At 59.2% G+C, this 57671-nt stretch carries 44 protein-coding genes and 1 pseudogene (1 of these 45 running past the window's edge); 23 read left to right on the top strand and 22 right to left on the bottom strand.

The features are described 5' to 3' along the window. From JP75_RS20450 to JP75_RS20445, 3 genes and pseudogenes are all read right to left on the bottom strand, one after another. A protein-coding gene (locus JP75_RS20450; RefSeq protein ID WP_035086530.1) for a hybrid sensor histidine kinase/response regulator crosses the window boundary here: on the bottom strand, positions 1–1557 show its 5' portion. Its footprint begins 363 nt before the window's first position; only the first 1557 of its 1920 coding nucleotides appear in the window; its start codon is at positions 1555–1557; its stop codon lies beyond the left edge, outside the window. A gap of 429 nt (positions 1558–1986) precedes the next feature. Beyond that, a pseudogene (locus tag JP75_RS27425) lies at positions 1987–2286 on the bottom strand (PAS domain-containing protein); the annotation flags it as partial. Positions 2287–2550: 264 nt separating this feature from the next. Beyond that, a complete protein-coding gene (locus JP75_RS20445; protein ID WP_035086482.1) occupies positions 2551–3444 on the bottom strand; it encodes an SDR family oxidoreductase in 894 nt (297 codons plus the stop codon). 142 nt (positions 3445–3586) lie between these two features. Here JP75_RS20445 and JP75_RS20440 point away from each other — a divergent pair, with 142 nt between their 5' ends. From JP75_RS20440 to JP75_RS20405, 8 genes are all read left to right on the top strand, one after another. Continuing rightward, complete coding sequence (locus JP75_RS20440; protein WP_035086479.1) at positions 3587–6058, top strand: membrane-bound PQQ-dependent dehydrogenase, glucose/quinate/shikimate family; 2472 nt, start codon at positions 3587–3589, stop codon at positions 6056–6058. Between the two features lie 158 nt (positions 6059–6216). Then, positions 6217–7251 carry a LacI family DNA-binding transcriptional regulator gene (locus tag JP75_RS20435; RefSeq protein WP_035086478.1) on the top strand — a complete coding sequence of 345 codons (1035 nt, stop codon included), beginning with the start codon at positions 6217–6219 and terminating at the stop codon, positions 7249–7251. Then, positions 7248–8861, top strand: coding sequence for an FAD-dependent oxidoreductase (locus tag JP75_RS20430; protein WP_035086476.1), 1614 nt, complete (start codon positions 7248–7250; stop codon positions 8859–8861). Before JP75_RS20435 ends, JP75_RS20430 begins: the two co-directional genes overlap by 4 nt. Before the next feature lie 29 nt (positions 8862–8890). Continuing rightward, complete coding sequence (locus JP75_RS20425) at positions 8891–10159, top strand: ABC transporter substrate-binding protein (protein ID WP_035086474.1); 1269 nt, start codon at positions 8891–8893, stop codon at positions 10157–10159. Positions 10160–10354: 195 nt separating this feature from the next. Beyond that, entirely contained in the window at positions 10355–11272 is a 918-nt protein-coding gene (locus JP75_RS20420; RefSeq protein WP_035086471.1) for a carbohydrate ABC transporter permease, read from the top strand. Beyond that, a complete protein-coding gene (locus JP75_RS20415; protein ID WP_035086469.1) occupies positions 11262–12104 on the top strand; it encodes a carbohydrate ABC transporter permease in 843 nt (280 codons plus the stop codon). Before JP75_RS20420 ends, JP75_RS20415 begins: the two co-directional genes overlap by 11 nt. Before the next feature lie 4 nt (positions 12105–12108). Continuing rightward, positions 12109–13155: an ABC transporter ATP-binding protein gene (locus JP75_RS20410; protein ID WP_035086467.1), complete on the top strand. Its 1047-nt coding sequence runs from the start codon at positions 12109–12111 to the stop codon at positions 13153–13155. After that, complete coding sequence (locus JP75_RS20405; RefSeq protein WP_035086466.1) at positions 13152–13835, top strand: beta/alpha barrel domain-containing protein; 684 nt, start codon at positions 13152–13154, stop codon at positions 13833–13835. Before JP75_RS20410 ends, JP75_RS20405 begins: the two co-directional genes overlap by 4 nt. Before the next feature lie 1480 nt (positions 13836–15315). Here the strand turns inward: JP75_RS20405 and JP75_RS20395 are convergent. The 3 genes from JP75_RS20395 to JP75_RS20385 all read right to left on the bottom strand — a co-directional run bounded on the left by JP75_RS20395 (position 15316) and on the right by JP75_RS20385 (position 16896). Then, complete coding sequence (locus JP75_RS20395) at positions 15316–15540, bottom strand: hypothetical protein (protein ID WP_035086462.1); 225 nt, start codon at positions 15538–15540, stop codon at positions 15316–15318. Positions 15541–15624: 84 nt separating this feature from the next. Continuing rightward, positions 15625–16017, bottom strand: coding sequence for a hypothetical protein (locus JP75_RS20390; RefSeq protein ID WP_035086461.1), 393 nt, complete (start codon positions 16015–16017; stop codon positions 15625–15627). Positions 16018–16143: 126 nt separating this feature from the next. Then, entirely contained in the window at positions 16144–16896 is a 753-nt protein-coding gene (locus tag JP75_RS20385) for a Crp/Fnr family transcriptional regulator (protein WP_051961015.1), read from the bottom strand. Between the two features lie 341 nt (positions 16897–17237). Between JP75_RS20385 and JP75_RS20380 the strand changes: the two genes are divergently transcribed. The 3 genes from JP75_RS20380 to JP75_RS20370 all read left to right on the top strand — a co-directional run bounded on the left by JP75_RS20380 (position 17238) and on the right by JP75_RS20370 (position 19053). Continuing rightward, positions 17238–17993 carry a Crp/Fnr family transcriptional regulator gene (locus JP75_RS20380; RefSeq protein ID WP_051961011.1) on the top strand — a complete coding sequence of 252 codons (756 nt, stop codon included), beginning with the start codon at positions 17238–17240 and terminating at the stop codon, positions 17991–17993. A gap of 39 nt (positions 17994–18032) precedes the next feature. Next, positions 18033–18299, top strand: a complete 267-nt coding sequence (locus tag JP75_RS27420; protein WP_035086457.1) for a DUF6894 family protein — start codon at positions 18033–18035, stop codon at positions 18297–18299. Positions 18300–18504: 205 nt separating this feature from the next. Further along, a complete protein-coding gene (locus tag JP75_RS20370) occupies positions 18505–19053 on the top strand; it encodes an ATP-dependent Clp protease proteolytic subunit (RefSeq protein ID WP_035086455.1) in 549 nt (182 codons plus the stop codon). Between the two features lie 71 nt (positions 19054–19124). Here JP75_RS20370 and JP75_RS20365 read toward each other — a convergent pair whose 3' ends face one another. Both JP75_RS20365 and JP75_RS20360 read right to left on the bottom strand, forming a co-directional pair. Further along, entirely contained in the window at positions 19125–19382 is a 258-nt protein-coding gene (locus JP75_RS20365) for a hypothetical protein (protein WP_035086453.1), read from the bottom strand. Positions 19383–19700: 318 nt separating this feature from the next. Further along, positions 19701–20930: a PQQ-dependent sugar dehydrogenase gene (locus JP75_RS20360; RefSeq protein WP_035086451.1), complete on the bottom strand. Its 1230-nt coding sequence runs from the start codon at positions 20928–20930 to the stop codon at positions 19701–19703. Between the two features lie 384 nt (positions 20931–21314). Here JP75_RS20360 and JP75_RS20355 point away from each other — a divergent pair, with 384 nt between their 5' ends. After that, complete coding sequence (locus tag JP75_RS20355; protein WP_035086449.1) at positions 21315–21935, top strand: hypothetical protein; 621 nt, start codon at positions 21315–21317, stop codon at positions 21933–21935. Between the two features lie 75 nt (positions 21936–22010). Then, complete coding sequence (locus JP75_RS20350; protein WP_035086447.1) at positions 22011–22217, top strand: hypothetical protein; 207 nt, start codon at positions 22011–22013, stop codon at positions 22215–22217. Between the two features lie 203 nt (positions 22218–22420). Here the strand turns inward: JP75_RS20350 and JP75_RS20345 are convergent, their stop codons facing one another. Both JP75_RS20345 and JP75_RS20340 read right to left on the bottom strand, forming a co-directional pair. After that, positions 22421–22636 (bottom strand): DUF2934 domain-containing protein, encoded by a 216-nt coding sequence (locus JP75_RS20345; protein ID WP_035086446.1) that lies wholly within the window; start codon positions 22634–22636, stop codon positions 22421–22423. Between the two features lie 263 nt (positions 22637–22899). Continuing rightward, positions 22900–24348, bottom strand: a complete 1449-nt coding sequence (locus JP75_RS20340; RefSeq protein WP_035086444.1) for a sensor histidine kinase — start codon at positions 24346–24348, stop codon at positions 22900–22902. Positions 24349–24935: 587 nt separating this feature from the next. On the opposite strand from JP75_RS20340, the gene JP75_RS20335 reads away from it, so the two are divergent. From JP75_RS20335 to JP75_RS20320, 4 genes are all read left to right on the top strand, one after another. Next, the gene (locus JP75_RS20335; RefSeq protein WP_201772967.1) at positions 24936–26459 is read left to right on the top strand and encodes an alpha-amylase family glycosyl hydrolase; all 1524 of its coding nucleotides are present in this window, start codon (positions 24936–24938) and stop codon (positions 26457–26459) included. Next, positions 26456–28855 carry a malto-oligosyltrehalose synthase gene (gene treY, locus JP75_RS20330; protein ID WP_051961007.1) on the top strand — a complete coding sequence of 800 codons (2400 nt, stop codon included), beginning with the start codon at positions 26456–26458 and terminating at the stop codon, positions 28853–28855. Before JP75_RS20335 ends, treY begins: the two co-directional genes overlap by 4 nt. Positions 28856–28956: 101 nt before the next feature. Next, a complete protein-coding gene (locus tag JP75_RS20325; protein ID WP_035086440.1) occupies positions 28957–30723 on the top strand; it encodes an SLC13 family permease in 1767 nt (588 codons plus the stop codon). A 31-nt stretch (positions 30724–30754) separates the two neighbouring features. Further along, on the top strand, positions 30755–31444 hold the full coding sequence (locus JP75_RS20320) for a DUF2270 domain-containing protein (protein ID WP_035086438.1): 690 nt from the start codon (positions 30755–30757) through the stop codon (positions 31442–31444). A 119-nt stretch (positions 31445–31563) separates the two neighbouring features. Here JP75_RS20320 and JP75_RS20315 read toward each other — a convergent pair whose 3' ends face one another. Continuing rightward, positions 31564–32001, bottom strand: coding sequence for a hypothetical protein (locus JP75_RS20315; protein WP_035086437.1), 438 nt, complete (start codon positions 31999–32001; stop codon positions 31564–31566). A 370-nt stretch (positions 32002–32371) separates the two neighbouring features. Here JP75_RS20315 and JP75_RS20310 point away from each other — a divergent pair, with 370 nt between their 5' ends. The 3 genes from JP75_RS20310 to JP75_RS20300 all read left to right on the top strand — a co-directional run bounded on the left by JP75_RS20310 (position 32372) and on the right by JP75_RS20300 (position 36741). Further along, on the top strand, positions 32372–33727 hold the full coding sequence (locus JP75_RS20310; RefSeq protein ID WP_035086435.1) for a DUF4357 domain-containing protein: 1356 nt from the start codon (positions 32372–32374) through the stop codon (positions 33725–33727). 76 nt (positions 33728–33803) lie between these two features. Next, entirely contained in the window at positions 33804–35870 is a 2067-nt protein-coding gene (locus tag JP75_RS20305) for an AAA family ATPase (RefSeq protein ID WP_035086433.1), read from the top strand. Further along, a complete protein-coding gene (locus tag JP75_RS20300) occupies positions 35854–36741 on the top strand; it encodes a tyrosine-type recombinase/integrase (protein ID WP_035086431.1) in 888 nt (295 codons plus the stop codon). Before JP75_RS20305 ends, JP75_RS20300 begins: the two co-directional genes overlap by 17 nt. Positions 36742–37409: 668 nt before the next feature. Here JP75_RS20300 and JP75_RS20290 read toward each other — a convergent pair. From JP75_RS20290 to JP75_RS20240, 11 genes are all read right to left on the bottom strand, one after another. Next, a complete protein-coding gene (locus JP75_RS20290; protein ID WP_160194741.1) occupies positions 37410–38009 on the bottom strand; it encodes an autotransporter outer membrane beta-barrel domain-containing protein in 600 nt (199 codons plus the stop codon). 78 nt (positions 38010–38087) lie between these two features. After that, complete coding sequence (locus tag JP75_RS20285) at positions 38088–39404, bottom strand: sugar transferase (protein WP_084587822.1); 1317 nt, start codon at positions 39402–39404, stop codon at positions 38088–38090. A gap of 126 nt (positions 39405–39530) precedes the next feature. Further along, complete coding sequence (locus JP75_RS20280; protein ID WP_160194739.1) at positions 39531–41426, bottom strand: alginate lyase family protein; 1896 nt, start codon at positions 41424–41426, stop codon at positions 39531–39533. Positions 41427–41538: 112 nt separating this feature from the next. Then, a complete protein-coding gene (gene asnB / locus JP75_RS20275) occupies positions 41539–43560 on the bottom strand; it encodes an asparagine synthase (glutamine-hydrolyzing) (RefSeq protein WP_035086421.1) in 2022 nt (673 codons plus the stop codon). A 52-nt stretch (positions 43561–43612) separates the two neighbouring features. Next, positions 43613–45739, bottom strand: coding sequence for a bi-domain-containing oxidoreductase (locus JP75_RS20270; protein ID WP_035086524.1), 2127 nt, complete (start codon positions 45737–45739; stop codon positions 43613–43615). After that, entirely contained in the window at positions 45736–46992 is a 1257-nt protein-coding gene (wecC, locus tag JP75_RS20265) for a UDP-N-acetyl-D-mannosamine dehydrogenase (RefSeq protein ID WP_035086419.1), read from the bottom strand. The genes JP75_RS20270 and wecC overlap by 4 nt, the downstream gene beginning before the upstream one ends. Further along, the gene (wecB, locus tag JP75_RS20260) at positions 46993–48162 is read right to left on the bottom strand and encodes a non-hydrolyzing UDP-N-acetylglucosamine 2-epimerase (protein ID WP_341872292.1); all 1170 of its coding nucleotides are present in this window, start codon (positions 48160–48162) and stop codon (positions 46993–46995) included. It lies immediately after the preceding gene. A gap of 104 nt (positions 48163–48266) precedes the next feature. After that, positions 48267–49463: a glycosyltransferase family 4 protein gene (locus JP75_RS20255; RefSeq protein ID WP_035086416.1), complete on the bottom strand. Its 1197-nt coding sequence runs from the start codon at positions 49461–49463 to the stop codon at positions 48267–48269. A gap of 7 nt (positions 49464–49470) precedes the next feature. After that, a complete protein-coding gene (locus tag JP75_RS20250; RefSeq protein WP_244446369.1) occupies positions 49471–51084 on the bottom strand; it encodes a heparinase II/III family protein in 1614 nt (537 codons plus the stop codon). Positions 51085–51088: 4 nt separating this feature from the next. After that, complete coding sequence (locus JP75_RS26005) at positions 51089–52846, bottom strand: glycosyltransferase (RefSeq protein ID WP_035086411.1); 1758 nt, start codon at positions 52844–52846, stop codon at positions 51089–51091. Further along, positions 52836–54080 carry a lipopolysaccharide biosynthesis protein gene (locus tag JP75_RS20240; RefSeq protein WP_035086409.1) on the bottom strand — a complete coding sequence of 415 codons (1245 nt, stop codon included), beginning with the start codon at positions 54078–54080 and terminating at the stop codon, positions 52836–52838. The genes JP75_RS26005 and JP75_RS20240 overlap by 11 nt, the downstream gene beginning before the upstream one ends. 344 nt (positions 54081–54424) lie before the next feature. Here JP75_RS20240 and JP75_RS20235 point away from each other — a divergent pair, with 344 nt between their 5' ends. The 3 genes from JP75_RS20235 to JP75_RS25530 all read left to right on the top strand — a co-directional run bounded on the left by JP75_RS20235 (position 54425) and on the right by JP75_RS25530 (position 57384). Next, positions 54425–55708 (top strand): O-antigen ligase family protein, encoded by a 1284-nt coding sequence (locus tag JP75_RS20235; protein ID WP_035086406.1) that lies wholly within the window; start codon positions 54425–54427, stop codon positions 55706–55708. Between the two features lie 130 nt (positions 55709–55838). After that, positions 55839–56978, top strand: coding sequence for a dTDP-4-amino-4,6-dideoxygalactose transaminase (gene rffA / locus JP75_RS20230; protein WP_035086404.1), 1140 nt, complete (start codon positions 55839–55841; stop codon positions 56976–56978). Between the two features lie 25 nt (positions 56979–57003). Next, positions 57004–57384, top strand: a complete 381-nt coding sequence (locus tag JP75_RS25530) for a DMT family transporter (RefSeq protein WP_051960996.1) — start codon at positions 57004–57006, stop codon at positions 57382–57384. Positions 57385–57671 lie beyond the last annotated feature (287 nt).

Below are 57671 nucleotides of genomic sequence, written 5' to 3'. Positions count from 1 at the left end.
CACGGGCGGTTGGACGGCATCGTTCTCGATTGGCGCCGGACGAGAAACCTCGGCTTCGGCGATCGGCAGCCAAAGAATGGCCTTCGTGCCTTCGCCCGGCTTGCTCTCGATCTCGAAGTCTCCGCCCAATTGCTTCGCCATGCCATGTACCATCGGTAGGCCCAGACCCGTTCCCTTTCCGACCCCCTTGGTCGTGAAGAAAGGCTCGGTTGCGCGCCGCAAGGTCTCGGCGTCCATGCCACTGCCCTTGTCCTCGACCACCATGCGAATGTAGTCGCCACTGGCCAAGGTCGCCCCCATCCCGTTCTCGATCCGGCGGCGGTCCGCGGAAATCACGATGGGTCCGCCATTCGGTGTTGCGTCGCGGGCGTTGACGATCAGATTGAGGAGTGACATTTCGAGCTGATTGGCATCGACCCGAACTGCCGGCAATTTCAGCGGGAAGTTGGTGGTGATCGGCCATTCCGGTCCGATCGATCTTTGCACCAGATCGCTCATTCCGGCCAAAAGGCCGGCAACGTCGACCCGATCGAGATGCAGGTCCTGGCGTCGCGCAAAAGCCAACATGCGCTGGGTCAACGTGGCGCCGCGCTTGGCGCCTTCAATCGCATTGTCGAGCAGCCTTCGCGACATCTGATCCGGCGGTAGATGCTTTTGCAACAATTCGAGGCTGCTCATGACCGCCATCAGCAGGTTGTTGAAGTCATGGGCAACGCCCCCGGTGAGCTGGCCAATGGCCTCCATCTTTTGAGATTGGAACAGAGCTTCGCGCGCAGCTTCCAGTTCGCGCTGGGTCGCCTCGCGTTCCGTAATGTCGCGCGTAATCTTGGCAAAGCCGATGGGGCGGCCCTCGTCGTCGCGGATGGCGTCGATCACCACGCTGGCGCGGAAGAGATCGCCGTTCTTTCGTACCCGCCAGCCTTCCGCGCTAAACCGGCCCTCCCTGCGTGCCGTTTCGAGAGCCCTCGTCGGTTCACCATTGTTCCGGTCTTCTTCCCGATAGAAGCGCGAGAAGTGCTTGCCGATGACTTCTTCGGGCTCGTAGCCCTTGATCCTGCGAGCACCTTCGTTCCAACTGGAAACGCGGCCCTCCAGATCGATCATATAGATCGCGTAGTCGGTGACCCCCTGCACAAGGTGGCGGAACTGCTTTTCGCTGTCGTTCAGCGCTTGTTCGACCTGCCGCCGCTCAGTCACGTCTCGCCCATAGGCATAGACCAGACCTTCCTCCTGCGTCGTGTGCCACTCTATCCTGTGATAGGTGCCATCGACGGCACGAAACCGGTTTTCGTAATTGTCGAGTTCCTCGTCACCGAGGGCCCTGGCCAGCGCTGCCCGGCTGTTCTCGATATCCTCAGGGTGCGTGAAGTCGCTAAAGTGGCGCCCGACGATATGTTGTGGCGCATGACCAAGGATGCGGGTCCAGGAGGGGCTGACGGAACGAAAGACACCCTCGGAGTCCACGACGACGATCAAATCCCGCGACACGCTCCAGATGCGATCTGCCCGGCGCTTTTCATTGCCAAGTGTGACAACATTGGCAAGCGCGCCAGCGATCTGGGCAGCAGCCAGCCGAACAACATTCAGCACGTCATCGTTAAGACCCCGATAGGGATTCAGGCCCATGACCAGTAGGCCCGCAGTCTTGTCCGTGCCTAACTCCGGAATGGCGATCGCAATCGCCTCGGCCGGTGGTCGATCCCAGTCGCCTGTCGGCCAGGAGCGATCCGGCGGAAGAGCGAGGTATTTGCCGGCGACTTCGGCATCCCGAAGAGACGTCCCGACCACGCCTTCGAAGACAGGTACACCATCCGCGACCACTTGGTCAGCGAGCCGCATTTCTACGAAGGGAAAGTCTCGGCGGTTTGTAGAGAATGCCGACTGAACGGCGGCATGAAGGCCTGGCATGTCCCTGACGGCCGAAAGCCTGCTTCCAAGCTGCCGCAATGTTTCAAGGCGACGTTCGCTGATGATGCGAGCTGTTTCCTCGGTGACGACGCAGAACAACCCTCCGACGCTTCCATCGGCTTGGAACAGCGGGCTATAGGAAAAACTGTGATAGGTTTCTTCCGGAAATCCGCTGCGCTCCAGCAGCAAAAGCAGGGCTTTGTTCCAGGTGGCCTTCCCCGCCTTTACCAGTTCGACCTGATTGGCAACGTCCTCGTAAACCTCCGACCACACCTCTCGAAACGGGCGGCCAAGCATATTGGGATGCTTGAGGCCAAGCGTTGGAATATATGCGTCGTTGTAGAAGAAAATGAGATCTGGACCCCAGCCGAGCCACATCTCGAAGCGGGAGGTCAGCAACATGCGCAACGGTATTTTGAGAGCGTCCGGCCAGTCGCGGGGATCGCCAAGCGGGGTCTCGGTCCAGTCCCGCTCTCGCATGGCCTTTGCCATGATGCTTTCGCCAGGAAAAATGTCGGCTAAGCCATCGATTTCGCTACGCACAATCGCCCCTTATGCAGTCGCGCATTAACGCGTCGCATAGGTTTTGGTTGCACCGATCGTTTGTCAGGAACACACCGCGCCAAGCCGTTCTTCGCAGGCTCAGGCTATGCCCTTTCCCCCTGTCACGCCAAAGACCTCCCCGGTGATATAGCTCCCTTCCTGCGAGGCGAGCAGGACATAGACTGGGGCAAGTTCGACCGGCTGTCCTGGGCGCCCGAAAGCGCTGTCCTGCCCGAATGTTTCGACCTTTTCCGGGAATTGTCCGCCGCTGGGCTGAAGCACCGTCCAGAACGGACCCGGGGCAACGGCATTCACCCGGATGCCTTTCTCAATCAGCTGGGTGGAGAGGGCCTTGGTATAAGCGACGATGCCGGCCTTGGTGGTTGCATAGTCGAGAAGGTGTGCCGATGGCTCATAGGCCTGTATCGATGCCGTCGTAATAATCGATGCGCCGGGTGGAAGATGAGGAACGGCGGCCTGCGCGAGCCAGTGCAGGGCATAGAGATTGGTCTTGAGCGTGCGGTCGAAGTCTTCGCTCGAAACCTCGGCGACCGATTTTCGCGCCTGTTGCCTCGCGGCATTGATGACGAGGATATCGAGACCACTCAACTGCTTTACGGCGTCTTCGATCAGGGCTTGGCAGATCTTCTCATCTGATACATCGCCTGGCAGAGCTACGCCTTTCGTGCCGGCCTTTTCGATATAGCCGAGCACCTCTTCGGCATCGCTCTGCTCAGAGGGGAGGTAGTTGATCGCGACATCGGCCCCCTCGCGGGCGTAGGCGATGGCGGCAGCGCGGCCAATGCCGGAATCGCCGCCTGTAATGAGCGCCTTGCGGCCGAGGAGACGGCCGAAGCCGGCGTAGCTTTTCTCGCCATGATCCGGTGCGGGCCGCATTTCGCTGACCAAGCCTGGAGGCGATTGTGGTTGCTGCGGAAAGGGCGGTGCAGGGAACTGGTGTCGCGGGTCTTGCATGGTGAAACGGTCGGCCATCGGGATCTCCTTGTTCGGTTGGCCAACGAGGCAAAGTGGCAGGACGTTCCTTCAACTCAAGGCGGGCCAGCTCTTCTGGCTTCGGAACTAGCGCTCGCCCGCGGCGTTGCGAACCCAGGCAGCGAAGCGGGAGGAGCAGCGGATGAGCGGGCATAGCGAAGCAGAACGCAGAGGGGCTGGGTTCTGGTGGACCATGTTTGTGGCTGTCGTGTTGCTGGTGTTTGGCATGCCGATCGCAGCAGGCGGCCTCTGGCTCATTACCCTTGGAGGTTCATGGTATTACCTGCCCGCCGGAATTGGCCTGCTTCTAGCGGCTTGGTTCCTGCTGCAGCGAAGTATCAATGCGCTTTGGGTCTATACGGTCACTTATGCGGCTACTTTGGCCTGGGCCCTTTGGGAGGGCGGACTCGATGGTTGGGCGCAGGTACCGCGACTGGTGGCGCCGACCGTGGTGCTTATCCTCGTGTTGACAACAGTACCTACCTTGCGAGGCTCCGTCCGACCTTTCGGCCGGGCATTAGCGGCCGCGACGGTGTTGGCGGCGGCGCTCGGCGTGATCGGCATTGCCAATCAGGGGATTGAGGCATCCCTTGCGCAGGAGGCAGAAGAACCGGCCGAAGTCGCGCCAGCAACACCGAATGCGCCGCTAGCCCCCGTCCTAGAGCCAACGGCCCTTCCAGCAGAGCCGAGCTATGTGGCACTCGAAACGGGCGCTGACTGGCCAGCTTATGGCGGTACGCATCGAGCCCTGCGCTATTCTCCGCTCGACGAGATTACCAAAGACAACGTGGCGGGCCTCGAGAAGATCTGGGAGTTCCGTACCGGCGACCTGCCGCAGGATGACGAGCCCTTTGGCAATCAGAACACGCCGGTCAAGGTTGGAGATCGGCTCTATCTTTGCTCTGCAATGAACAAGATTTTTGCGCTCGACGCGGCGATGGGCACGCAGTTCTGGACCTTCGATCCCGAGGTCTCGACGGATGCCCTGGGCTACAACGCCTCCTGCCGAGGCCTGGTATATTTCGAGGACCTGACTGCCGCGCAGGGTGAGCTTTGCGCCACCCGTGTTGTGAACCTCACCCATGACGCGCGCATGATTGCCCTCGATACCGAGACCGGCCAGCTTTGCCCTGACTTTGGCAATGGCGGCATAGTCAATCTTATGCAAGGGATCGGCGATGTTGCACCGGGTTTTTATGCGCCGACCTCTCCGCCGACGCTCGTGCGCGATGTCCTCGTGGTGGGCAGCCAAGTCAGCGACAATCAGGAGCGTAGCGCACCGTCAGGCGTGATCCGCGGGTTCAATGCGGTGACGGGCGAGTTGGAATGGGCCTGGGATATGGGGCGGCCCGGGCAAACCGGACTGCCGGCTGAAGGCGAGGTCTATACCGAGGGTACGCCGAATAGCTGGACCATATCCTCCGGCGACGACGAACTTGGTCTTGTCTACATCCCCATGGGCAATTCGGCGGTCGACTATTGGGGCGGCGATCGCTCTGAGGCGGAAAACACCTATTCGACCGCCGTCGTCGCGCTGGATGTCGAGACAGGTGATGTCGCCTGGCACTACCAGACGGTACACTATGACGTCTGGGACTACGACCTTGGCGGGCAGGGGAGTCTCGTCGATTTCCCGACGCCCGATGGTCCGGTCCCGGCGATCATCATGCCGTCCAAACAAGCCCAGTTCTATATTCTCGATCGAGCAACAGGCGAGCCACTGGTCAATATCGAGGAGCGTCCCGCGCCGCAGGGCGGGGTCGAGCCGGACCGGATCTCGCCAACGCAGCCCTATGTGACGGACTTTCCGAATCTCCTGAAGCCGATGCTGACCGAGGCGCAGATGTGGGGCGCGACGCCGCTTGACCAGCTCTGGTGCCGGATCCAGTTCCGTCAGGCGGCCTATGAGGGGGTCTATACGCCTCCAACCCTCGACCAGCCGTGGATTCAGTTTCCCGGCTATAATGGCGGTACGGACTGGGGTGGGATTGCTGTCGATCCCGTCAATGGGGTCTTGATCGCCAATTACAACAATATGCCGAACTACAATCAACTGGTGCCCCGCGAAGAGGTCGATGCTATGGGCGTCCGCTCTATCAACGACCCGAGTTACGATCCCGCGGCCGGCTCAGGCTCTCATGGCTCGATCAGCCCGCAGGCTGAGTCACCATATGGCATTCGCGTCAATGCCGGCTGGCGGGTGCCTTTCACGGGGCTTCTCTGCAAGCAGCCGCCTTATGGGGGTATTGCCGCGATCGACCTCAATACGCGGGAATTTTTGTGGGATCGGCCATTCGGGTCTGCCCGCAAGAACGGGCCCTTTGGCATCCCCTCGATGTTGCCGGTCGATATCGGTACGCCCAATAATGGGGGCGGTGTGGTGACCGCCTCGGGCCTCTTCTTCATAGCCGCGGCTACCGACGATCTCTTCCGGGCTGTCGATACCGAAACGGGTGAAGAACTCTGGCAGGTCGAATTGCCCGCCGGGGGGCAAGCTACCCCGATGACTTATGAGGCCGGCGGCAAGCAGATCATTGTCATCAACGCCGGCGGCCACGACTTCATGGAGACGCCTATCGGCGACTATTTCATCGCCTATGCGTTGCCTGATTGATGACGATCGAGGCGATTTCGCCCTGATCATTCGCCTAAGAGGCGAGTGGACCAATCCACAACCGACGCTGCTTCGCCTCAAGACACCATTGACCTGCGCCAGTTGCGTTGCTAATACGCATTAGCAGATAATACGTATTAGCATCCGAGGAGGAACGCTTGGCGCCGAATAAGCGACTGACGCAGAAGGATATTGCTCAGTTGGCCGGAGTCAGCCAGGCGACGGTGTCGTTTGTGCTCAACGGCGCACCGTCTTCCCAGGCCCGCATCCCGCAAGAGACGCGAGAACGCGTTGAAAAGGTTATCCGAGATACGGGCTATGTCGCCGACCCTGTTGCTCGCCGAATGGTCAAGGGACTCAATCGTATCCTGGGGGTCTTTACTTATGAGCCGGCCTTTCCCTCCGGTCAGGCAGATTTCTTCACCCCCTTCCTCTTCGGCATCGAAGAGGCGGCGCAGGACAAGGGTTACGATCTGCTGCTGATGACCGGGGCAGGGCGCGAGCGCAAGATTTTCGGCGAGAATGCGAGGCTCCGCCTCGCCGATGGCTGCGTCATCCTCGGCCGCAAGTTCGACAATACCGAGCTGGCTCGCCTCGTTGCCGGCGACTTCCCCTTCGTCGCCGTCGGCCGCCGTGACGATGCCGGTGGCCCCGTCCCCTATGTCGGTGGCGATTACGCCCCCGCCACGTCCGCCCTCGTCGAGCGCGCCAAGTCTTTCGGTCACCGCCGCATCGCCTATGTCGGCCTCAACGAGGGCGCTGAATCCACCGTCGACCGCTGGTACGGCTTTTCCCGCTCCGTGGGCGAAGCCGAACTCGTCACCTCGATCTTCGAAGTCGGCCGCCCGCCCAACGAGGTCCTCGATATCCTGCTCTCGGCCGGCGCCACCTGCGTCTTCGTCACCGAACTGGCCGACGCCATCGCCATCGAGCACGCCGCCCGTGAGCGCGGCCTCTCCATTCCCGACGATCTCTCCATCGTCGTCCTCGGCAATCATATCCGCGCCGAAGAACCCGGCCGCCGCTTCACCTCATTCGCCATCCCGCGCGAGGCCATGGCCCGCGCCGCCACCGAAATGCTGGTCCGCCGCGTCGAGCACGATGCCCCCGTGGAACAGCTCCTCCTCCATTGCGAGCCGCTCGAGGGTGACACCCTCGGCGCTCCCTCCTCCAAAACCAAGAAGACCAAATGACCAAAGAACTTTCCGCTGATCTTCTCGTCGTCGGTGGCGGCCTCGGTGGCGTCGCCGCCGCTCTCGGCGCCCTGCGCTCCGGCCGCACCGTCATTCTCACCGAGGAATTCGACTGGCTCGGCGGCCAGCTCACGAGCCAAGCCGTGCCGCCCGATGAGCATTCCTGGGTCGAGCAGTTCGGCATCACCCGCTCTTACCGCCAGCTCCGCAACGGTATCCGCCAATATTATCGCGACCACTACCCGCTGACCGCCGAGAGCCGCGCCTGGGGCGATCTCAACCCCGGCGCCGGCTGGGTCAGCCGCCTCTGCGCCGAGCCGCGCACCGGTCTCGCCGTCATCGAATCCATGCTCGCCCCCTGGCGCGGCGGCGGCCAGCTCCGCGTCCTTCAGCCTTATCTGCCCGTCGCCGCCGATGTGCAGGGCGACACCGTCCGCGCCATCACCCTGCGCCACCGCGACACTGGCGCTCAAATCACCGTCTCCGCCTCCTACGTCGTCGACGCCACCGAACTCGGCGATCTCTTGCCGCTGACCGGCACCGAATACGCCAAGGGCTTTGAATCCCAGTCTGACACCGGTGAACCCAGCGCCCCCGAAACCGCACAGCCCGACAACGTTCAGGCCGTCTCCGTGTGCTTTGCCATCGACCACGTCGACGGCAATCAGGTGATCGACAAGCCGGCCAACTACGATTTCTGGCGCCAGTACCAGCCAGACTTCTGGGGTGGACCACTACTCGGCTTCAAGGCGCCCCACCCGCGCACCCTCGAAATCACCGAGCGCAGTTTTACGCCCAATCCGGATGATGATCCGCTGCTGGTCGACGCCGATCAGCGCCGCAATCCCGGCGACGGCAATCTCTGGACCTTCCGCCGCATCGCCGCCCGCCGCAATTTCGCGCCCGGCGCCTATGGCTCCGACATCTGCCTCGTGAACTGGCCGATGATCGACTACATGCTCGGCTCCATCATCGACGTCTCCGAGGAACAAAAGGCCGCGCACCTGAAATCCGCCGCCGACCTCTCCTACTCGGTCTTCTATTGGCTCCAGACCGAAGCCCCCCGCCTCGATGGCGGCCAGGGTTTCCCCGGCCTGCGCCTCCGCGGCGACATCACCGGCACCGACCATGGCCTCGCCATGGCCCCCTACATCCGCGAAAGCCGCCGCATCCTGCCCGTTAGCCGCATCGTCGAGCAGGACGTCTCGATGACCATCCACGGCAATACGCTCTCCAAGCACTATCGCGACAGCGTCGGCATCGGCATGTACCGCATCGACCTCCACCCCTCGACGGGTGGCGACAACTATGTCGACGTCGAATCCGCGCCCTTCGAAATCCCGCTCGGCTCGCTCCTGCCGCGCCGCGTCAAAAATCTGCTCGCGGGCGGCAAGAACATGGGCACCACCCACATCACCAATGGCTGCTACCGGCTGCATCCGGTCGAGTGGAACGTCGGCGAAGTCGCCGGGCTCCTTGCCGCCCACTGCCTCAACCACGGGCTCACGCCGCACCAGGTGCAGGCTGACGACGCCCTGCTCACCGATTTCCAGTCACGTCTCTATGCGGAAGGCATCGAAATCCGCTGGCCCGACGTGCGTGGCTACTGACCAAACTCATGTCATCCAGGGAGGATACAATGACGAAACATCTGCTCAAGACCACGGCCGCAACGGCCGGCATCATCCTGGGCCTTGCCGCCGCCGGCACGGCCTGGGCCCAGGACGCGGTCAATCTGCGCATGACCATCTGGAGCGCCAACGAGGCGCATCTGGCCATGTTCAACGAGATCGCCGAAGGTTTTAAGGCCACCCACCCCAATGTCTCGGTGACCTTCGAACCGCTGCCCTTCGACAGCTACACCACGACCCTGACCACCCAGATCGCCGGCGGCAACCCGCCTGATCTGGCCTGGATTCTCGAAACCACCGCCGCCGACTTCGTAAATTCCGGCGCCCTCGCGCCGCTGACCGACGCCTTCGCCGCCACCGAGGGCTATGACCTCGCCGACGTTTCGGAAAAAGCGACGGCCCTTTGGACCAAGGACGGCCAGCTCTACGCCTATCCCTTCTCCACCTCGCCCTTCGCCATTTTTGCCAACAACGACGTGCTGAAGGCCGCAGGCGCGAAAACCCCTGCCGAACTGATCGCCGCCGGCGAATGGACCTGGGACAACGCCTTCGCTTCCGCCGCCACCGTCGGCCAGTCCGGCAAGACCGGCCTCGTCGTCCGCGATTTCAAGTTCCAGACATGGCAGAACCTCGCCTCCATCTGGAATGGCTGGGGCGCCGCCCCCTGGAGCGCCGATGGCAAGACCTGCACCTTCACCGATCCGGCCATGGTCAACGCGCTGACCGCCATCCACAAGGCCATCTTCACCGACAAGGCCATGCCTGGCCCGGGCGAAGACATCGACTTCTTCGCCGGCGAAACCGGCATGACCATCACCCAGATCAGCCGCGCCTCGCTCCTGCCCAAGGAAAATCCCTTCGATTGGGACCTCGTGCCGCTCCCTGCCGGCCCTGCCGGTGAATACTCCGTCGTCGGCCAGGCCGGCGTCGGCGCTTTCGCCAAGGGTGCCAACAAGGACGTCGCCGTCGAATTCCTCGGCTACATGACCAATGCCGAAAATTCCAAGAAGCTGGCCCAGTTCTTCCCGCCGGCCCGCGCAAGCCTGCTCAATGCGGAAACCCTCGCTTCGACCAATCCGCTGCTCTCTCCCGAGCAGATCGAAAACGTCGTGATATCAGGCATCGCCAACGGCACCGTTCTGCCGGGCCACACCAACTTCGCCCAGATCCAGCAAACCATCCGCGCCGGCCTCGATTCCCTCTGGGTCCCCGAAGCCGACGTCGCCGCCGTCCTCGCAAATGTGTGTTCCAGCGTCAGCCCACTGCTGGCTCGCTGATCCGATCCCCCTGGGGGGACTCCGGAGCAATCCAAAACACCGTGCTGCCCTCGGGCTTGACCCGAGGGCCACTCGCCAAACCCGCAGTGGTGCGGCGCCCAAGCAGGTCCTCGGGTCAAGCCCGAGGACAGCACCGGGAAATTGAATGCAAAGCGTCCGCCTACCGACGGTGGGAGCGACGAAGGAACCGAACCTATGAGTGCCTCGGCCTCGCCTAACCAAAAACGCCCCTTCTGGACCATCGCCCGGCGCGACGCGGCGGCAGGCTATATCTTCATCGCGCCCCAGCTCATCGGCATCATCATCTTCGTGCTCGTGCCGCTCGGTCTCGTCTTCTGGTATTCCCTCCACGAGTGGAACGTGCTGGCTGCCAGCTTCAATTTCGTCGGCGCCGCCAATTACCAGATGCTGCTGGCCGACCCGAACCTGCCACAGGTGCTCGTCGCCTCCGCCATCTTCTCGGCTGGCCTCGTCATCCTCAACATGTCGCTGGCCCTCCTTCTTGCCGTCCTCCTCGACCAGAAGCTCAAAGGCATGGTCGTCTTCCGCACCCTGTTCTTCTCGCCGGTCGTCGTTTCCCTCGTCGCCTGGACCATCGTCTGGAGCTTCCTTCTCCAGAACAATGGCGGCATCAACGGCATGCTGGCCATGCTCGGCATCGAAGGCCCCAATTGGCTCCGCACCCCCACCACGGCCATGATCTCCGTCGTCGTCGTGCAGGTCTTCAAGAATGTTGGGCTCAACATGATCCTGTTCCTCGCTGCCCTTCAGGGCGTGCCCAAGGAGCTCTACGAGGCCGCGCGGGTCGATGGCACCGGTGCGTTCAAGCAGTTCCGCCGCATCACCCTGCCGCTGATCTCGCCCACGATCCTGCTCACCTCGATCATCACCATCGTCGGCTCTTTGCAGGTCTTCGCCCAGATCGCCGTCCTCACCCAGGGCGGCCCCGGCATGACCACCACCGTGCTGGTCTATTACCTCTACCAGCAGGCCTTCCAGTTCCACTTCTTCGGCTATGGCTCGACCCTGTCGATCCTGCTCTTCGTCATCGTCGCGCTGCTTACTTTCGCCCAGTGGCAGCTGCGCAAGCGGATCGTCTTCTATGAAAACTGATCTCAGCCCCCGCATGAAGACTGCCCTCTATGGGCTGATGTGCGTGCTGCTCATCCCCTTCGTCTTCCCCACCTGGTGGATGATCACCTCCTCGGTCAAACCGATCAGCGACATCTTCGCCTTCCCGCCGGACCTCTGGCCACGCCGCTTCGACCTTACGACCTATGCGCGGGTCTTCGAACTACAGCCTTTCGCCCGGCAATACTGGAACTCGGCCTATATCGCCGCCCTCGTCACCGCGGGCACAATGGTCATCTCCTCCATGGCCGGCTACGCCTTCGCGCGGATCAAATTCCCTTTCAGCAATGCCATCTTCATGGTCGTGCTCTTGGGCCTCCTGATCCCCTCCGAAGTCACCATCGTCCCCCTGTTCCAGATCTTTCTCGGCTGGGGCATGATCAACACCCATTGGCCGCTGATCCTCGTGCCCATCTTCGGCGCGCCCTCGGTCTTTGCCACCTTCGTCATGCGCCAGTTTTTCATCGCGCTCCCCAATGAGCTCGAGGAAGCTGCCCGCGTCGATGGCCTCGGCCGGTTCAAGATCTTCTGGACCATCGCCCTGCCGCTGGCCAAGCCAGCCCTCGGCGCCGTGGCCATCTTCACCTTCCTCCACTCGTGGAATCTCTATCTCGAACCCATCGTATTCCTCTCCTCGACCCAGATGTTCACCCTGCCCCAGGCCCTTACCCAGTTCACCGACGCCTATGGCGGGGCCATGTGGAACATCCAGCTCGCCGCTGCCACCATGACCGCCATTCCCGTCCTGCTGGTCTTCATTGTGGCGCAGAAGCAGTTCGTCGAAGGGCTCGCCCATACCGGGCTGAAAGGCTGACCTCATGGCTCCCGTTACCCTCAAATCCGTCACCAAGAGCTATGGCGCCACATCCGTGCTGCATGGCATCGACATAGACATTGCCGATGGCGAATTCGTCGTCCTCGTCGGCCCCTCCGGCTGCGGCAAGTCCACCCTGCTGCGCATGATTGCTGGTCTCGAAACCATTACCGGTGGCGCCATCGAAATCGGTGGACGCGTGGTCAATGACCTCGAGCCCAAAGACCGCGACATCGCCATGGTCTTCCAGAACTATGCGCTCTATCCGCACATGACCGTCGCCACCAATATGGGCTTCTCGCTCGAACACCGCGGCGGCTCTAAAGCCGAAATCGCCGAACGCGTCCAATGGGCGGCCGGCATTCTAGGCCTCACCCATCTCCTCGATCGCTATCCTCGCCAGCTCTCCGGCGGCCAGCGCCAGCGCGTCGCCATGGGCCGCGCCATCGTCCGCAACCCGCAGGTCTTCCTATTCGACGAGCCGCTATCCAACCTCGACGCCAAACTCCGCGTCGTCATGCGCGGCGAGATCAAGGGCCTCCACCAGCGCCTCGGCGTCACCACCGTCTACGTCACCCATGATCAGGTCGAAGCCATGACCATGGCCGACCGCATCGTCGTGATGAATGGCGGCAAGGTCGAACAGGTCGGCGCCCCGCTCGACCTCTATGATCGCCCCGCCAACCTTTTCGTCGCCGGCTTCATCGGCTCGCCTGCAATGAACTTTATCGAGGGCATTGTCACAAACGAGGGATTGGTTGCTCTCGGTGTTACCTTGCCGCTAACCAATTCGGCTCCTCTCGGCACCAAGGCAACCTACGGAATCCGTCCCGAGAACCTGACCCTCGCCGCCGATGGACTGCCCGCAAAAATCACCCTCATCGAACCCATGGGCTCCGAAACCCAGGTCACCATGACCCTCGGCGATCACACCATCACCGGCGTCTTCCGCGAGCGCATCGCCGCCCGCCCAGGCGAGACAATCCACATTCGCCCGGACCTCAACGCCATCCACCTCTTCGACGCCTCAACGGGCCTCCGCATCGAATGACCTACCCAGAAACCAAGTTCTATCAAGCTCTTACCTCAGGCGCATACCCAATCATCGTCTCCCTGGCCCGGCACGATCTCGACCTCGCCAAAGCCGCCCTCGACGGCGGCGCCTTCGCCCTGAAGACTCACCTCAACGCCTACCACCGCGCCACCGGCACCACCTTCGGCACCTTCGAGCAAGAACGCCCCTTCTTCGAACAACTGGCCAAACTCGGCTGCCCGCTCCTCGTCATGGCCGGCCAGGAAACCGTGCCCACCGCGTCTGAAATGGACGCCCTGGCCGATCTCGGCTTCGAAGGCTTCAATGTCTATATCGACCACATGCGGCCCCACCTGCTGCAGTCGCGCCTCCGCCCCATGCCTGCCCTCTCCTCAACCAGCACGCCCGAGGACATAGCCGAGATTGCGGCCGTTCCCGGCTGCATCATCGAGGCCTCGATCATGGAATTCGGGCGCTATCGCACGTCGATGACCGATGCCGACCTCGCCCGCTATGCCGAGATCGCTGCAGCGGTCGATGTTCCGGTGATCGTTCCCAGCCAGCTCAAGCTCACACCACAAGATGGCCTTCGGCTTAAGGCCGTAGGACTTGCGGCCCCACTCCTGGGGGCTATCGTTACCGGTGAGACACCCAGAAGCATGGGCCAGTCACTGCAGGCTTGGCGCGACCACATATGAGGTCAAAGTATTACCCGATGACGCTTAGGTCGACGTCTGATTTAGGCCATCGCAAAGCGGGTCTGTAGGGGAGGAATGACAGTGCTTTGCGGCGCAGCAAGGCAGTGCGCGACTGATGTCGAGGCTGACAGCGAATGGGGCTCATGCAGGTATCTACCGCGTTCTCGATGGCAATTCTCTCGCACTGCGCAGCGCAACGCTGATGGGCCTTTACGACATTTCTAGCAAGCGAACTTTCGACATTCCGGGGCAGTTCAATACCAGTTCTCCGGCTTACACGGCCACGCAAGGAGAGCTCGCCTTCAAATTCCTCGATGTCCCAGCTCAGAAGAAGCCTATTTGGAGTTGTCCCATGCATATCTGGCGTCCACAGACTTCGCTGAGATCAGGTCGTCTCTGTTGCTAGACGGTAGTGCAATCGAGCGGAGTTGTGGCCACCGCCACAGTCGGTCTACGGTCTGAAATTCGTATCGATGTCGAAGATATGGCGGCCAAGCTGGGACTTGGTCTGGCGGTGCGTTCTGCGATCGGAAACGGCTGACCCGCCTATCGGAAGCAGCTGGCGGCCAGTAACGCATTTCAGATCAGTGCGCCGGTTAAATCAGGCCCAGAACTCCTCATCGATCTTAGTTTCGATACGCCGATGTCTCAGACCGCCAATGCCCGGTTTGCCTATCAGGCGAATATCGGCGAGCAGGGTGTCGGCCAAGTCCGCCAACGCGACCCGCTCAGTCGGTTTCTGGCCGCATAAACTATCCTGTTGGTAGCAAATCAACATCGACATATGGGATCTGTGACCCACCCGGCGGATAAATGGGACACCCTGCCCAGCGTCGGGACGCTGGGCCAAATACACATCGCGGCTTCGCCCACTATGCTAGCCACACCGAAGGTTGGCTTTGTGCATGGCGGAGAGCAAAAATGGCTTTGAAGAGGGATATCGTACCAATCCATATCCCGTCAGTAACTACATATGCGACGACGGCACCCGTCTTGCGGTACGGCTTCTCGGTGAGAGCGCTTCCGTGTCAGTCAACGACGCGGCAGAGGTGTCGCTGCCCTCGATGGGCCCTGAGGGAACCAGTTTTTCGAATGGTCAGTTCACGCTGATGATTGTGCAAGGGCAGCTTTCATGGGCCCTTGGCCGAGCGATGCCCTCCCCGTGCTCCGATGCTTGATCATCTTCAGCCATATGACAGAGCCGGTAGGCTAGAGCCGAGTCTTAAGGCCACCCCTCGCGTTAGTCGTACGCGGTATTTATCAATTCGGCATCTCGGGACACCGTAGCAGCCGCGATAGTGCCGAACGTCAATCAGAGCCTCGGCATCGGCGCCACATCCTCGTCCTCGTCGGTATCTGAGGTGCTATAAAAATCTCGATCTGTAATTTCGCCTCATCCAGCGTTCGTCACGCGCTCGCAGTTTATTCATCGACATTCCGAAGAGCGTATAGTGGATACTGCTGATCTCTGGCCTTCGCTTTAACTTGAGGCGCCCCAAAGGGGACGATAGAGCCTGACCATGTTGGTGGCGCCCTCGCTGTCGATCCAGTAAACACGGCAAAGCAGCCGCGCACGGTTCTGGCCACCTCTTATCCCCTTTTCGCCCAGGCTCTGCTGGGCGGCGTCTTCGGGAGACCGGGCGTCTACGAGGTATTCCGGCTCTACCATTTGCGAACGAAGATCAATGACACGAAATTGGGGCATTTGTTCCTCTGGTTGGACCGGAGGCTTAGCAAGCGGGAACTCCGCTCTCCTTAACAAATGTTATTCGCCCAATCCGGCGCGTCACTATTGGCGAGTGTAGGTCAAGGTTTGGCAAAGCAGTCCTCCTCGACACCCTTCTATGTCGATCGTGTCCGGACTGGTTTGCCTGACAGTTGCCTCTGCGCTGAGATCGCCAGCCTGAAGGGTACCCTTCCATGTATTGGCCTCGGTCTGCTGGGCTTGCATGACCACGGACCCGACATAGGCAAGATTTTCTTCCGTTGCCGATTCTCCCTTTAGGATGTCCAAAGTCCCGCAGAGATCGGTTCCGGCGCCGCACAGCGCGAAGGTGAAAGTTGTTCCGAACTCGTCCGCAAATGTGCCGTTTGGGTCGAAAGTCGCATCCTGAGCGAGTACCGGAAGCGACAGGCCGACGAAGACTGCGCACGTAAACACCAAGGGCTTTAATCCACACATTGGTTCTCTCCGATCCAGACCAACGGTTGACGCGGAACGTGTTCCGGGAGGGGGCAACGCATCAGACGGGGCTTGGTTCGGAGGAACAGCGTCCCTGTGATGAGCCGATGATCACGATCGAGTGCGTCAAATCCAGGCAGTCGACCGTTTGCTGTCGGCCGGGGACCCAGCGAATGTAACGAGGCCGGGATAGTCGTGAACGGTGAGAGTACCTTTTTGCAAGGACGCATATCCACGCTCACGCAAAATTCGCAGCGCCCGATTGGCGTGGACGACGCTCATACCCGTTGCGTCGCCCAAATCCTGTTGTGTGAGAGGTAGAGCGAAACTGTCGTCGACGCCGGCAACGTTGACTCGGACACGGTGGTAGATCGAAAGAAGAAACGCCGCCATGCGTTTGACGCTATGGACCCGGCCTACGAGGGTAAGTTGATGGATGAGGCGCACTCGTTCCTCCTGTGCTGACATATAAAGCAGGGCCGCCAGCCGGGGGTGCTGACGGAAAGCCACGGCAAAGGCTTCCAGCGGGATAATGTCAACGACGCAGTCGGTCAGAGCCGATATCGTCTCCGCCGCCACTTCTCGCGCAATGCTAGGCATTCCGACGAGATCCCCGGGCAGATGAATCGTCGTGATCTGCCTATCGCCCGCCGGCGTCGTTATGCTGCAGCACAGCCAGCCGGAGCGTAGAAGGTAAAGGTCTGGCCTGGGTTCGCCCTCGTGGCTAAGGAAATGCCCCTTGCTGCACAGCCGCTGCGGGCCGCTCATCAACTCAAAATTCGAGAGTCGGTCACCGTCGTGAAACTGGAGGCCGGCAAACAATACTGAACTTGCAATGGACACGGTAAACTGACGACGCTCCTGGATGTCGTCATGCAACAGCCGCCTCGCCCGGTGTCATTTACATAAGTTAAGTCCCGCTCAGGATGCGCGTTTATGCGGTCAATTGCGATCTTTGGAGGAAGCGTGACCGGGGTCCTGCATACGTCCTAAGCGCGCTTCGCGCTGCCCTTGGCTCGCTAAACTTTAGACTCGCCCTAGATTCGGGTGCCCGCGATTGAGCGGCCGTTTCACTGGCGGCGATGTCCTTCTGCAGCATACACGGCTGCAAGGGGAACAATCCCAAGCCGAACGGCTTTCGAGAAGAGGGTGAACAGAACTGCGCTGTAACTTCTCTCGGGCCGGGGCGGTGCAGATCGTAGTTGAGGATGGAGGTCCGCATGGACAAGGCGATCGAGTTTATGGTGCGTCGCTTGAGCGGAGTGGGCCAACTCAGCTCGGAGGATCGTGATCGTCTCGTTTCGTTGCCCATCAGGCGCAAGCGTTTCGCAAAGGGGGAGGAGATCGTCGCTGAGGGAACCAGTTCCAGTTCCTGCTGCCTTGTCTTCAAAGGTTACGTACATCGATCCAAAACCCTGATCACCGGCGACCGACAGATTTTTTCGCTGCATATGGCCGGAGACATTCCTGACCTCCAGAGCCTTTATTTGCCGAGGATGGATCACAGCCTGGTAGCGACATCACCTGCAGAGGTAGCGTTGATCTCGCATTTTTCCATCCAAACCATTCTCGATCAGTCATCGAGGCTGACTGCCCTCTTCTGGCGGGACACCTTGATCGATGCGGCCGCCTTTCGATCGTGGATGCTTATGCTTGGTCAGGCAGAGGCGCCGGTACGCATGGCGCATCTCTTTTGTGAACTTTATGTCCGCTCCCAGCTCGTAGGGCTCAACAAGGGAAATACCTTCGCGCTCCCGATCAGTCAGGTCGACATCGCCGATATGCTCGGAACTTCGACCGTACACGCCAACAGGACTCTTCAGGACCTGCGATCGCAGGGGCTGGTCGATTTCGCACGTGGTCGCGTGACCATACTTCATTGGCGAGAGCTCGCCGAACTTGGGATGTTCGATGAAAGCTATCTACATACCGTGGTCGGTCCGGCTACGGATTGGCCAACTCGTGAAGGAACTTGAAGCCATAGACCTAACGTTGCATGAAAAAGGGAGGCTTCAGTGCGACGGTTCTACTTCGAAATAGCACTCAACGACGACATAAAAGAGGACGCCGACGGAGTCGACCTGCCTGACGATGGCGCTGCCCGGCGGGAGGCCGTCATGACCATTGCGAGCATTGCAGCGGAAGCCATTCCACAGGATGGCCCGCTTGATATTGCCATTCGCGTTCTTGACGACCGGGAATGTCAGGTGTTCCGCGCACACGTTACGTTCGACTTCGACGATACTGAGAGAGAGCAGAAACTTCGGGGCAGTTCACAATGACCTGGGAGCCAATTTCTCGTTTTGGCCGCGGGACGCGTTCGCCGCCAAAGCGCCATGGCCTTCCGATTGGACGGTCGCAATCTTGTGCCGATCCCGGCATCTGGATAGTCGCCGTTGAGCGGTATCCGATGGAGGCTGTGGTTTTAGCAACTGCCGTTGGCCTACCTACCGCCGAAGGCTGAATCGGCGAACCGAGGGACAGACCATGGATGACGTGCAAGACGCAGCCTATTTTGGCTTTACTGGCCCTATCGAACCAGCGGGCGTGGGACGGCTTGCAGGGGCTCTCAACTCCGCGGTTAACAGCGGGGTCGGTCTAGTTCACCTGGCCTTCAGCTCGAATGGTGGCTACGTCGCCGACGGGGTGTATCTCTACAATCATATTCGGGCACTGCCGCTGCATCTGGTGCTTTACAATACCGGCTCAGTGAGCTCGATCGCCGTCTCCGTGTTTCTGGCGGCTCAAGAACGATACTGCTCTGCGCATGGCATGTTCATGATCCATCCGACAACCATGGGACAGTCTGAGGGCCTGACAGCCCGGCGCCTGCAATCAACGCTGGATGCGGCGTTGGCGGACGATGATCGCACCGACAACATCCTGCGTGAGCGTAGTAGGGTCCCTGAAGAGGTTCTCGCGGCCCGGCGTCATAGCGAGATCTATATCGCGCCCGTGGCGGCAGTGAACTATGGATTTGTTGATGCGGTCCGCGAATTTTCGCTGCCAAAAGGGCAGCAGATCATTCAGATCTAGATGCTTTTCGTCCAATTCGCCCTCGCGAGCTGTGGGCGGAGGCGGACGAACCGCCGCCGCGAATTATTGCACTACTGACGATCGGGTTTGTTCAGGTCATTTTCCTGACGGGATTGATCATTTCCCTGGCGGCCCTGCTGGTCCCCACCTGACTGCTGGCCGCCGGCCCCGCCTTGGCGGTTGCGATCACGGTCCATATCATCGTCGCGCTTATCCTGGCGATTTTGCTGGCCACCCTGCTGGCCCTGCTGGTTCTGGCCAGATTGCTGCCCACCCTGGGAGCCTTGGCGATTGCGGTCGAAGTCTTTGTCATCGTCGCGGTTTTGCATAGGAGTTCCTCCTCCGGTTGTCCGGGCCTAAGGACCCGGCTCTGAGAAAACGGGTGCGGTACTCGGCTGTTCCGTCGAAGTGATCGAGGCGAGAAAACGTGATCAGCCGGATCAAGGCAGCCACTGAGTTTGTCAAACAAGCCGTCGATCGGCCGCTGCCGATCCCATCCCGAACCGAGCCAACTCGAATGGCATCCATGGCAGCTCCTAACACTCGCCGAGGGCCTTGGTGGATCGCGAAGTCGCTCACAGCTATTGGGTAATGATTTGCAGCAGAAATAGAGTGAGACACAGAATGCCTCGCTACACGGCCGTTGCTCAAGATCTGCCTTTGGTCAGGCGAACTATGGTCGAAGTTCCAGCGTCGGGGTTCTCAGTGACCGCGTAAACTGCTTCGTCAGGTCCCACCTTGACATCGCGCACGCGCGCATTGAGCGGTACGCGCTCCTCGTGAGCCACCTTGTCGTCCTGGAGGTGGACGACGACAAGACCTTCAGAAACCAAACCGCCGATCAAGAATGCGTCCTGCCATTCGGGGAATTCGCTGCCCGCATAGAACGCCATGCCCGATGGCGCTATAACGGGGTCCCAGTAGTAAATGGGCTGGGTCGTCCCCTCCATAGCGGTGACGCCGTCGCCAATTGGTTCGCCGCTATAGTCGAGGCCATAAGTCACTTCCGGCCAGCCGTAGTTGACGCCCGCTTCTGGCCGATTGAGTTCGTCCCCACCCATTGGCCCATGCTCGACGGTCCAGAGCCGACCTTCGCCATCAAGCGCTGCTGCCTGCATGTTACGATGACCAAAACTCCAGATTTGGGGCAAGGCGCCTTCGGTCGAGATGAACGGGTTGTCCGAAAGGGGAGCGCCATCGGCCCCGATGCGGAAGACCTTGCCCAGTCCGCTTGAGATATCCTGCGCCTGGTTGCGTGTTTCGACATCCGATCGCTCACCCACGGTAACGAACAGGCTTGCATCAGGGGCAAAGACCAGGCGGGAGCCAAAGTGCTTGTCGCCGTCATAAGCGGGGGTTTGCTGGAAGATGACCTCCAGATCATCAAGAGTTCCGCCATTGGCGTCGTCGAGCGAGAGCGTGGCGGAGGCAACGCTCGTGCCGTTGCCCCCGTCACGGGGTTCTGAAAAGGAGAAAAAGATTCGCCCTGAACTATCGAAGTCGGGCGCCAAAGCCACATCGAGCAGGCCTCCCTGGCCGCGATCGTCAACATCCGGAAGGCCCCCTAAGGGCTCGCCAACTTCGCCTTCGGGAGTGACGATATGCATCTCGCCTGCCTTGGTCGTCACGAGCATCCTGCTATCGGGCAGAAATTCGAGCGACCAGAGTTGGGGCAGGTCCTCCGCAATCGTAGTTGTTTCAACCTCCGGCGTCTGGGCCGGCTGCGGAGCGCGCGTCTGGCCATTGAAGGCTGGTTGCTGATCCGGCGCGTTTGCGGTCTGCGTTTCAGCAGAGCGGCTGTCCTCGCCTGTTACAATGACGGGTAGCAGTGCTGCATAGGTGACGGTACTTGCGAGCAAGACTTGTATAAGGCGCATCGGGGTCTCCTCTGACGGCTGATGCGCGAACGCATGACGCTAACGAGTGCGCTCGTCGGGTGTCGGGCAAGATTGCCTGCCAGTAGAAGTCATGGTCAGTCGGCGCGTTGCACTGAAGAGGATCACATACCGGTGTGCAGAACGCAGGAACGAAGCCGCTAGGCCCCGGATATCTATCATGACCGCAGCTTCGGGCAGGAGTCCATGCCAGATCGGGAAAGGCACATCGGGCGCACGCAGCGCCCCCTGAGCAGCGCAGCTTTAGAATGCCGAGTCTTTGTAATCCTGCCCAGACCGCAATGGGGCTCGGAAAAGACCGCATATGACCAACTTGGCGAGAGGGAACGCATTGCAGTCGATGAAGACTGTGGCTATCTCGACCTAATGCCATCCAAGCACAAACCCGTTCTCCCAGCCGACCTGATCGCAGAATGGCCTCTGCCTCCTTCCGCAACCCTGGGCTCGTCTGTGCGGGCCAAGGGCCTTCTGCTCGAAGTTCGCGCCAGCCTGCCCAGCACGGTCAAGAAGTCGCTCGACGTCGTTGCGGGGACCATGGTGTTGCGCATGCCGGTGGAGAAGCGGGCAGAGTTCAGCAAGGCCTCGTCAATTGTAACGCGAAAGCTTGACGGTATCGAAGATCTCCCGGTCATTCCTCGCGAGATTGAGGATATTCTCTCCATTTCGACCACCGAACGTCACCGTTGGCTCAAGGATGGCCGCCTCCCGAGCGCAGGCACTCGCACCGTGAAATTGCGAGGTCGAGCAAGAAAGATTACCTTCCACGTCTTTAGTCCCCGCAAGGTAGAAGACATTCTCGACGACGATCTTGTTACGACGTGGCGCGAAGATGATGCCCTCACGGCAGCCGAGAACCGGCGAAAAGCGGCCTGGAAAGCAAAGCTCGCAAGGGCGGACAAAAAAGCAAAGGAAACCGGCACCGAGAGCGAGGAAAAACCAAATCTCGTGGGCTGGGATGCTTTCGAGCGCGAGGGTCTATTGCGCTAGAACGGCTCCAGCTTTGACGACGTGCAACCAGATAGGCGCAACCGCTGTTGGAGCGGAACGTATTGGGAGGACACGATGACAGACGACGATCTCACCTACGAAGAATTGGAAACGCTTGCACGCTTCGGGTCCCTGGATCAACCTACCGATGTTGATCCCCAGCACTTTGCCAAGCCTCTGTCGCTTGCGCTCATCGAACAGAAGGAAGGTGGACCAGCGTTGACAACCGCCGGTCGTGAACACTTGACTCGCAAAGAAGATAGAGGGCGTCTGCTGAGGTAGTTTAGGGCTGAAAATCTATATGCCCGGGTCGCCCAACGAACTCGATGCGAAGCCATTATACAAGATTACGATCTGGAGCTTTATGCTCGACACGCCGCATCATTGGAACCGACCGTTGACCGTTAGGTTGGCAGGGAAGATAATTTGTCAAATCGCCCGGGGAGGCGAAAAGGCTTCTCCAAGGTCAGCGTCACTTACAATCGTCAGACGTCGCGGGCTTCTGAGCTGAGTCCTGGTGCCTGCAACGGTTTTGTTTGCGTCGCTTCGGGACGTTCGGCGAGCAGCCGTTCCAAGGCGATGAACCAATATTTCTTCTCATCGCCAAAAGGTCGGCCGTCATCCTCCCATAAATGATATGCCGTCTGTCGAACCCGTTGCTCGAAGTCGAGATCGACGAACTTTTCCGTATCCTCGTACATGACCGTTCTCCTTGGTAGTCTCCCACAACGGCGATGTCGTTTGTTCGATCCCCTTGATCTGGAACCAGCTGGTGGAGCAACGGCGCCCGAATTACGTGGGATCCGCGGCCAGTTGATGGAATGATCCAGCACACTTAGAAAACCATGTGGTCCAGGCGTATTCGAACTGATCGCCGTCGGTCTGGAACCGTCTTGCGACCACCGCGACGATCTTAATCGCAGCCTTGCCTCTGTCGCAAAATCCGGCGCGCTATGATCGTGGGCTAGATCAACCGCAGCTTTGCCTCAAATAGGGCTCCGCCCTCGTTGCGGAAACTGTGTTCCCCACCGAGCTGTGATACGACACCCTTCACCAAACGCATGCCCATGCTTCCACCCCGTGGCCCCTCCGGCAGGCCCACTCCATTGTCTCGCACCACGAGCGTCGCCATTCCATCCGCTGCTGGCCATAGAGAAATAGAAATTTGTCCCTGAACGCCCTCGCGAAACGCATACTTTAGGGAGTTTGTGACGAGCTCGCTCAACAATAGCGCGAGCGGGGTAGCTTGATCACGACCGACTTGAACCGATGAAAGCGAGTAACTGACCTCGGCGCTTGATCCGTAGGCCGCGATCACCTCATCGACTATGGCCGGAACTAGATCTTTGGCGTCGATGCTCGCGTATCGATCATGCCTGTAGATGTGCTCATGCATTGCCGCCATTGCCGCAAAACGGGAGCGCAGATCGTGCTTGGCAGTCTCCGGAATGTTCTGCAATCCCACCAGCGCCTGAATGGACTGCATGTTGTTCTTGATCCGGTGGTGAATCTCCCGGAACAGCATTGTCATTTCTGCCGCCTGGCGAGAATCCCGTTTGAGGAGAATTACGATCCACCAGCAACCCAAGGCGAGGCCCAATACGATCGGCGAAACGATGAGGAGGACGGTGAAAACGGCACCCCTGAAAGATGCCCATGTCGCCGTCGATGCTATCGAGGCAAGGGCGATTATTCGGGTGCCTTCAACTCTCTCGTAGCTCACCACCCGGGCGATACCGTCCACCGGCGAACTCGACGAGGTATATGTACCTTCCGAATTGACCGGCAAAAACTGGCTGAAGAGAGGGGTGGTCGAAAGATCCACGGGAGCGTCTGGTGCAGGATAGCGCGCCATCAGTTGCCCATCATCACGTACAAAGCTGACCGTCGAGCCTGCATCGAGATCGAGCGTATGCCACAGGCCTTCGAGAAGTCGATCAGAGTACGAGACCATGATCGCGCCTGCAAAAGCTCCGTCGCGCTCTACCCGTTTGCTGAAGACGAATATGCGGTCGCCGGTCAAGCGGCTGACGATCATAGGAGAGGTATAGAACTCAACTCCATCTCGGACTGCCACAAAATACTCGCGATCTGCCACAGAGACCTCGCTGGCTCCTGGTACCGTCGCGTAAATTGTGTGTGCTTCCGCGTCGATAACATAGACTTCCACCACGGAAGGCAGGCCATCAAGGACAGCTTGAATGGACGCGCTGTCACCAGACATCTGGGGGCCCAGGGCAGCATCTACTCGCCGCAGCGTTTGGTTGGCGACCTCGTTTACCCAATAGGCGTTGGTCGCGACGACCTGGGCAGCCGCCTTGGAGCGATCGTCTAAATTCTGCTGCGTCTGGCGGACACCGGCAGCGACAAAATACGCGAAGATCGCAATGAACAGGGCGATGAAGGCCAGCATCAGCCCAACGGCGACGTGGATCGCGGAAACCGACGCCCAGCGTTCACCTAGAAATCGGCGCAGTTCTACCTCCCAAGGGCGGTGTTTCGATCATCTGATGGATCGGTTCTGCCCCGACACAGAAAATCACGTGGTGTTTGCGGACGCTAGAGCTTCATCCTGCCGATATCAGTAGGCGAGGAAACGTGATTGGCTAGCAGCACAGGAACCCCAGGCGGTCATAGCCGTTTTCTCTTCTGTCCGCCCGCCCGAGCCTTTCCATGTCACTTCGTAGAAATTTCGGGGCAATTCCCAATGAGCAGGGGACCCATTTTCTCGTTTGGGCCCTGGGCCGGGCTCGCGCGGAAGTCGAGATCGAGGGGAAGGGCCTGCTCAAACTGGACGACTTAGGGGATGGCTATTTTGGTGGCCTTGTAGATGGTGTTGGCAACGGGGCCCGCTATACGTTCCGATTGGATGGGGGAAATCCCGTACCGGACTTGGCGTCTCGCTTTCAGCCTGGCGGCAATGACGGGCCATCGGTGGTCGTTTCGAGCAATTTTGCCTGGACTGACAGCCTTTGGGGCGGCGTGTCGAATGGAGACCAGGTGATCTATGAGCTTCATGTCGGTACGTTCACGAATGAGGGTACTTGGCTCGCGGCAGCGACTAAACTCGAGCATCTAAAGAGCCTTGGCATCACAGTTATTCAGCTCATGCCGGTGGGTACCTTCAGCGGCGCTTTCGGCTGGGGCTACGACACAACGCTGCCTTTTGCGCCCTTTGCTCCTTACGGAACGATCAACGAGATGCGCGCTTTCATCGATGCGGCGCACAGTGTCGGCGTGGGGGTCATTCTCGACGTCGTCTACAATCACGTGGGGCTTGGGGACCATTACCGGGCATATTCCGACCACTACTTGACCAGCCGCTACGAGAACGAATGGGGCGCCAGTTTTAACTTCGATGGGGAAGGTGCGCGAGCTGTTCGGGATTTCATCATCGACAATGCCGTCTACTGGATCCGGGATTTTCACCTCGATGGGCTGCGGATCGATGCGGTGCAGGCCATGTTCGACAGCAGTGAGCGACATATCCTCGCCGAATTGACGGAAGCGGTGAGAGAGGCCGCCAAGCCGCGCTCGGCTTATGTCGTGGTCGAGAACCAGCCGCAGGAACGGCGGATGATCGAAAGCCCTGATATCGGCGGCTTCGGCGTCGATGCGATGTATAGCGATGATTTTCAGCACACGCTGCGGGTCGCCACCATCGGGCACGACGATTTCTACTATCGCGATTATCGCGGCACACCGCAGGAACTGGTCTCGGCGCTGAAATATGGTTTTCTTTACCAGGGCCAGCGCTCGGATGCCCGTGACAAGACCTACGGGACCTATAATCTCGAGACGCCGCCCCGGCATTTCGTCCATTTCCTTGAAAACCACGATCAGGTCGCCAATTCGCCGCGTGGTCTTCGGTTGAGTTCGCTGCTCAGTCCCGCGTGTCTGCGGGCCATCACAGGCATACTGCTGTTGGCACCTCAGACGCCTTGCCTTTTCCAGGGTCAGGAATTCGGCTCGACCCGGCCGTTCTATTATTTCTTTGGCATTGAGGGCGAGCATGGCAAGGCGGTCGCGGCAGGACGCAGGACGTCGTTGAAGAATTTCCCAGGTGTTGCCGATCCCGCCATGCTGGAGCGCCTGGCCGATCCGGCGGATCCGGCAACCTTTGCGCAGAGCAAGCTCGATTGGGCCGAGGCGGAACGGCATCAGGGGTTACTTGCGCTCCATCGTGACCTGCTGACGCTGCGCCGGACAGACCCTGTTTTTTCGCAGGAGACTGAGCGATGGATTGACGGGGCAGTGCTCGGAGATGGCGCCCTGCTGCTGCGCTATATGACGCCGGAGCCAGCGGGACACCGGCTCATCCTCTTCAACCTCGGTCGCGACCTGCCCATGGCGGTCACCGCGGAACCGCTGTTGGCGCCGCCAGATGGGAACGTCTGGTCGCTGGCCTGGAGCAGCGAGCATCCCGATTATGATGGCGCAGGGCGCCGACCGGTTGACCCCGAACATTTCTGGATTTTGCCCAGCGACTGCACCCTGATGCTGCGCAGCGAGGCGCGCAAGTGAAGCAGCCTCGCGCTACCTATCGTCTGCAGCTCAATAAGGATTTCAGCCTCGCCGATGCCAGGGTGCTGGTGCCCTATCTCGACGAACTGGGTGTCAGCCACGTCTATCTTTCGCCCATTCTCATGGCGCAGCCCGGCAGTACGCACGGGTATGACACGGTTGACCATACACGGATCAACCCCGAGATCGGTACTCTCGATGATTTCCGGGCACTCGCCGCTGCGCTAGAGGCGCGGGGCATGGGGATCATTCTCGACTTCGTGCCCAACCACATGGGTATCGGCGGGGCCAGCAATGCTCTCTGGCTCGATGTCCTCAGGCATGGTCCGGACAGCCCCTATGCTGAGTGGTTCGACATCGATTGGCATCCGTCGCGTCCGGACATGGACGGCAAAGTGCTCGTGCCTTTTCTCGGCAAGTCCTTTGCCGAGGTTTTGGCCGACGGCGACATTTGCCTCAAGGCGGATGCCGAGGGGTTTGCAGTCTGGGCCTATGATAAGGAGAAACTGCCCATCCGGACTGACGATAGCGTTGCTCTCATCAGCCGTTATGGCGATGTCGATGACGTCGTGGCCGCGCACGCTGATCCCGAAGCGCTGCGAGAACTCATATCGCGCCAGCATTGGCGTCTCGCCCATTTCGCAACGGCCGCTCACGAGATCAACTATCGGCGCTTCTTCATCAACAGCGAATTGGCTGGCATCCAGATCGATCGCCCTGAGGTGTTCGATCATGCACACGCGCTGATCTTTTCCCTCATTGCAGAGGGTTTGGTGGACGGTCTGCGGATCGACCATATCGATGGTCTTCTCGATCCGCTGGGCTACTTGAAAATGCTCCGGCGCAAATCGCCGCGGCCTATCTATCTCGCCGTCGAAAAGATCCTCGCGCCGCACGAATATCTTCGCCGCGACTGGCCGGTCGAGGGTACGACTGGCTATGAAGTGGGCGCCGATCTGACCCGAGTGCTGACCCGAGCCGAAGGGGAGCAGGCCCTGACCGAAGCGTACAAGGGGTTCGTCGGGGCGGTGCCGGCCCCGCATGACGAGGCCTATCGCTGCAAGTTGCGGGTGATGGACAATGAGCTTGCCGCGGAGTTGGGCACTCTGGCAAGCCGCACGGCTCGCCTGGCCTGGTCCTTTGCCGCGTCGGCTGATCTCACCGAGCACGCCCTGAAGCGTGTCTGGCGCGAGCTGATTGCGCAGCTCGATGTTTATCGCGTCTATGCCCACAATGGCGTTCCCGGGTCGATGGATCGCCGTGAGCTCTCCCTTGCTCTGGCGCGAGCCGCCCGCGTGCAGCCGCAAATTCAGCCAGCGACCTTCGACTTTATCGCGGCACTTCTCTACGGCACTCTGAACAGCAGCTACGACGCGCATCACGCCGCGGAGGTCGTCGGTCGCTTTCAGCAATATACGGGTCCAGTGATGGCCAAGGGCGTCGAGGACACATCTCTTTACCGCTACAATCGCCTGGTCTCGCTCAATGAGGTCGGCGCCCATCCCGACAGGTTCAATCAATCGATCACAAGCTTTCACGACAGAAATATCCGGCGATTGGAGCGGCATCCGCTTTGCCTGATTGGAACGTCAACGCACGACACCAAAAGAGGCGAGGACATTCGGCTGCTGATTTCGGCCCTCGCCGATGATCCCGGTCACTGGGCGCAAGCGGTGATCACCTGGCGTTCTCTTCTGGGCAGCAAGGCGGAAGATATTCATCCCAACGATCTCTATCTGCTGTTTCAACTCCTCCTCGGCGGTTGGCCGATTGCTGGGATCACCCAGGATTTTGCCGATCGGCTCAAGGGCGCGATGACCAAATCCCTGCGCGAGGCGCGGCAACGCAGCGATTGGGGTGTCAATGATCTTGGCTATGAGAAGAAGGTCGAGAAAATGATCGACGGCATGCTTGCCGACGAGGGCTTCCTTAAGAGCTTTCATTCGGTGCGCGCGCGCTATGAAGCAATCGGTCGGCGCAAGACGCTGATCCATGTCGCATTGAAATTCACGCTCCCCGGTGTGCCCGACATTTATCGCGGGGCCGAGGACTGGGAGCAGAGCTTCGTCGATCCGGACAATCGCCGGCCTCTCGACTTTGCAGCTCTCGGTAGACGACTAGCCAAACCCGAAGCGGGTCGGGACGACAAGCTGGTGATGACCCAGAAACTCTTAAAGCTGCGCCAGAGCCACCCAGTGCTGTTTTCCAAGGGTAGCTACGAGCCGATCGACCGTGGTCAGGATCGCCTCGGATTTCGGCGCCAGCATGCTGGGGTGACGCTCACACTATTTGCCGATCTGTCGCGGTGGCATTCTGCGGGCCTCGGCGACACGTCGGGTTTTGGTAAATGCGTTGCCGGAGAGGGTGACGGTCCCGTTGGCGTATTCATCGCCTGAAGTCGGGCGAAACCCTTGCCGCGGGTGACGCGGAAAAATTGCTCCGCCTCATAGACTAATCGTCTTGTCAGCCGTTGCTCCAATCCGATGGAGCCCATTCGATGACTATCCCTCAGATTTTCGCCTTCGGCACAATCTTTTTCATGATGGTCGCATTTGTCTGGGGGAGGTGGCGTTACGATCTGGTCGCTGTTGGCGCGCTCCTGGCGGCGGTCGCGGTGGGCATTGTGGCACCCGAGGACGCATTCTCAGGTCTTTCTGACGATATTGTCGTCATCGTTGGCAGTGCTCTCGTCGTCAGCGCTGCAGTGGCGCGGTCCGGCGTGATGGAAGTTGCCGTGCGGCGGTTTGCGCCCAATCTTCGGACGCCGCGGGCGCAGCTCGTTGTTCTGGTTTTGACCGTGACGCTGCTCTCAGCCTTCATCAAGAATATCGGCGCCCTGGCCATCATGATCCCCATCGCGTTCCAGATGGCGCGAAAATCGGGCGTTTCCCCCTCACTGTTCCTGATGCCCATGTCTTTTGGGGCGCTGCTGGGCGGCTTGATGACCCAGATCGGCACTTCGCCAAACGTCATCGTCTCGCGGGTTCGCGAGGAGCTGACCGGTGCCCCCTTCACCATGTTCGATTTCACGCCGGTCGGCGCGACGCTGGCTTTGGTCGGCGTGATCTTCTTAGGCCTTTGCTACCGCCTGCTTCCGGAGCGCACGCAGGCAAAAAGCTCGCTCGACCAGGCGATTGCGATCAAGAACTACACGACCGAAGTTCGTGTGCCGGCTGACTCTCCAAGTGTCGGAGAGACGGTGGGAGCCGTGCAGCGCCTCGGCGGGGGACAAGCGATGATCACGGGCATTATCGCGCCGACTGGCAAGCGCCGTCTGCCTCTGCCGGACTCGCTGGTTCAGGCCGGGGAACTGCTTATCGTCGAAGGCGAGCCCGATGCACTCGACAGGATCGTCTCCCAGGGAAAGCTCGCCTTTTCTGAAAGGCGGGACCAGGCAGTGTCCTCCCGGGAGGTTGGCGTCGTCGAAGCGGTGGTCGGCGACAGTTCTTCACTCGTCGGCCGCAATGCGAAAGAACTGGCCCTGTTCGATGCTGCCGGCCTCAATCTATTGGCGGTCAGCCGGCGGGAAAAGCGTCTCACGGATCGTCTCGGCGAAATCCGCTTCCAGGTTGGCGATGTGCTTGTGCTGCAGGGTGATCTCGACACGCTTCCTGAAAGGTTGCGTGATTGGAACTGCTTGCCGCTGGTAGAGCGCAACCTGACGATCGGCAGTTTTAGAAACGGCATCATCCCCGTTGTCATTCTCGTCCTGGCGATGGGCAGCACGGCACTGGGGCTCGTTTCGGTGCCGATCGCCTTTTTCACCGCTGCGGTACTGATGGTTGTGACGCGCACTGTGCCGATCCGCGATGTCTATTCGCATATCGACGCCCCCATCCTGATCATGTTGGCTGCCCTCATTCCCGTCAGCGACTCGCTGAGAACGACGGGCGCAACCGACCTGATTGCCAATTGGCTCTCCTCGACAGCATCGGTCTTGCCAGCCTATGGCGCCCTGGCGCTCATTCTCGTCGTCGCAATGGCGGTGACGCCTTTTCTCAACAATGCCGCCACCGTGCTGGTCATGGCGCCCATTGCGGCAACCTTCGCCGCCGATCTCGGCTACCAGCCCGAGGCTTTTCTGATGGCGGTCGCCATTGGCGCGGGGTCCGACTTCCTCACCCCCATCGGCCATCAGTGCAACACGCTGGTGATGGGGCCTGGTGGATACCGCTTTGGCGACTACTGGCGTCTCGGACTGCCTCTATCCCTACTGGTGATCCTCGTTTCCGTACCCATGCTGCTGCTCGTCTGGGCGCTCTAGGCCCGGGAATGAAAGTGGGAAGGAGATCGACATGAGCGAACCGGAACACAAGCCTTCTGCGGGAGCCTCCCTGCCAACGACATCGGCAGAGGCGACAAATGCGATGATCCACTACTATCGCGCCGAGATGGGCCGGATGAACGCCTGGCGATCCCGGCTCGATCTGACGACCAACTGGGCCATCACCGTTGTTGCCGCCATGCTCTCGGTGACCCTGTCGACGCCCACGGCACACCATGGCCTCGTGCTTTTCGCCATGGTCATCGTGATGCTGCTCCTCGGTGTCGAGGCCCGGCGCTATCGTTTCTTCGATGTCTATCGCATGCGGGTGCGCCAGTTCGAGCGGCACTATTTCGGGCAGTTGTTCGGGCCGGTAACGCAAAGCGGGCCCGAGCCGTGGCTCCTGATGTTGGCCCAGGATTTGCGACATCCCAAATTCCGCATCTCGTTCTGGAGGGCGATGGGTCGGCGGCTGCGGCGGAACTATATCTGGATGTTCCTGATCCTCCTTATGGCATGGCTATTGAAGATCGCTTCGCCTGACTTGCAGGCGGGCGTCCACCTCGACCCAGATCGGCCACTCGCTGTTCTCGTCGAACAGGCGTCCACCGGTCCAGTGCCGGGTTGGTTGATGGTCGGAATCGTTGCCGCAGTTTATGCGTGCTTGCTCTATGCGACCTATTCAACGCGCGAGCGCGGGGGCGACGAAGTCCGGGTGTGAATACACCCGGTGTAATAATGACCGTTCTAGTCGAAGGTAAACGCGCAACCGGCATCATCTACTTCTCTATACTGCCCAATCATCGATCGCTGATATAGAGCCACGGATCTTGGTGTCGCTTATCGTGGGCAAATGCTCCTGCGCTGGTCGGCAATTTCATCGGCCGCCATTCGCTCGTGACACAGATCCTGGACCGCGGATCCATCCTGATCATCGTCTACTCGGCGTTCATCTCCGATGTGGTCGCCGCCATATGGAACGAGGTCGGCCCAACAAGCCTCGCCATCATCGTAGTCGAGGCCGAGCGAGGCGGACAGGGTGGAGATCTGCACCGGCGTCTTGCCGATCAGCGCCGCATCGGAACTGGCGACGACTTCAGCGACGAGATAGGTTGGCGCCACGGACAGCAAAGGTATTGCTGTTAATGACACCTTCGATTTCGGCGCCCTGCACATTGACCTTTCGACCGGCGCGGACTTCCACCAGGTGACGGGATCGGGCGCAGCCACGCCATTGCGGCTGAGGTTGAACACCGAAGCGATGATGAGGCCATCCATGAAGGTTGGCTCATACTTAATTCCGGCTTCCCGGCATTATCGCGCATCCCCAATAACGCCGGGCCTGACAGACCCCCAAAACGGCTCGAAAAAAGGACCGACCTCCGCCCCTGGGGGACGGGCGCAAGCGCTCGAAATTCCGTTCAATTCAATGCAAATTATCGAGGAACCAGGAAACCGTTAATGAAGAACAAGCAAGTCGGCCCAGCGCCCCTTGCCTTTTGAAAACGGATCCTGATTTTGAAAGCGTCGGCGCGGAACTCGCCCGATGTCAGGAAAGGCTGCTTGCTCGCAACGGGCGGCCGACGAGGGGTCTCGCAAACCACCCCGTCAGCCTGAGCCACATCACTTCTGCATCCACAGAGGCAACATGACCTATACGTCTTCTAACGGCGCCAGCGCGTCGAACAAGTCCCTTTTCATCCAATCCCAGATCAGCGCCCTCGCGCTCGAAGCCGGGCTCGTCCGGCATCCGCTCATTTCAGCGACCGACCAGGTTCTGATCCTGCGCGAAATCGACCTCAGCGGCACAGCAACGATCGGCGAGGTCATGGACGCGCTCGATGGGCATGCCGATCCCGTCGGGGCCATTCTGAGCCTCATCAAAGCCGGCATTATCTCGGCCGAACTCCAGGCCGGCATTCTCGACGAAAATGCGCTGTTGACGCGCGCCGGACATCCCTCTCCCGACGATCCCGATCCTGCAGCGCCGAGCGGCGCGCTCGTGCCGCGCAAGCCCCAGGGCCCGCTCGATGCCGGGCAAGGTGCCATCGCATGGCCGGAACAGCATGACGGCCAGTCCCCGGGCACAATCGAACATCACGCCGTGGTGGCGCTCTCATCAGACCATGGTGACGACCCGGTGCCGGAAGGTCTTGCGCTTTTGCCAGTCAGTCCCCTGCGCCCCCGCATCCATGTGGGAAGCGGGGAGGCTCGCCGATCCTTTGCAAGTCTTGACGACCTGCAAAGGGCAGGGGTCTATATCCTCCTTTCCGACACCAGCGCCTATGTGGGCGTGGGGTCGATCGTGGGGCGACGGGTTGCAAGCGGGGCCCAACCCATCGAAGACGTCGACACCATCATCACCATTACCGACGAAAATGACGGGCTCGACGATGCCGATGCCGCCGCACTCGAACGGCTCCTCCACATGCGCGTCTCGGCCGCCAAGGAAGTCCGGCTCGTTAATGGCACGCCGGGTGGCGCAGTGGTCACACCCGAACGCTATGACCAGCTCAATGTCATGGCGGGTCTTGCCTGCGAGGCTCTGGCGCGGGACGGGCATCTCTTTGTCAATATGAGCCGGCGCCTGGCACTGGCCGGGCCCCGGGCCGAGCGCGGTCAGCTTGGCCCCATCCGTCCCTTCGACCACCCGCCTGAGGGCGAGGTCTTCGAACTCTCCTTCGGACACAATCTCATCGCTCTTGCGGCCAAACGGGACGAGGACGACTGGCTGCTCCTGGCCGGCTCCGACATCCGGCTCGACACGGTCGCCAGCGCCAATGCCTCGGCGAGCTATCTGCGGGCGGCCTGGCTGTCCTCGGGCGTTCTCGAATTCTCCGACACCGGCGAGCACTATGTGCTGACACGCGACATCGCCTTCCGTTCGGGCAGTGGGGCCATGCATTTCGTGCTCGGTTCCAAAGGCCAGGGGCGCGGCGGCTGGCAGCCGATCGACGGCGCGTTCGATCCCGATGCCGGGGACCAGGGCTCCCTCGCGGCCTGAGGCCCACCAACTCTTTCCAGCTTTTTCTCATTCATGCGGATCGGGCTTCGTGCCGATCCGCCAGCGGAGCCATGCCATGTTTGGTCTTGATGACACCAACGACACCAGTGAGCGGGAAGACGACGTCCCGGAGAATTTCAAACCCCGTTCGGACAAGGATGCCGGCGTCGTCCTTGCCAAGACCGTCCTCGAGGCGGCTTTCACCAAGAAGATGCAGGCTCTCGTCAAGCGGCATCCTTCGGTCATCGTGCTCGTCGTGCCCAATGCCGAATGGATCCCGCTGATGAGCCGGGCCATCAAGACCATGGCCGATGCCCCGGCCGTGCGCGGTGTCGCCGAGCGGTACAAATCCGGCAAGGGGTCACAGCGGGTCGGCAAGGAGGAGCTGCAATGGCTACAGACGGGACGGAGCGTGCTCTATATCACCCAGAATCCGGGCGATCTCCTCCATGAAGATGTGCTGGCCGGCGTCGATGTCACCATCGTCATTCCGGCCCTCACGACGGCCTTGCTGCGCCGGGCGATCCGAAGGATGACAGGGTCCATTGCCCGCGGCGTGACCTCTTCAATGGCCGATCTCGAGATCGACCTCATTGCAACGCTGCTGCGCCCCGGCATGAGCGCAAAGCAATGCGTGCGCAATCTCCGCCGCGCGATCCGGATCGATCGGAATGCCCCACCATCGCAAACCTATACCGCCCCAGTCCTCAGCGATCTGCCGCTGACGGCCAATGTTCGGGCCTGGGCCGACCAGGTTCTGGCCGATCTTAGGGCTGTCAGCACCGGCGATCTTGGCGCCGATCGTCTGATCCCGGCCGTGCTCGAAGGTCCGCCCGGCACCGGCAAGACCCTGATCGCCGAGAGCCTTGCGCAATCGAGCGGCTGGGCCTTCGTGCCGACCAGTGTAGGCTCGTGGTTTGCCACGGGCGATGGGGCATTGGGCGGGGTATCGCGCAATGCGCGGAAATTCTTCGAAACGCTCGTGTCGCGCGCTCCCGCGGTTGGGTTGCTCGATGAACTGGATGCCATCCCGAACCGGGCCAGTATCGACAATCGCGGTCGCGACTGGTGGACACCGGTCGTGACCCTGATCCTGACCGAGATCGACACGATGCGAAAGTCGGGCCGGCCCATCCTCCTTCTTGGCGCCACCAATTACTACAATCGCCTCGACGATGCGCTCGTGCGGCCCGGGCGTCTGCAGGAGCGTATTTCCGTGCTGCCGCCGGAGAGCGAAGAAGAGGTCATTGCCGTGCTGCGCCATTACCTCGGCGATGATCTCGCCCAAACCGATCTCAGCCGGCTCGGAAGGCTGGGGCAGGGGGCAACGCCCGCCAGGATCGAGGGCTGGGTCAAGGAGGCTCGGGGACTGGCACGCGCTGAAAAGCGTTCGCTTCTCCTCGGCGACATTCTTGCCCAGGTGGTGCCGCGGGAAGACCGCACCGCGGCCGACATTCGGACCGTCGCCATTCACGAGATCGGCCATGCCCTCGTCGCCCATAGATTGGGCCTTGTCGTGGAATTGGTATCGATCATTCCCTCGGGTGCGTCCTCAGGCCGTACCGTCGCCCGTAAGACGACCCTGATGCCGACCTGGGACCAGGTGATGGACTATGTCACCCTGGCACTCGGCGGCCGCGCCGCCGACATGGTCGTGGGGCAGGGGGCCAATTCGGGGGCCGAAAGCGATCTTGCCGAAGCCACCCAGCTCCTCCTCTCGGCCTATGAGACCCAGGGGCTTTACGAGGGGCTCGCCTCGCGGCATGTGCTTGGCACCATTGCCGGGCATGCGGATCTGCGCCGCGATATCGGCAAGAAGCTATGGCAGGCGCTCGATCGCGCTCGCGCTATCGTGCGGCAGGATCGCGATCTGGTCCTCACCCTTGCTGAACGACTGATCAGTGAGAAGGTGTTCTCGGCCCAGCAGTGGCTGGAAGCTTTGGCGGATGCCGCCCTCGACAGCGCCCGCAGCGTTTCCGCACCCATGGGACGGGTTCAAGATGAGCCTCCAGAGCTACCGAGGGCGGAGAGGGCAGGCGGCGAGGCCGACAGGTTCCACCTCGAAGCGGCAAGCCATGTCCTGCTGCAAAGGCCACTAAATCAAGACCTCGAGGAGGAGGATGTCGATGGTTCCCTGGCGTAAGACCCTGCGCCGCCTCGATGGCGCCTATTCCGAACATACGCTGCGGTCCTACCGCAGCGATTTCGGAGCATTCCTCAGATGGTGCCGCAAGAAGCGCCTCAAAGCGCTGCCAGCGGCGTCGACCACCATCGTTTCCTATATCGATGCCGAAGGCATGCGCCTTAAGCCAAACACGGTGAAACGCCGGCTCTGCGCCTTGCGTCGCATTCACCATCTCTGCGACCTCGGCGATCCGACGCAAAGCGAGGAAGTCCAACTTGCCATGCGGCGCGTGCGCCGGGCGCAACCATCCCGCCCCAAACAGGCCCATGGCGTAACTGCAAGTCTGCGCGATCAATTGCTTGCCGTCTGCGGCGATGATCTCATTGGCCTCAGGGACAAGGTCCTAGTCAGCGTGGGTTTTGACACGCTTTGCCGGCGCGGTGAGCTCGTCGCCCTCTCCATCGACGACTTCAGTCCAACATCCGACGGCCGTTACACGGTGCTGGTCCGTCGAGCCAAGAATGATCCTGAGGGCGCCGGACGCACTGCAAAACTGTCCAAAGCGTCCAGCGACCTCTTCCGCCGCTGGCTAAAGGAAGCGGGAATTTCGCGAGGACCTCTACTCCGCCCCGTCTATGGCGAGCGGGTGCGGGCACTCTATCTCGAACCACTGATCGTGGGCCGTGTCCTAAAGAAGCTCTGCGATCGCGCCGGTATCGATGCCCTCATGAGCGAGAGGGTGTCTGGCCATTCCCTGAGGGTCGGAGCGGCGCAGCAGCTGACGATCAATGGGTTTGGCTTGCCACAGATCATGCGGGCCGGCGGGTGGAAGTCCGTGAACGTCGTAGCGCGCTACATCGAGCACGTTGATCTCGACGTATGGAAGTAACGGGCATGGTAGCTCACGCCCAGGGCGCGTCTACCTTTGTGCGTCATTCGGCTCTGTCGCCCAAGTGCCCGAGATCTCGGACCTGCGCCAATGAACTCATACCGGCGAGTTGAGCCTCGTCCTGCGATTTTCAGGCTTTCGTCGGGCCCAATCGGTAACCCGCGCCGGGACGATCGAACGTTAGCAACCGCCATCATACCGCGCGCAGACCCTTCGGGTTCTGCACAAAGTCCCACTCCGCACTGCCGGGAAAGGACTGTGGCCGCGCCTGACCTCTCGCGGGCGAAGGCGGCCTTTTCCTTGCAAAGACGAACAAAAAGCCCCGTGATTGCTCACGGGACCAGTCGTGCATGGGAGAGGGTAGAGCTTAGAAGTCCGCGACGAGGCCAGCCCGCAGCGCCCGCGACATCGCCGGAAAAATTGAACTGGGCGGTCAAGGCAACCGAAGAGCTGATCTCGGCCTTGAGACCAAGACCACCATAAAGGCCGATCTCGGTGCTGCCCGAAATTGCCGCATTTTGGGTCTGGCCGGGGAAGGTCACCGGAACACTGGTGCTGCCGGGATTGGTCTGAATGAAGAGACCGCCGCTGGCATTGAGGATGATATCGTTGCCTTCGATCCCGAAGGTGCCATCAAGACTCAGCCGTGCATCGACGAGCCCGAAACCCTAGGTCCCCACAGTAAGGTTCAGGCTTGAGCCCGTCTCGGAATATCCCGAAACATGGCCTCCGACATAGCTTATCTGACCTTTAAGGTCGACGTTCCCCGCATCGAGCTGAGGGATGGGCACTGCTACGCCGATGGCGGGCGCGACAAACCAGCTCGCGTAATCGGCGTGGGCGGTTTCAAGCGCGCCCAATGCGACGAGCTGACGTGCGCTTTGATGCGAACTGACCCCAGCAAGCACGAAGAAGTCGAATTTGACTATGCCTGCGTCGTGCCGGCCATAGAGGCCGGCAATCCCGCTCGTACTATCGACGGTGTGGTTGCCGGCATTGATGTCGACACGACCCCGTCCGAGCCCTGCCAGAAGTCCCAACGTTGTATCTGGGGCAAGTTGGACATGCGAGCCAGTCACGAGAGCGCCGTAAAGACCGGAAATATCGACCGGGCTCGTCTCACGGCTTCCCCCACCCACAGCAGTTGCCCAGACCTGGGGCCCAGGAGGTGGCTCAACGATGGCGAGCTCCGCGGATGTCTGCGGCGCAACCGGCATGTAACCGAGAGGTTCGAACGAAGGTTCGTTGCCTGTGTTACTGGCGTTCAACAACGGATCCAGCATGCGGCTTGTGGAGCACGTGGAAATCAATGTGTGGGGTGATGTAGTTCATTGTGGCGTTGGTGTTCAACGAGCTCCCGTTCCAAGAAGAACGGTTCTAACCGTCTTGAAAATTGTAATCATGTCCAAATCAATAGATATGTTTTTTATGTAGTAGAGATCGTAAGCAAGCTTGATACGTGCTTCGTCTGGATTGCTCGTATACCCGCTGTTGACTTGGGCCCATCCAGTTACCCCGGGCAGCACCAGTAGCCGATGGACATATTCCGGTATCTCTCTCTCGTACCACTGGGCTAGCTCAATGGATTCCGGTCGTGGTCCGATGAGGCTCATGTCTCCGACCAAGATATTATACAGCTGTGGTAGCTCATCGAGCCGCACGCGGCGAATAAACGCGCACCCAGGCATTATGCGCTTGTCCTTGTCGCTAGTAGCTCCTCCCTCTTGGCCACGGTACATCGTCCTGAACTTGTACATTCGGAACGGCCGCCCGGCAAAGCCGCGGCGGTGCTGCACGAACAGGACCGGTCCCCGGTCAACTGCAAATATGTACAACGCAACAAGGGCGCCGAGTGGAAGAGTTATGGGCAGAGTCACAACCACTGCTGCGACGTCCACAAAACGCTTTAGCCGAGCATAGGCGAACTGCCCGGGTGTATAGGCAACATTGGAGATCTCAAAGGAGCCTACATCAACTCTACGATGCTGGATTTCACTGAATCTTGTCCAAGGTAGTATCTCTACATTTCCCAGATAGCATTTCGTTAGTAGCGGCGACCAATACATAGAATGATGTTCGTCAGGATCGATCAGGACATAGTCGATTTCATCGAGTGTTGCATCCGGGTCTCTTATTAGTACCGCGCCAGGGAAAAGGGCCTGCACAATGTCAGCTTGATCGAAGTTGAGTATTGCGACCTTACCCCCCAACTGGCGGTGAAATCTTGCATTGGCGGCAGCCATTATGGCCATTGCGACAGGATAGGATAACACCAATCCCAGATAGCTGACCTGAATACGGGCAGCAGACAAAAAGGAGACTGCAAAACTAAAAACTATCGTATTGATTACGATAGCGGAAATTATGGGCGACTCTCGGTGTCGAAACGCTGTAAGGATAGTGGCCGTAATGCCAATGGCAAATGTCATTACAAATGCAACGGTCAGAAAATTTCCCGTATCACTGCGACTGGATCGGAAGAAAAAAAAACTATAGGTGGAGATTTGGATAGCCGCCGATAGTAAGACCGGGACCAAAAATGTTCGCATATCGCGGAAATATTTGTAGCGGCGCGAATTTCCACCTTGCTCCGCTACCTGAGACAAGCTTTCAGCAAATTCTTGCGAGGTTGTGGGCTTTGATTTCTTAGCACCGTGCTTCATTTGGAGTGTTCAAACCACCATGTTTTTTGAGGCTGGAGTTAAGAGCGATGTCTCAGATCCGTCGCTTGGTAGTTCGACTCGCGAAATGCTGCTGTAACGACGGCGGTTACGCGCCCCGCCAACGTCTTAATGCACCGGTGAGAGAATTAAGGATAGTTGCTCAACGCCAATTGCTCGTTTTGCCCACACTATCCTTTTGGACGGAACTGTCACGCCGTAGGACGGCGACAAGAATGCATCCTGTATAGAAGATTGCCAACCGACACCCGTTGCATTGACCACGAAGCGTCTCCCAGCTGTGGTCAACTCGTAGCCATCATCAAACTGTTTAGCTTCAACCCCGGCTGCCAGATATAACGGGATCAAAAGTTCATGCTCTTGGCCGCATTTGATTTCGTCAAGAATAGAGAGGCGTGCATTGGCAAAGTCTATTGCAAGGGTCCGCTGAACGGTCACCGGATCAGCCAGGCGCGTGTAACCGAAGTGTTGGCCGACGAATTTTGCGCTGTTGCCGTCAAACGAAAAATCCACGGCCTCGGCCTTGGCGTCCTCGTGCAGGTTCCACAGATTGTCCGAAGCATGTAGCCGATTGATTTCCGCGCCGTCCACCTGCGGTGTATTGTGGCTGGCGGTCGACCGAAAGCGGTTACGGGCGTCGAAATCTGCCGTGTAAACGTACGAGCCGGGATCGGCCACGAGCAATTGGCCATCGAGCCAGGCTTCAAAAGACAGGGCATCGTTATGCCCATGCCCACCGAGTCCTGCCAAACCGACTGGGCCGCAGTCAACAAACACATGGTTATTGCCGCCCGCGAGGATGTAGACGCCTCCGTCGCGGAACGATTGTGACGTGAGCGGGATTTGGCCAGAAGAACTTTGACGCGCGCCGTGCCAGGCAATTTCATCCGATTTCGGCGGGGCAAGGTCGATCAGGAGTGTGTCATCCAGCGTGTCGCCTATAAGCGCACAGAGATAGCGGTGGTCGCCGAGCGACTGGGTGCCAAGCGGAAGGCCACGACCGTCATCTGCATCGCCCCAATGGGGGCTGGTGCCATCAGGGCGGGAGTAGGCGGCTACGAAGCGGCCCATTGCCTCAAGCCTGTCGCGGTACGTTGCTTCGACGACAAGGCCGCCGGCTTTTCTGTAGCGAGCCGGCATGACGAACAATTCCGCGACAAGGCGGTGGTAGGGAACGGAAGCCTCGAAATCAACGCCATCTGGATGGACCTGTTTGACGATCTCCTCGTTGAGGGTGCGCCAGCCTTCCGCTGCCCATCTGTCGGCACTGCCAATGCCCCTGAAAAACAAGCCGGCGAAGACAAGGCCCGCAGCATCCGCCGTCAGGTGATTGCCATTTATGCTGGCGCGCTCGATGTGAATTTCAGTAAAGGCCCCATGTAGGTAGAGCGACGACAGGAACCTGTCTCGAAAACCAACATCAGCCCAAGCCTTGGATTTCGCGAATATATGGAAGAGCCAAGTCCAGGTTTGCAGTCGAAGTGCCGGCTCCATCGTACAGGACCAGTTGACGGAATATCCATATGGATTGGCCGCGATCCAACTCTCGATCACCGCCCTGACTGACTGGGCATAGCGCTCGTCGCCGCCAGTCAGCACATAGGCCTGTCCTACCGGCAAAAGCCATTGAAGTCGCGATATCTCCCAGGGCACCTTAACATCACTGGGACGGCCCTTGTTTACATAGTCAATAGACCGGCAAAATGCGACCGGCCAACGGTCACCGGTTTTGAAATCCTTGAGCCAGTCTATATCCTCGCCCAGATGCACCGGCCCCGTGCCCAGCAAGTCGATCTGATGGGCCATGGCCCGGTCCGCAGCCGCCAAAATTTGGGCGGAGCTCCCGGGAAAGGTCTTGTCATAGTCGGCGCGGTCAAATCCCTGAACATGGGCGGGGTAGGGACGTGCTGCCAGATCGAGCCATAGAGCGTCGACATTGTCATGACCGCCCCAACGCGCAAGCCTCTTGCCGCTTATTGAGCGGGCGAAGGCGGGACCGAGCACCCTCTCGGACTCCATGCGCGCTTCCTGGGCTAGGCGGCGAACAATATAGGCTGGAGATTTCGTGGCGAGCCGCCTAAGGCGGCCCATGATCTGACCCTGTCCCATGTCTTGCCTAATACCCGCGTGCCTGTTTGCCCTCGATCCAGTAGTCGTACCAGGCAGTGAGGTTATAAAGCGTCCAGATCGGCAAGCTAGCGTCGGCCCGCAGCGAGCGGTGGTCTGCGAACAGCCTGTTAATGTAGTCGATCTTGAAAAGTCCGCGCTTGAGAAGGCCCGAGCCTAGAATCGAGCGCTCCACGCGTTCCCCGAAGCCGCCGCGCAGCCAGTCTGCCATTGGCGCGCCGAAGCCCATCTTTTTTCGATAGATGAGTTCGTCAGGGATCATGCCTTCGACGGCCTTCTTGAGGACGTACTTGGCCTCCCCGTTCTTGGTCTTCCAATCTTCCGGAATGTCGAAGCTGAAATCGACAAGGTCACGGTCAAGGAACGGCACGCGTGCTTCCAGAGAGACTGACATCGAGATTTTGTCCACTCGCATCAGGAGCAGTTCGGGCAGACGCAGTCGAAACTCGGAATGGATCATGCGCGTAAGCGGTTCGCTATCGGGAAACTTGGCATCAAAAGGTGCAAAGAACGAGTTGATCACATTGAAGCTGTCGGGAACGAGATACTTAGGATCCAGCACTCCAGCTTCTACCATGGTCTTGTGATGATCGGGCGACCCCAGAGCTTCATAGCGAACCAGCCGGTCCTTGGCCGTATTCCAGAACACCATGGCTCCGGTCCAGAAATGCTCCCGATCGCGCGCCGCGCGATCGATGATGTCCGCGTAGGTCTCCCATTGCGGGCGGATTGCCGATGCGCCAACTGCCATCCCGGCGGCCATGCGCTGGAGGCCTTTGGGCAGCTGGCGGAAGGGCTGCCAGTATTTTCGATAGAGTCGCTGATAGCCCATATAGCTGGCATAGCCGGAAAACTGCTCGTCCGAGCCTTCGCCGACCTGCACCACGGTCATGCCGTTATCTCGAGCAAGCTTGGAAACGAAATAGAGCGGAATGCAGACCCAATCGGCGAGCGGTTCATCCTGGTGGTGGATGAGGTTCTCGAGATAGCCAATCATGTCAGCTTCATCGATCAGCACCTGATGGTGCTTGGTGTTGAAGCGCTTGGCCGCGATATTGGCATATTCTAGCTCGTTGAGGTGCTGGTGATCCTTGAAGCCGATGGTGAAGGTATTGAGTGGTAGGTCGGTATATTCGCTCATCAACGCAACATTCGTCGAGGAATCAATGCCACCCGACAGGAATACACCGAAAGGCACGTCCGACATCATCCGGCGCTCTACAGCACCACGCAGCCGCGTGCGGATGCCGTTGACATAGAAGTCCTCCAGTGCCTTCTCGCTGAGGCCGGCGGTCTCCTCGGGACGGATGCCCTTGCCCGGCGCGGCATCATAGTGCCGGTGCATGCTGATCTGGCCAGTTGAGGATACTTTGAGATAGCAGCCGGCAGGCACTTTATAGATGCCCTTGAACATGGTCATCGGTGCTGGCGTCGTCAGAAAACTCAAATAGTGGACCATGGCGAACGGATCGATATCCCGCTCGGCATGAGGATGAGCAAGCAGCGCCTTGATCTCGGATGCGAAGCAAAACTGGCCGTTGAAGACGCCGAAATAGATCGGCTTGACGCCAATGCTGTCACGAACGACCAAAAGCGAATCGTCACGGTTGTCGTAAAGCCCAAAGGCATAGTCGCCTGAAATCCGGTCGAGCAGCCCGTCTATGCCCCATTCCTCGAAGCCGTGGACAAGGACTTCTGTGTCGGAATGGTCGGTACGGAATCTGTGTCCAGCCTGATCGAGCAGGACGCGTAGCGGGGCATGATTGTAAATCTCGCCATTGAAGGTGATCCAAACACTTCCATCTTCGTTCGGCATCGGCTGGTTAGCGGCAGTGGAAAGATCGATAACCGACAGCCGCCGATGCCCAAAGCCAATGTGCGCGCGCTCGGATATCCACAGCTCGCCGCCATCCGGCCCCCGATGGGTCATGCAGTCGCGCATCGACTCAATCAGGCCTGGTGTTACGAGACCGTCTTGCCCATAGGCAAAAATCCCAACTATTCCGCACATATGACCTTGGCCTCTTGAAAGCGATTAAACCCCGGACGTGCCGGAACGTGGGCTACAGCGCCAGTTGACGCTGAACTTCGAAGCTGACGCGAGTGGCCGCCAACTGCTCATCCATGGAGATCGGCCACTGCCCGTCCGTCTTGAAAGCCTGTGCAAGCGCTTGCAGTTCTTCGAACTGGCCCTTCTCGATGACAGTGCCCTTCCATCCACCCGCACCGCCCGTGACGCTGAGCGACTTGTAGTCATCCAGTGCGATGACCTTGCCGTCGACGAAGATTTCGGCGCGCTCCTTGGGGTAGTCCTTGGCTCCCATGGCCGTGTAAGTGAGCGTGCAGACTGAGCCGTCATCGTAGCGGATCGTCGCTACGAAATTGTCGTCGCGCCGCCAATAGGCGGATGACGGAGAAATCGATACCGCATGGACTTCGGTCGGCAGACTCCCAGTCAAGGAGTTGAACAGGTCGTAGATGTGGCACGCTTCGCCGATATTGCGGCCGCCACCTTGCGGGCCATGCACCCAGTGATCCGCAGGGATATAGCCTGCATTCATGCGATAGTTGACGATAACGGGAGAAGTACGGTTGGCCAGAAGCCTGCGGGCCTCGGCGATCGCCGGCGAGAACCGCCGGTTGAAGCCGGTCATCAGCAGGGGCCCGTCCTTGACTTCCGCGTAGAACGCCTCAATCTCGGCCAGTTCGTCCTCGGTCAATGACAGCGGCTTCTCAACGAAGACGTTCTTACCCGCCTTGAGAGCTTCTAAAACCATGCCAGCGTGCAGGTCGTGTCGCGTGGCGATCAGGACCAGATCGATCTCCGGATCTGCTAGGACCTCTGCGTAATTGGTCGAAGCATTGGCTGCACCGAAACGCTCTGCGGCCGTGCGCGCCGACAGGCCTGTGCGGCTCACAACGGTGCGCAGTTCATAGGAGCTCTTTAGCCTCTCGATATTGGGTAGATGCATGCCTTGGGCAAAACCGCCTGCGCCCACGAGAGCCAAGCGGATGCGGCCGTCGATCGCGGCGGGCCTCTGTAGCTTGAGTGTCGTCGTCTTGGCTTCGGCGCGATCTGCATATTTGAGCAGGACCAGCAACGGCTTGACGCCTGGCGCGGCGAGCTTGGAGTAGGCGGCTTCCGCCTCGTCGATATCGAACGGCTCCTGGATCATGTTGGCGAGCGAAACGCGGCCGGTTGCCAGCAGCCGCAGGTACTCAGACATGTTCCTGTTTTCGGTCCAGCGCACATAGGCGCGCGGGTAATCCTGCCCCTCTTCCTCGTAAACGGGGTCGTAGCGACCTGGCCCATAGGAGGTGGAAATCAGAAAATCGAGTTCCTTGGCATAGATATCGTTCCGGGCAATGTTGAGCCCGACATCGCCGACCACTACGACGCGCGCCTTGCGGCGGCACGCCTGAAAGGCCTGGGCCAGTATCTCACTTGAAGGCGAGGCCGCGGTAATCACTACAGCATCGGCGCCATAGCCATCGGTCAGCTTAGTTACGCGTTGTACAAAATCGCCATCGCCGGCATTGAGCCCGATATCGAGCCCGTTCTGGCGTGCTACTTCAAGGCGCTCTCCGTCCACATCGGTGCCGATGACACGACAACCATGGGCTGCGAGTAATTGGGCGGTAATCTGGCCAAGAATTCCTAGTCCGACGACGACGACGGTTTCGCCAAGGGTGGGATTGGTACGTCGGACGCCCTGCATGGCGATGGCGCCCAACGTGACCGTGGCAGCGGCATCCATGCTGAGATCGTCAGGAACCGGCACGGTCAGGTTCACAGGAACGTCGATGAGTTCTGCGTGGTTTGCAATGCCTGCGCCCGCACAAGCAACCCGGTCGCCGACCGAAATGCCATCGACCTCGGAGCCTATCTCAACCACGACGCCCGAGGCCGAGTAGCCGGTCGGCAGCCCGGCATCGAGGCGGCCCTTGATCTGCCGGTAGACCCGCGCGACGCCTTGATCGCGCATCATCTGGATCGCCTTCTTAACATGGTGCGGCTGTTTAATAGCGCGCCGGTACAGTGGCAGGGCGGACATCTTGATTCCCGCCATCTCAGTGCCGACGGAAACGCAGGAGCGCTCAACCCGAACAAGGACGTTGCGCGGGCCAACCGTCGGGGCCGGGACATCTTGAACAAAAACCTTGCCAGACCGCACCAGTAGCTGCTTCACGCCCACACACCCCGTGTATCAATGATCGTCTTGCCCTCTAGGTCAGAGGGCGCAATGTCGTAGTAGCCGCGATGATTGACCAACATCACCACGATATCGGCATTGCCGATCGCAACGCCCGCATCGTCCACGAGCTGGACATGCGCGTGACCGGCAAGCGCTTTTGGCAGCGCATCGATATGTGGCTCCGACACGTCAATGTCGGAATTTCCGAGATCGGCCAGAATCTCCGCAATCTGCAGCGCAGGGCTTTCGCGCAAGTCATCCACGTTCGGCTTGAAGGCCAGGCCGAGCAGAGCGATGCGAGGACGCCCGCCCTTGTGCCCACCGATGGCCAGCTTGATCTTGTCGATCACACGCATTGGTTTGCTGTCATTGACTTCGCGCGCGGTTCGAATGAGGCGCGCGACATTCGGAGCGGCCTCGACGATGAACCAGGGATCAACGGCGATGCAGTGGCCCCCGACGCCGGGGCCAGGCTGCAGGATGTTCACGCGCGGATGGTGGTTGGCGAGCTTGATCAGTTCCCAAACATTGATGTCCAGTTCTTCGCAGACGGCCGACAGCTCGTTGGCAAAGGCAATATTGACGTCGCGAAAGGCATTCTCTGTCAGCTTGCAAAGTTCGGCCGTGCGCGAATTGGTGATCAGCAGTTCGCCCTTGCAGAAGATACGATACAGGGCGACCGCCTTCTCGGAACATACCCTAGTGATGCCGCCGATGACGCGGTCATTTTCAACCAACTCCGTCAGCACCTTGCCTGGCAGAACGCGTTCCGGACAGTAGGCAACAAAGACGTCTGCATCGCTGGACGTTGCTATGGGGAAGCGCAGGTCTGGCCGAAGTGCAGCAATCTGTTCGATAAGCTTCTCAGTCGTGCCGGGCGGAGATGTTGATTCAAGGACGATTAGATTGCCTTTGCGCAGTCGTGGCGCGATTGAAGCGCCCGCCGCAAACACATAGGCCAGATCAGCCTTGTCGTCATGGAACGGCGTGGGTACGGCAATGACGAAAGCGTCGGCTTCACCTGGTTCGAGCGCCGCGGTAAGCAGGCCCTTCTGCACAGCCCTTGCGGTCACTGCATCGAGGTCTGGCTCGACGATATGGATTTCGCCGCGATTGATCGTATCCACGACCCGCTGTTGCACATCCACGCCGAGAACTTTCACGCCGTTGGCAGCAATGACAGAGGCGGTGGGCAGGCCAATATAGCCCAACCCCAATACACAGACCGTTTCGAAGGTGTTGGGCATTTAGTTCTCCAGGACCGCGCGTATGCGCGTTGCGGCAAGTCCATCTCCGTAAGGATTGATGGCCTGTGCCATAGTCTCGTAGTGGCTTTTGTCGGTTAGCAGGCGGGTCGTCTCACCATAGATTTTTTCGGCATCGGTGCCGACCAGAATGACGGTTCCTGCAGAGACGGCTTCGGGTCTTTCGGTCGTATCGCGCATCACCAGCACCGGCTTGCCTAGCGACGGCGCTTCCTCCTGGACGCCGCCAGAATCGGTGATGATCAAATTGGCATGCTCCATCAGGAAGACGAAGGGTTCGTAATCTTGCGGATCGATAAGAAAGATCCGCTTTTCGCCGCCAAGGAGGCGCTCCACCGGCTGCCGCACATTGGGGTTGGGATGGACTGGGTAAACGATTTGCACATCATGTTCGTGAACGATACGTGCAAGTGCTGCGCAGATACTCTCAAAACCGGCGCCAAAGTTCTCACGTCTGTGCCCAGTAACCAGTACCGTTCGCCGACCGCTGTTAAGGAACGGGAATCTGGCGAACATCTCTTCCAGCTTTTCGGTCTGGCCGGCAAGGTTTTCCCGCGTGGCCAGCAACGCGTCGATCACGGTGTTCCCCGTAACGTGGACCAATTCCGCCGCGATACCTTCGGCGAGTAAATTTTCACGAGATTTAGCCGTCGGGGCGAAATGGTAGCTCGTTGCAAGCGTGGTAACGCGCCGGTTCATCTCTTCCGGCCAGGGCGAGTATAACGAGCCAGAGCGCAATCCAGCTTCGACATGCCCAAGCGTAATTCTTCGGTAAAATGCAGCGAGAGACGCGGCCAGGGTTGTGGTCGTATCGCCATGGACGAGGACGATATCGGGCTTGTATGTATCGAGAACCCCGCCCACCCCGATGAGCACGCGCGCCGTCAGTTGATCCAGCGTCTGGTTCGGGCGCATGACATCGAGATCGAAGTCAGGCACGATAGCAAAGAGGTTCAGCACCTGGTCGAGCATTTGCCGGTGTTGAGCGGTCACGCATACCTTGACCTCAAGGCTTCCGCTCTTGCGCAGCTCGGCGACAACTGGCGCCATCTTGATCGCTTCAGGTCGCGTGCCAAAGATCACGAGGATTTTTCTCAAGGCCAGCCTACAATCGTTAACGTCCGTGAGGGTTGGCAGGTAGCCGGTGTTCACCTGAGCTGCAAGAAAAATCGAATGCGCGATCCGTTGTCGCAGCCATGGAAAATTATGATCGGCCCATCGGTTGGGCAGTGGAAGAACTCCAGAGCTTGATCTCGCTAAAATGCCAGCTCAGCGTCCTCATTCTCAATGATGCCAACAATGTCATCTGCCATCGATGCCATGATTGCCCGGCGATCGAACTTCTTTATGAATTCGGTACGGGCGATCGGTGTCAAGTCGAGCGTTTTGAACGAACGGAGAGCGCCCTCTGCATCGCAGGGAGCAAACAGTGCAACATTACTGATGTACTCGGAAGCAAAATCGGCCGAGTAGCCCTGCATCCCGGCCCAGATTGGCTTTCCAGTTGCAGCGTATTCGAAGAGCTTGGATGGCAACACCTTTTTGAAGGCCTCTACATCGTTCAGATGAAGGAACAGCACGTCGGCGCGCGCATATTCATCGAGCAACGTACGTCTCGGTACCGGTGGGAGCACTTCGACATTTGTGACATTCTGCTTGGCAAGTTCGTATTGAAGTATGTCGTGTCGCCCGCCGTCGCCCAGAATCCGGAATTGTACTTTTGCAGCAAGCCGTAGCGCGAGGCCCGGCAGGATTAGGTGCAGTCCTTGACCCTCTCCAATATTGCCAGCGTAAAGGACGGTCAACGGCCGCCCTTCACGATCCGATGGACGGCCCGCGGGCAGGCCCAAGAACTCTTCATCGATGCCATTGGTGTGGAAGGTAAAGCGCTTTCTTGGGTAACGCCTGGCAAAGTAGGGCTCAAATCCGCCAGACACCAGATTGACTACGGTGGCACGGCCAATCGTTAGCCGCTCCACGATCGAGAATGGACCAACGCTGAGCCCAGCAATCCAGCCGGGGAACAGGTCATTTATTGTATCGACAAAGATATCGCGAAGGTCGAGATAAAGGGGCGCGCGTTTGGTGGCCGACAGTCCTGCCGCCAGCGCCGCGGTCATCAACCGCGATGAGGTCGCTGCCACGAGGTCATATTGCTTGCGGCGAGTAATCGTCCACACCCCGCGCAGATAGGCCGCAAAGGCGCGAGACTGGTCGATGATGCCACTGCGATGCGGCGGGAGCGTTACGCGATGAAAAGTGACGCGCCCTATCCGTTCAACGGTTGGGGCGTTGAGTGAAAAGCTTGCATACCTGTTAGGCTGCGTTGTGATGACATCGAGCTCAGCCTCTGCCGGCAGTCGCTCGTTCAGCGCTTTGATGAGCGCTGCAACACGAAATGAGCCAGCTGACAGGTCAGGCGGATGATAGAAGCTGAGGAGGAGGATCTTCAAGCGCTTACTACCACTCTATCTTAATCCCGATGGGCGCGCCGAACGAATGAACGGAGAGACGCTGGTTTGCCACCGAGTCACCGAACCGGGGATGCCAGGAGGCCGTTTCAAGATGTGCTTGTTCACCCTGCCTGATATCGATCTTCACGGTGCTTTCGGGCAGGTCGGCAACAAATTGCCGGTCAGTAATCGCAGTGATGGTAACCTCAGGGGAGAAGTGAAAACGCGCTTCTGCCGTAGCTTTAGCGTCGCCGAAGCTGTCCACGACGGACAGCGTTCTGTCGTCAAATGTCCATTGCCGTGTGTGGGTCACGGGCCGCGATAATCTCCGATAACCGTCATGCGCACAGGATATGGTCCATTTGTCCCCAGCCCGGCTGACGGATGGACCCAGTGGTCTTGCACGTCGGGCAACTCGGAAGCCACTCCACACTTCGGAAGAGTTTTCTCCGTCTATGAGGACGGTGTTGTGTGCAGCGGTGCCGCGCTGGCGCAGGCGTTCTGGTCCGTTGCCGTAGAGGGACGTGCCGCTGTTGACGACTAGCCTTTTCCCGTGGACTGACAATTCAAAGGAAAGAGTGTCGGCATGTGCGTGGCCCGGCAGATAGTCCGGACCAATGGCTGCAACGTCAATGATGCAAACAGCGTCATTTGCTTGCAGCCTTATATAGCCTGACGCCGCAAGATGCGTCAGTCCATCCCTGGGGCGGGTAGGAATGGGGATGTCGAGGCGCGCTGCATAGGCAGAGAGGTCGCCAAGTCTGGGCGCGATGCCGAATGCGGCGTCGTTAAAAAGGGAAATCTCACCATCGGGGTGGGTCATCGCAGCCAGCCATTCGAGCATGCGAACGACGAGTTCTTTGGAGATTGGCAGGCCAAGAGCTGCCGCATCGTGCCCATAGGCCGTCATGATGTTGAGCAGATCGAGTACATCATCCAGGGCAATGGCGTGATACATAGGTGACAACTCGAAATGTCCACCATCCTCTAAAATCTGCTCCTTCAACTGTGAGCGCAGGATCCCTGTTCCGATGGCGAGCCAGCGTTCTGCGTCAGGTCCCGACAGAAAAAGGCCGGCAAATACTAGCGCCTTTCCGTTGGCAAACAGGTGGTTTCCCAGAAGGTGATATTCGAGACGCCTTGTGAGCCAGTCCGCTTGGCTGGCTAGGCTGCCGATCATGCCTGGAGGTGGCAGGTTGCCAGCCAGCAGCCACTTGATCCAGTTCACGATACGCAGTGACACCGGGTAAGGCTCCCAGCCAGTACCCGCGGCGGCCGGGTTCTCGGCCATCCAGCGCAGGATAATTTCCTCGTGCCATTGGTGCCGCTCGGGCGAGCCCTGAACGCCTAGATCATCGAAATAGTGCAAGTTGTAGCGCCAGAGCTTTTCGACCTCTGGATCATCCCAGCCGACAGTGTTCAGGTCCTGGGAGACGTTTAGAAACTGAAACCGCGTCGGCCCCGTCATTGTAACGGGCTTTGCGACCGGATTCTGCCAGTTGCGGGGCAAAGGTGCAGCGTCGGCGCCAACCAGACGGGATTGCGGTCGGCCGACCCGAAACAAGGCGCGTGACCAGAACTGGACAGGCTTGAGATATCGGATTGTGTGCCAATAGGTCAACGCGCTAGCCAAGCCTACGCCCCTGGCTTGCTGGCGTTCGCGCATCTGGTCGTGTGGTCGACTCGTTGGCCGGCAACGATCCAAATGCATCCAAAATCGCGCCGACGTGATGCGCCCAAGTATACTGCGAGAGTGCCTTGGCGCGTGCGTTCCGCGCCAGATGCCGGGCCCAGTCCGGGCGCTCGACTAAAAATTTGATGCCTTCTACTAGGGCATCAACGTCGCCAGGTTGCCCGAGAATGGCCGTTGAATCGTCGTCGGACGAGGGGCCCGGAAGATCTGGTGAGACAGCCAAGACATCAAGGCTCGGAGAAAGAACATGCTCGATTTGGTCAAGGCGCGACCCATAGATGCCCTTTGCCATAGCCATGTATTCAAACAGCTTCGTCGGTGATCCGAAGAACTTGCTGCCGTCGGCATTCGCCACATGTGGTGAGATGAGATAGTCGGCGGATGCAAGGTGAAGGGGAGCTTCCGCTTGTGGCACAAGGCCGGTTATGGTGCAGATATCACTGGCACCCGCTTGCTCTATCCTAAGTTGGACGTCCTTCATCTTAGGTCCATCGCCGATCAGCATAAAGTGGCACTTGTGCTTCGCCACCCAGTCGCGCTGCTCTAGGGCGAGCTTCGCGATAGCTTGAGCGAGCACCTCGGCGCCGTGCCACTGCCCGAACGTGCCAATGAAGGCCGCGACCTGGGAGTCGGGAGTAATGCCGTAGCGGGCGCGAAGTGCATTGCGCTCGGTTGGCGAGAAACGCTCGGGATCGAACACTTCTGGGTCGATGCAGTTGGGGTATGTGACGATACGATCGGGCGCCACACCACGTGCGATCAACTCATCTCGCAGGACGTCCGATATTGTTACGACGAGATGGGCATGTGCCAGCATGGCCTCTTCGGCCATGGTTGCTAGTCCATTAAAGCTCATGGCACGCCCCCAATTGCGCGCTATCCAGGTTTCTGAACCATTGTATTCCACCACTAGCGGCAGTTTGAACCGGCGGGACAACACAACACCGAGATAGTTGGCCGCGGAAAGACGCTGATATATGATACCGAAGGGCGTTGTTCGAAGCACCTGGCTGGCCGCTCGCGCAAAACTTGCCTGGAACCGATAATTGTTGAGGCCGTAGGGCATGCCGAACGTTGCGGGGGGCGCTACATGCAGCAGCTTGACTGCTGGATCGACCATGACAGGAGGCTCGGCCGACGCGAAGGTTACGCCATAGCCGGCCTGGTGCAGCCCGTTGATCACACCCGCGATGTGTCCAATCGACCCACCGGCTTTGATGCCCATCCATAGATTGGTTTTGAGATAAAGCACGCGCCGTAAGCTGTCATCGGCGGCGACCGCGATGCGCGGCTTTTTTAGTAGGGACCTCAATTCTGCCGCTGACAGGGTCGCCCGGACTGCCGAGCTTATGCTGGCGCCAACGAAACGAGCCACGTCGATCAGTGTTCCAAGTCGGGAGACTTGAACGACACGAAGGTCCGGCCCCACGATTTCGATACGGTGCGCCCTGGTGAAACCCGCAATTAGACGGACGATGGGCAAGAGGGCAGTACTGTTCTCGTCCTCAAGTGGCAAGATCAGGCGATCTGGTCGCATCCGCCAGAGTGTTAAGATCAGGGTCGCAGGCTTGAGTTCGCGAAGGTCTCCGAGCGTTGCCCGCTGATAGGGCTGTCCAATGACCACAGCCAGGGAATCCTGGAAACGTTGTGACAGCGGATAAGCAGAGAGCGACAGGACTTCAGGTTGCATTTTTCTTGTCATTGGTTGGAGACGAAGCCCCGGCATGCCGAAGCCTGTGCGCAAGCGCCCATGCGAGCAGAAATATTGTCGAATGTGCCACTGAGAGAGCGACCATTGCACCTATTCCAGCGTGGACCGGCACTAGATAAGCGGACAAGGCCACTTCAACAAGCAGGCCAAAAATCCAGATGGCGATAAGAAGAAGAGGGAATCCAATAGCGGCCAAAAATTGCGAGACGACGGACAATAGACCTATGGCAAAGCCGCTCGGTAGACCATAGAGCAACATCTTATAGGCATCGCCATGCGCTGCGCCGTACAGCAGTTCAATGAAAGGGCGCCCAAATGCTGCCGCGCCCGCGCAGATGACCAGCATAGCTACTGCGACCAATGCGAGATTCTTCCGCATCTGCTCATAAGGGGCCTTCGATGTGAGAATGGCGGGAAACAGCACCACTGCGACGGCTGTCGGCAGGATTCCGATTGTATCGAGGACTTGCACGGCAATCGACCACTCTCCGACCACGGCAATGCCGGCGATCCATTCGAGATAGATCGCATTGTAGCGCAACACGGCAAATCCGATGAGTGTGACGAAGTATGCCCGCAAGGCAAAGCCTATGCCGCCGACGAATAATTGCCAATCCAAGCGAGGTTTATCGCCGGAGAGGGCAAGCAGCCTTAGGAGCAGAGGTGCACTGATGGCCAACGATGCCAACGCTGCGCCAGCAAGTGCCGCTTCCGGGCTGCCAAGAACGAACGCAGCTGCCGCCACCGCGAGAACAGTCAGATAGCGATTGAGGACCTCGAAAAGGTTGAATTCGGCATAGCGTTTCAGAGCCACCAGCAGATTGACCGCCAGGAGATAAAGTAGGGAGCCTGATGCTAGGACACCCGTCGAGATGGCAGATACCAACCCACCGGGAGACTGCGCCGCCGGACTTGCGACAAGAACCAGCGCCGTCGTGACGCCCACCAGAACGGAACAGAGCAGTGCGTTGGCCGTAAGTCTGCCGAGCAACGAATGATTGCGCGCCAGCAGGAAGGTATTGGACGACGGAAGGCCCAGATTGCCCAACTGAACGGCGAAGCCGGCGAGTGTCGACCAATAGAAAAATGTGCCCCGGCCCTCCGTCCCCAAAAGCCGAACGACAACAACGCTGGAGACTAGGCCGGCAGCCATAAGCAAGATGCGGGTCGCGGCGGTTATGGCTACATCTTTTAGCAGTGCCGGTGCCTTCAATATTTCCGGCGATGCGTTCCATTAAATTGGGTAGAACGCCGCGCGGCTGGCCATATGCAATGGCGGACACGCTATCTCGCAAGCCACGCCGGCTGGCCTTGTACACTATACGATGCGGTAGGGCACCGCGAATTTGTATGCCAACAGACGCGCCCATTGGCCGAGGTGAAGACCCTATGCTAGGGCCTTCCAAGCGCTAGTGTTGAACTAAATCACCTTGCGTATGCCGGCTCGCGCGGCTGCGCTGAGCATTTTTGCCAGGTTGGCCAAGATTTGAACGAGGCTTGGCGATAGCTGTCCTAGGTTACGTTACGGTGCCCCAGGGCGCATTTAGAGGAGCCCGCATGGCGGCAAGAGTGTTTCGAGAAAGATTGGCCCCATGGGCGTGCTTTGGCGTAGCTGCGGGTATGTGCCTGCTGCCACTGGAACTGCCGATCACCCAAGCTGCTCATGGTGTACTGGCTAGGCACATTGGTGACCCCTATATTCTATTCCACCCGCTGACCTTGATTGTTGTGTCTCTGACGGTCGCCTGGTGGACAGGGCGTGAGAACCCCTGCTGGCGTCTGGAAGACAGACTAGTGATTTCTTTGATTCTGCTCTGTGCCGCCTTCACAGCAGGATCTTCCCTGCTTAAGCACTCGGATATGAATTTGACATTCCGATACCTCTACTTTGGGTTCGGTTCGATAGTTCTGGCTTTCGTCCTGTTTAGAAGTACCAGGTGGCAGAGGATTGCGTTTCGGGTCATTCCTTGGGGCGTATTGGCTTGGTTGATCCTTTTGTTAACGTCATACGCGCTGTTTTTTGTCACTACGGAGGTGTACTCCAGTAGGTTGCCGGAGCGCATTCTGGCTCTGAGGGCGCCGGGCGATTCTCTGTCCAGGACGGCCCTGTTCTTCGATGTGGCAGGCAATGTAAACAAAGTCTCGAACTATGCCTTGGTGCTCATGGTGCTTTTGCACCTGGCGAATATTCGCGGATTTATTTCGAAACATTTGTACTGGGTAACTCAGGCCCTTTTGATTGTGGTCTTAATCATAACGTTTTCGCGCGGCGCTTTCTCGGTGCTCTTTCTTCTGGCACTTGGCTTCTGTATTGCAGCAGCGTTGCGCTTTAGGCGGGACCTGGGCGCAGCGGCGAGCTATCTCTCCCTAGCAACGCTGCTTTTTTTACCCCCGCTAGCTAGCGTCTCTGACGGCTTCTTTAGAGAGTACTGGGCAAACCTCGAAACCGTGACGTCGCGTGTGGATCAAGCTGCGTCGCTTGGAGAGCAGGGCGGCGACACAATTGTATTTGGCTACGGTGTGGGAAACTACGGTGAGGTCGTTTTTGGAGACCCCGTGAAAGGTACCCACAATCTGTTTCTCGACACCTGGGCAAATGGTGGCTTTGTTGCTGTTGCCGCGATGGCCGCGTTGTTTGCCGTGGGGATATTGTTCGGTCTTCGGGGGGTCGCAGTCAGGTGGTCCGACGAGAGGCTGGTTGGCGTAGCGGGCCTTTTGGCGATAACAGCCCTAGGCTTGCGAGAATACGATATTGCGTATCTCTATGCGACATCAATAGGGGGGTTTTTCGTCGGCGCATTTGTGGCTCTCGCCTTGCATGGCGAGACCAGAGAGGCATAGTGCGCGGAGCGAAATAGAGCCATGGCTGCGGCTGATGTGTGAGTTGTTAGTGTACGGCATTTGGCGTATCTCGAACAAACCGCGCTCAATTTCGTAAGCGAGAGTGCGGAGTTTTCCGGAGTTGTTGGCCTTGTCAAAAAATGCAGTTCCGTTCAACCGTCCAACTTTGCTTGGTGGCGAATTTGACAATGTTTTGGTCGCGATAAACTCCGGCAAGGTGGCGGGCGATGGTCGCTTCACCAAGCTGTGCAATGAATGGTTGGAGACCCGTCTAGGTGCCGCTAAGGCTCTGTTGACCCATTCCTGCACGGCGGCACTCGAAATGGCCGCGTTGCTCTGCAATCTGCAGACGGGCGATGAGGTGATAATGCCCTCTTTTACGTTTGTCTCCACTGCCAACGCAGTTGTTCTGCGCGGCGCGGTGCCAGTCTTCGTGGACGTCGATCGGCGTAGTTTCAATATCGATCCCGTGGCGATTGCCGCAGCGATCACTACTCGTACTAGAGCGATCTTTGTTGTGCACTATGCCGGCGTGCCATGCGATATGGACGCAATCAATGCCATTGCGCGTGCCTATGGCCTCAAGGTCGTGGAAGATGCGGCGCAGGCGCTTGGGTCGACATACAAGGGGCGTCCTGCCGGGACGCTCGCCGATATGGCTGCTTTTTCTTTCCACGAAACCAAAAACCTCAATTCGGGCGAGGGGGGCGCACTTGTGCTGTCGAATCCCGATCTCGCCGAGCGCGCCGAAATCATCCGCGAGAAGGGTACGGATCGTAGCCGCTTTCTGCGCGGACAGGTCGACAAATATACGTGGGTTGATGTTGGCTCGTCGTACCTGCCTAGTGACATCCTTGCGGCCTACTTGCTGACGCAATTGCAAGATGTCGACCGCATCAATACTAATCGCCTTGCCACTTGGAATCATTATCATGTGGCGTTGGCCGGCTTGGAAGCGGCTGGTCATTTTGTGCGGCCACAAGTTCCTGACTACGCCCGGCACAATGGGCATCTTTACTCCATCATTCTTGGCGATGAAGTAAACCGCGATGATTTCCTTGCGGCCATGCGCCAAAACGAAGTAGCGGCGACCTTCCACTATGTTCCTCTACATTCGAGTCCGGCGGGCCTGAAATATGGCCGCACGGCCGGCGAGATGACAGTCACCGACCGCATTTCTGAGAGACTCGTCCGCCTTCCGCTCTATTTCGACATGGGTCACGGAAGCGATCGTGTTGTCGAAGCCGTTGCCAGTTATTTCACTGCCTAACTAACGGCTACTACAGGAGAATCTGATGGTGGACACGCGCGCTGTTGGCATGGGAGCCGTTCTGACCGCTGTTGTTATGCTAACGATCGCACAAATAGCTATTAAGGCACGCCTCACAGCTCATGGCACTATGCCGTTGGATATTAATGGTCTGTTCCGCTATGTGTTTGAATTGTTGTGCGATTGGCAACTTGTTGTCGGGGGGCTTGCGCTCGTCGTATCCAGCGTCTGCTGGTATGCAGGCGTATCACGCATACCGCTCAGTCAGGCCTATGCCCTGGCGGCTATCACGTATCCGCTAGTCTTCGCCGGCACGGTGCTCATCCTGCACGAACCCCTCACCTGGCAGGGGGTCGTTGGAAATCTAGCTATCGTAGCCGGAGTTGTGTTGATCGCCAGCACCTAGAACAAGGTAAGCGGGAGCAGTCTGGGTGAATCGATATTCATCTCACCCACGGCAACGCAGTAGCGAGTCGTAGTGAGCCGAGGAAGCGGATGCTCGCCCGGTCGAAGCGTGTCGCGATGTGCCGGAAGTGCGTAAGCGCTCTGGCGATCACACGTTGACGGCCTAATTCCATGGCAGGGCTGACAGCTGCTTTTTGGCCTGCGGCAATTCACGAAGGGTCGCGCCTAGCGAGGCGTGAGGATTTGTCCGTCGTCAGATCATTTGGCGCAGTTTGGGTCTTGGATTAG

It is taken from the genome of Devosia riboflavina, assembly GCF_000743575.1.
GTDB classification, from domain to species: domain Bacteria; phylum Pseudomonadota; class Alphaproteobacteria; order Rhizobiales; family Devosiaceae; genus Devosia; species Devosia riboflavina.
This window is presented reverse-complemented; position numbering and strand designations above follow the sequence as displayed.

Coding starts and splice junctions, on each gene's coding strand:
- JP75_RS20380 (WP_051961011.1), top strand. CDS start 17,238: ATGGACAAGGCGATCGAGTTTATGGTGCGTCGCTTGAGCGGAGTGGGC.
- wecC (WP_035086419.1), bottom strand. CDS start 46,992: ATGCCCAACACCTTCGAAACGGTCTGTGTATTGGGGTTGGGCTATATT.
- JP75_RS20410 (WP_035086467.1), top strand. CDS start 12,109: ATGGCTCCCGTTACCCTCAAATCCGTCACCAAGAGCTATGGCGCCACA.
- JP75_RS20315 (WP_035086437.1), bottom strand. CDS start 32,001: ATGGATGGCCTCATCATCGCTTCGGTGTTCAACCTCAGCCGCAATGGC.
- JP75_RS20340 (WP_035086444.1), bottom strand. CDS start 24,348: ATGCTGGCCTTCATCGCCCTGTTCATTGCGATCTTCGCGTATTTTGTC.
- JP75_RS20445 (WP_035086482.1), bottom strand. CDS start 3,444: ATGGCCGACCGTTTCACCATGCAAGACCCGCGACACCAGTTCCCTGCA.
- JP75_RS20345 (WP_035086446.1), bottom strand. CDS start 22,636: ATGTACGAGGATACGGAAAAGTTCGTCGATCTCGACTTCGAGCAACGG.
- JP75_RS26005 (WP_035086411.1), bottom strand. CDS start 52,846: ATGCAACCTGAAGTCCTGTCGCTCTCTGCTTATCCGCTGTCACAACGT.
- JP75_RS20310 (WP_035086435.1), top strand. CDS start 32,372: ATGACCTATACGTCTTCTAACGGCGCCAGCGCGTCGAACAAGTCCCTT.
- JP75_RS20305 (WP_035086433.1), top strand. CDS start 33,804: ATGTTTGGTCTTGATGACACCAACGACACCAGTGAGCGGGAAGACGAC.
- JP75_RS20365 (WP_035086453.1), bottom strand. CDS start 19,382: ATGCAAAACCGCGACGATGACAAAGACTTCGACCGCAATCGCCAAGGC.
- JP75_RS20420 (WP_035086471.1), top strand. CDS start 10,355: ATGAGTGCCTCGGCCTCGCCTAACCAAAAACGCCCCTTCTGGACCATC.
- JP75_RS20350 (WP_035086447.1), top strand. CDS start 22,011: ATGACAGACGACGATCTCACCTACGAAGAATTGGAAACGCTTGCACGC.
- JP75_RS20390 (WP_035086461.1), bottom strand. CDS start 16,017: ATGTGTGGATTAAAGCCCTTGGTGTTTACGTGCGCAGTCTTCGTCGGC.
- asnB (WP_035086421.1), bottom strand. CDS start 43,560: ATGTGCGGAATAGTTGGGATTTTTGCCTATGGGCAAGACGGTCTCGTA.
- JP75_RS20325 (WP_035086440.1), top strand. CDS start 28,957: ATGACTATCCCTCAGATTTTCGCCTTCGGCACAATCTTTTTCATGATG.
- JP75_RS20405 (WP_035086466.1), top strand. CDS start 13,152: ATGACCTACCCAGAAACCAAGTTCTATCAAGCTCTTACCTCAGGCGCA.
- JP75_RS20285 (WP_084587822.1), bottom strand. CDS start 39,404: ATGAAGCACGGTGCTAAGAAATCAAAGCCCACAACCTCGCAAGAATTT.
- JP75_RS20395 (WP_035086462.1), bottom strand. CDS start 15,540: ATGCCCCAATTTCGTGTCATTGATCTTCGTTCGCAAATGGTAGAGCCG.
- JP75_RS20355 (WP_035086449.1), top strand. CDS start 21,315: ATGCCATCCAAGCACAAACCCGTTCTCCCAGCCGACCTGATCGCAGAA.
- JP75_RS20360 (WP_035086451.1), bottom strand. CDS start 20,930: ATGCGCCTTATACAAGTCTTGCTCGCAAGTACCGTCACCTATGCAGCA.
- JP75_RS20370 (WP_035086455.1), top strand. CDS start 18,505: ATGGATGACGTGCAAGACGCAGCCTATTTTGGCTTTACTGGCCCTATC.
- JP75_RS20320 (WP_035086438.1), top strand. CDS start 30,755: ATGAGCGAACCGGAACACAAGCCTTCTGCGGGAGCCTCCCTGCCAACG.
- JP75_RS20440 (WP_035086479.1), top strand. CDS start 3,587: ATGAGCGGGCATAGCGAAGCAGAACGCAGAGGGGCTGGGTTCTGGTGG.
- JP75_RS20235 (WP_035086406.1), top strand. CDS start 54,425: ATGGCGGCAAGAGTGTTTCGAGAAAGATTGGCCCCATGGGCGTGCTTT.
- JP75_RS25530 (WP_051960996.1), top strand. CDS start 57,004: ATGGTGGACACGCGCGCTGTTGGCATGGGAGCCGTTCTGACCGCTGTT.
- JP75_RS20300 (WP_035086431.1), top strand. CDS start 35,854: ATGGTTCCCTGGCGTAAGACCCTGCGCCGCCTCGATGGCGCCTATTCC.
- JP75_RS20415 (WP_035086469.1), top strand. CDS start 11,262: ATGAAAACTGATCTCAGCCCCCGCATGAAGACTGCCCTCTATGGGCTG.
- JP75_RS20425 (WP_035086474.1), top strand. CDS start 8,891: ATGACGAAACATCTGCTCAAGACCACGGCCGCAACGGCCGGCATCATC.
- JP75_RS20430 (WP_035086476.1), top strand. CDS start 7,248: ATGACCAAAGAACTTTCCGCTGATCTTCTCGTCGTCGGTGGCGGCCTC.